60 protein-coding genes (2 of these 60 only partly in view) are annotated in these 54,814 nt (G+C 63.3%); 31 read left to right on the top strand and 29 right to left on the bottom strand.

The annotated features are described in order from the left end of the window. The 10 genes from HHL21_RS19285 to HHL21_RS19240 all read left to right on the top strand — a co-directional run. A protein-coding gene (locus HHL21_RS19285; protein ID WP_169468901.1) for a response regulator crosses the window boundary here: on the top strand, positions 1-61 show its 3' end. The gene continues 587 nt to the left of window position 1, outside the view; 61 of the gene's 648 nt are visible here — the last part of the coding sequence; its start codon lies off the left edge, out of view; it ends in the stop codon at positions 59-61. A 123-nt stretch (positions 62-184) separates the two neighbouring features. Continuing rightward, the gene (locus HHL21_RS19280) at positions 185-1,744 is read left to right on the top strand and encodes a GGDEF domain-containing protein (protein ID WP_169468899.1); all 1,560 of its coding nucleotides are present in this window, start codon (positions 185-187) and stop codon (positions 1,742-1,744) included. A 419-nt stretch (positions 1,745-2,163) separates the two neighbouring features. Next, positions 2,164-3,690 (top strand): flagellin N-terminal helical domain-containing protein, encoded by a 1,527-nt coding sequence (locus HHL21_RS19275; protein WP_169468897.1) that lies wholly within the window; start codon positions 2,164-2,166, stop codon positions 3,688-3,690. 78 nt (positions 3,691-3,768) lie between these two features. Further along, positions 3,769-4,131 (top strand): flagellar protein FlaG, encoded by a 363-nt coding sequence (locus HHL21_RS19270; RefSeq protein ID WP_169468895.1) that lies wholly within the window; start codon positions 3,769-3,771, stop codon positions 4,129-4,131. Between the two features lie 101 nt (positions 4,132-4,232). Beyond that, positions 4,233-6,278 (top strand): flagellar filament capping protein FliD, encoded by a 2,046-nt coding sequence (gene fliD, locus HHL21_RS19265; RefSeq protein WP_169468893.1) that lies wholly within the window; start codon positions 4,233-4,235, stop codon positions 6,276-6,278. Positions 6,279-6,313: 35 nt separating this feature from the next. After that, positions 6,314-6,754: a flagellar export chaperone FliS gene (gene fliS / locus HHL21_RS19260; RefSeq protein ID WP_169468891.1), complete on the top strand. Its 441-nt coding sequence runs from the start codon at positions 6,314-6,316 to the stop codon at positions 6,752-6,754. Positions 6,755-6,760: 6 nt separating this feature from the next. Beyond that, the gene (locus HHL21_RS19255; RefSeq protein ID WP_308640258.1) at positions 6,761-7,087 is read left to right on the top strand and encodes a flagellar protein FliT; all 327 of its coding nucleotides are present in this window, start codon (positions 6,761-6,763) and stop codon (positions 7,085-7,087) included. A gap of 27 nt (positions 7,088-7,114) precedes the next feature. Next, on the top strand, positions 7,115-8,206 hold the full coding sequence (fliK, locus tag HHL21_RS19250) for a flagellar hook-length control protein FliK (RefSeq protein ID WP_169468887.1): 1,092 nt from the start codon (positions 7,115-7,117) through the stop codon (positions 8,204-8,206). Then, positions 8,199-8,531 (top strand): EscU/YscU/HrcU family type III secretion system export apparatus switch protein, encoded by a 333-nt coding sequence (locus HHL21_RS19245; protein ID WP_169468885.1) that lies wholly within the window; start codon positions 8,199-8,201, stop codon positions 8,529-8,531. Before fliK ends, HHL21_RS19245 begins: the two co-directional genes overlap by 8 nt. 15 nt (positions 8,532-8,546) lie before the next feature. Then, complete coding sequence (locus HHL21_RS19240; RefSeq protein ID WP_370659764.1) at positions 8,547-9,305, top strand: flagellar brake protein; 759 nt, start codon at positions 8,547-8,549, stop codon at positions 9,303-9,305. A gap of 108 nt (positions 9,306-9,413) precedes the next feature. On the opposite strand, the gene fliE is transcribed toward HHL21_RS19240, so the two are convergent. After that, the gene (gene fliE, locus HHL21_RS19235; protein ID WP_169468884.1) at positions 9,414-9,758 is read right to left on the bottom strand and encodes a flagellar hook-basal body complex protein FliE; all 345 of its coding nucleotides are present in this window, start codon (positions 9,756-9,758) and stop codon (positions 9,414-9,416) included. Between the two features lie 243 nt (positions 9,759-10,001). On the opposite strand from fliE, the gene fliF reads away from it, so the two are divergent. From fliF to fliR, 13 genes are all read left to right on the top strand, one after another. Beyond that, positions 10,002-11,690 (top strand): flagellar basal-body MS-ring/collar protein FliF, encoded by a 1,689-nt coding sequence (gene fliF / locus HHL21_RS19230; protein WP_169468882.1) that lies wholly within the window; start codon positions 10,002-10,004, stop codon positions 11,688-11,690. Next, entirely contained in the window at positions 11,683-12,678 is a 996-nt protein-coding gene (fliG, locus tag HHL21_RS19225; RefSeq protein ID WP_169468880.1) for a flagellar motor switch protein FliG, read from the top strand. Before fliF ends, fliG begins: the two co-directional genes overlap by 8 nt. Then, positions 12,678-13,343 carry a flagellar assembly protein FliH gene (locus HHL21_RS19220; RefSeq protein ID WP_169468878.1) on the top strand — a complete coding sequence of 222 codons (666 nt, stop codon included), beginning with the start codon at positions 12,678-12,680 and terminating at the stop codon, positions 13,341-13,343. Before fliG ends, HHL21_RS19220 begins: the two co-directional genes overlap by 1 nt. Continuing rightward, positions 13,343-14,743, top strand: a complete 1,401-nt coding sequence (fliI, locus tag HHL21_RS19215) for a flagellar protein export ATPase FliI (protein WP_169468921.1) — start codon at positions 13,343-13,345, stop codon at positions 14,741-14,743. The genes HHL21_RS19220 and fliI overlap by 1 nt, the downstream gene beginning before the upstream one ends. Before the next feature lie 37 nt (positions 14,744-14,780). Continuing rightward, on the top strand, positions 14,781-15,221 hold the full coding sequence (gene fliJ, locus HHL21_RS19210; RefSeq protein WP_169468877.1) for a flagellar export protein FliJ: 441 nt from the start codon (positions 14,781-14,783) through the stop codon (positions 15,219-15,221). Positions 15,222-15,247: 26 nt separating this feature from the next. Then, positions 15,248-16,483, top strand: a complete 1,236-nt coding sequence (locus HHL21_RS19205) for a flagellar hook-length control protein FliK (RefSeq protein WP_169468875.1) — start codon at positions 15,248-15,250, stop codon at positions 16,481-16,483. Between the two features lie 173 nt (positions 16,484-16,656). Next, positions 16,657-17,145, top strand: a complete 489-nt coding sequence (gene fliL / locus HHL21_RS19200; RefSeq protein ID WP_169468872.1) for a flagellar basal body-associated protein FliL — start codon at positions 16,657-16,659, stop codon at positions 17,143-17,145. A gap of 13 nt (positions 17,146-17,158) precedes the next feature. Beyond that, positions 17,159-18,139 (top strand): flagellar motor switch protein FliM, encoded by a 981-nt coding sequence (fliM, locus tag HHL21_RS19195; RefSeq protein WP_169468870.1) that lies wholly within the window; start codon positions 17,159-17,161, stop codon positions 18,137-18,139. Positions 18,140-18,187: 48 nt separating this feature from the next. Then, the gene (fliN, locus tag HHL21_RS19190) at positions 18,188-18,607 is read left to right on the top strand and encodes a flagellar motor switch protein FliN (protein WP_131429483.1); all 420 of its coding nucleotides are present in this window, start codon (positions 18,188-18,190) and stop codon (positions 18,605-18,607) included. Next, the gene (fliO, locus tag HHL21_RS19185) at positions 18,604-19,239 is read left to right on the top strand and encodes a flagellar biosynthetic protein FliO (RefSeq protein ID WP_169468868.1); all 636 of its coding nucleotides are present in this window, start codon (positions 18,604-18,606) and stop codon (positions 19,237-19,239) included. The genes fliN and fliO overlap by 4 nt, the downstream gene beginning before the upstream one ends. Continuing rightward, positions 19,229-19,999 carry a flagellar type III secretion system pore protein FliP gene (fliP, locus tag HHL21_RS19180; RefSeq protein WP_169468866.1) on the top strand — a complete coding sequence of 257 codons (771 nt, stop codon included), beginning with the start codon at positions 19,229-19,231 and terminating at the stop codon, positions 19,997-19,999. Before fliO ends, fliP begins: the two co-directional genes overlap by 11 nt. A gap of 10 nt (positions 20,000-20,009) precedes the next feature. Further along, positions 20,010-20,279, top strand: a complete 270-nt coding sequence (fliQ, locus tag HHL21_RS19175) for a flagellar biosynthesis protein FliQ (protein ID WP_131429486.1) — start codon at positions 20,010-20,012, stop codon at positions 20,277-20,279. Between the two features lie 31 nt (positions 20,280-20,310). Further along, positions 20,311-21,129 carry a flagellar biosynthetic protein FliR gene (fliR, locus tag HHL21_RS19170; protein WP_169468864.1) on the top strand — a complete coding sequence of 273 codons (819 nt, stop codon included), beginning with the start codon at positions 20,311-20,313 and terminating at the stop codon, positions 21,127-21,129. 118 nt (positions 21,130-21,247) lie between these two features. On the opposite strand, the gene HHL21_RS19165 is transcribed toward fliR, so the two are convergent. From HHL21_RS19165 to flgB, 12 genes are all read right to left on the bottom strand, one after another. Continuing rightward, positions 21,248-21,946 (bottom strand): transposase, encoded by a 699-nt coding sequence (locus tag HHL21_RS19165; RefSeq protein ID WP_169468861.1) that lies wholly within the window; start codon positions 21,944-21,946, stop codon positions 21,248-21,250. Positions 21,947-22,124: 178 nt separating this feature from the next. Then, a complete protein-coding gene (gene flgL, locus HHL21_RS19160) occupies positions 22,125-23,357 on the bottom strand; it encodes a flagellar hook-associated protein FlgL (protein ID WP_169468859.1) in 1,233 nt (410 codons plus the stop codon). 19 nt (positions 23,358-23,376) lie between these two features. Then, positions 23,377-25,350, bottom strand: a complete 1,974-nt coding sequence (gene flgK / locus HHL21_RS19155) for a flagellar hook-associated protein FlgK (protein ID WP_169468857.1) — start codon at positions 25,348-25,350, stop codon at positions 23,377-23,379. 255 nt (positions 25,351-25,605) lie between these two features. Continuing rightward, positions 25,606-26,568, bottom strand: coding sequence for a flagellar assembly peptidoglycan hydrolase FlgJ (gene flgJ, locus HHL21_RS19150; protein WP_169468854.1), 963 nt, complete (start codon positions 26,566-26,568; stop codon positions 25,606-25,608). A 9-nt stretch (positions 26,569-26,577) separates the two neighbouring features. Next, entirely contained in the window at positions 26,578-27,681 is a 1,104-nt protein-coding gene (locus HHL21_RS19145; RefSeq protein WP_169468850.1) for a flagellar basal body P-ring protein FlgI, read from the bottom strand. A 12-nt stretch (positions 27,682-27,693) separates the two neighbouring features. Beyond that, complete coding sequence (locus HHL21_RS19140; RefSeq protein ID WP_169468848.1) at positions 27,694-28,338, bottom strand: flagellar basal body L-ring protein FlgH; 645 nt, start codon at positions 28,336-28,338, stop codon at positions 27,694-27,696. Positions 28,339-28,355: 17 nt separating this feature from the next. Further along, positions 28,356-29,138, bottom strand: coding sequence for a flagellar basal-body rod protein FlgG (gene flgG / locus HHL21_RS19135; RefSeq protein WP_169468845.1), 783 nt, complete (start codon positions 29,136-29,138; stop codon positions 28,356-28,358). Positions 29,139-29,212: 74 nt separating this feature from the next. Further along, positions 29,213-29,953: a flagellar basal-body rod protein FlgF gene (gene flgF / locus HHL21_RS19130; RefSeq protein ID WP_169468842.1), complete on the bottom strand. Its 741-nt coding sequence runs from the start codon at positions 29,951-29,953 to the stop codon at positions 29,213-29,215. A gap of 107 nt (positions 29,954-30,060) precedes the next feature. Further along, positions 30,061-31,581, bottom strand: coding sequence for a flagellar hook protein FlgE (locus HHL21_RS19125; protein ID WP_169468840.1), 1,521 nt, complete (start codon positions 31,579-31,581; stop codon positions 30,061-30,063). Positions 31,582-31,612: 31 nt separating this feature from the next. Further along, entirely contained in the window at positions 31,613-32,305 is a 693-nt protein-coding gene (locus HHL21_RS19120; protein WP_169468837.1) for a flagellar hook assembly protein FlgD, read from the bottom strand. Positions 32,306-32,321: 16 nt separating this feature from the next. After that, positions 32,322-32,723 carry a flagellar basal body rod protein FlgC gene (gene flgC, locus HHL21_RS19115; protein ID WP_169468835.1) on the bottom strand — a complete coding sequence of 134 codons (402 nt, stop codon included), beginning with the start codon at positions 32,721-32,723 and terminating at the stop codon, positions 32,322-32,324. 2 nt (positions 32,724-32,725) lie between these two features. Continuing rightward, entirely contained in the window at positions 32,726-33,148 is a 423-nt protein-coding gene (gene flgB, locus HHL21_RS19110) for a flagellar basal body rod protein FlgB (RefSeq protein WP_169468832.1), read from the bottom strand. Positions 33,149-33,329: 181 nt separating this feature from the next. Between flgB and flgA the strand changes: the two genes are divergently transcribed. From flgA to HHL21_RS19090, 4 genes are all read left to right on the top strand, one after another. Further along, on the top strand, positions 33,330-34,025 hold the full coding sequence (flgA, locus tag HHL21_RS19105; protein WP_169468830.1) for a flagellar basal body P-ring formation chaperone FlgA: 696 nt from the start codon (positions 33,330-33,332) through the stop codon (positions 34,023-34,025). Positions 34,026-34,128: 103 nt separating this feature from the next. Continuing rightward, complete coding sequence (flgM, locus tag HHL21_RS19100; protein WP_169468827.1) at positions 34,129-34,434, top strand: flagellar biosynthesis anti-sigma factor FlgM; 306 nt, start codon at positions 34,129-34,131, stop codon at positions 34,432-34,434. A gap of 7 nt (positions 34,435-34,441) precedes the next feature. Further along, positions 34,442-34,909, top strand: coding sequence for a flagella synthesis protein FlgN (locus HHL21_RS19095; RefSeq protein WP_169468824.1), 468 nt, complete (start codon positions 34,442-34,444; stop codon positions 34,907-34,909). Between the two features lie 520 nt (positions 34,910-35,429). Continuing rightward, positions 35,430-36,518, top strand: a complete 1,089-nt coding sequence (locus tag HHL21_RS19090) for a M35 family metalloendopeptidase (RefSeq protein WP_169468821.1) — start codon at positions 35,430-35,432, stop codon at positions 36,516-36,518. A gap of 85 nt (positions 36,519-36,603) precedes the next feature. Here HHL21_RS19090 and HHL21_RS19085 read toward each other — a convergent pair whose 3' ends face one another. From HHL21_RS19085 to flhF, 6 genes are read right to left on the bottom strand one after another with little or no spacing between them, the layout of a single operon-like run. Then, positions 36,604-37,086, bottom strand: a complete 483-nt coding sequence (locus tag HHL21_RS19085) for a hypothetical protein (protein ID WP_169468818.1) — start codon at positions 37,084-37,086, stop codon at positions 36,604-36,606. 11 nt (positions 37,087-37,097) lie between these two features. After that, positions 37,098-37,832, bottom strand: coding sequence for a flagellar motor protein MotD (gene motD, locus HHL21_RS19080; protein ID WP_169468816.1), 735 nt, complete (start codon positions 37,830-37,832; stop codon positions 37,098-37,100). 8 nt (positions 37,833-37,840) lie between these two features. Next, a complete protein-coding gene (locus HHL21_RS19075) occupies positions 37,841-38,587 on the bottom strand; it encodes a flagellar motor protein (RefSeq protein ID WP_169468814.1) in 747 nt (248 codons plus the stop codon). Beyond that, positions 38,569-39,297, bottom strand: coding sequence for an RNA polymerase sigma factor FliA (locus HHL21_RS19070; RefSeq protein WP_169468812.1), 729 nt, complete (start codon positions 39,295-39,297; stop codon positions 38,569-38,571). The genes HHL21_RS19075 and HHL21_RS19070 overlap by 19 nt, the downstream gene beginning before the upstream one ends. A gap of 14 nt (positions 39,298-39,311) precedes the next feature. Beyond that, a complete protein-coding gene (locus HHL21_RS19065; protein WP_169468809.1) occupies positions 39,312-40,139 on the bottom strand; it encodes a MinD/ParA family ATP-binding protein in 828 nt (275 codons plus the stop codon). Then, positions 40,132-41,457 (bottom strand): flagellar biosynthesis GTPase FlhF, encoded by a 1,326-nt coding sequence (gene flhF / locus HHL21_RS19060; RefSeq protein ID WP_169468807.1) that lies wholly within the window; start codon positions 41,455-41,457, stop codon positions 40,132-40,134. The genes HHL21_RS19065 and flhF overlap by 8 nt, the downstream gene beginning before the upstream one ends. Positions 41,458-41,972: 515 nt before the next feature. Between flhF and HHL21_RS19055 the strand changes: the two genes are divergently transcribed. Beyond that, positions 41,973-42,395 carry a DUF2778 domain-containing protein gene (locus tag HHL21_RS19055; RefSeq protein WP_370659763.1) on the top strand — a complete coding sequence of 141 codons (423 nt, stop codon included), beginning with the start codon at positions 41,973-41,975 and terminating at the stop codon, positions 42,393-42,395. Continuing rightward, positions 42,392-42,676, top strand: coding sequence for a hypothetical protein (locus tag HHL21_RS19050; RefSeq protein WP_169468803.1), 285 nt, complete (start codon positions 42,392-42,394; stop codon positions 42,674-42,676). The genes HHL21_RS19055 and HHL21_RS19050 overlap by 4 nt, the downstream gene beginning before the upstream one ends. 59 nt (positions 42,677-42,735) lie before the next feature. Here the strand turns inward: HHL21_RS19050 and flhA are convergent, their stop codons facing one another. Next, positions 42,736-44,844 (bottom strand): flagellar biosynthesis protein FlhA, encoded by a 2,109-nt coding sequence (gene flhA / locus HHL21_RS19045; RefSeq protein WP_169468801.1) that lies wholly within the window; start codon positions 44,842-44,844, stop codon positions 42,736-42,738. Beyond that, entirely contained in the window at positions 44,841-46,019 is a 1,179-nt protein-coding gene (flhB, locus tag HHL21_RS19040; RefSeq protein WP_169468799.1) for a flagellar biosynthesis protein FlhB, read from the bottom strand. Before flhB ends, flhA begins: the two co-directional genes overlap by 4 nt. Before the next feature lie 205 nt (positions 46,020-46,224). Between flhB and HHL21_RS21465 the strand changes: the two genes are divergently transcribed. Beyond that, positions 46,225-46,917, top strand: coding sequence for a DUF2442 domain-containing protein (locus tag HHL21_RS21465; RefSeq protein ID WP_206085913.1), 693 nt, complete (start codon positions 46,225-46,227; stop codon positions 46,915-46,917). Here the strand turns inward: HHL21_RS21465 and HHL21_RS19030 are convergent. The 4 genes from HHL21_RS19030 to HHL21_RS19015 all read right to left on the bottom strand — a co-directional run bounded on the left by HHL21_RS19030 (position 46,871) and on the right by HHL21_RS19015 (position 50,932). Further along, positions 46,871-48,712: a DUF4153 domain-containing protein gene (locus HHL21_RS19030; RefSeq protein ID WP_169468797.1), complete on the bottom strand. Its 1,842-nt coding sequence runs from the start codon at positions 48,710-48,712 to the stop codon at positions 46,871-46,873. The two genes, HHL21_RS21465 and HHL21_RS19030, sit on opposite strands and share 47 nt — an antisense overlap. Before the next feature lie 147 nt (positions 48,713-48,859). After that, positions 48,860-49,117: a type II toxin-antitoxin system prevent-host-death family antitoxin gene (locus tag HHL21_RS19025; RefSeq protein ID WP_169468795.1), complete on the bottom strand. Its 258-nt coding sequence runs from the start codon at positions 49,115-49,117 to the stop codon at positions 48,860-48,862. Positions 49,118-49,205: 88 nt separating this feature from the next. Then, positions 49,206-50,204, bottom strand: coding sequence for a fumarylacetoacetate hydrolase family protein (locus HHL21_RS19020; protein ID WP_169468793.1), 999 nt, complete (start codon positions 50,202-50,204; stop codon positions 49,206-49,208). Positions 50,205-50,218: 14 nt separating this feature from the next. After that, positions 50,219-50,932, bottom strand: a complete 714-nt coding sequence (locus HHL21_RS19015; protein ID WP_169468791.1) for a pseudouridine synthase — start codon at positions 50,930-50,932, stop codon at positions 50,219-50,221. 244 nt (positions 50,933-51,176) lie between these two features. Here HHL21_RS19015 and HHL21_RS19010 point away from each other — a divergent pair, with 244 nt between their 5' ends. After that, positions 51,177-51,560: a hypothetical protein gene (locus tag HHL21_RS19010; protein WP_169468789.1), complete on the top strand. Its 384-nt coding sequence runs from the start codon at positions 51,177-51,179 to the stop codon at positions 51,558-51,560. Positions 51,561-51,948: 388 nt separating this feature from the next. Here the strand turns inward: HHL21_RS19010 and HHL21_RS19005 are convergent, their stop codons facing one another. The 4 genes from HHL21_RS19005 to HHL21_RS18990 form a co-directional block, all read right to left on the bottom strand. After that, entirely contained in the window at positions 51,949-52,944 is a 996-nt protein-coding gene (locus tag HHL21_RS19005) for a S49 family peptidase (protein WP_169468919.1), read from the bottom strand. Positions 52,945-52,965: 21 nt separating this feature from the next. Then, complete coding sequence (locus HHL21_RS19000; protein ID WP_169468787.1) at positions 52,966-53,349, bottom strand: Rieske (2Fe-2S) protein; 384 nt, start codon at positions 53,347-53,349, stop codon at positions 52,966-52,968. Continuing rightward, a complete protein-coding gene (locus HHL21_RS18995; RefSeq protein WP_169468785.1) occupies positions 53,349-54,008 on the bottom strand; it encodes an HAD-IA family hydrolase in 660 nt (219 codons plus the stop codon). Before HHL21_RS18995 ends, HHL21_RS19000 begins: the two co-directional genes overlap by 1 nt. Before the next feature lie 77 nt (positions 54,009-54,085). Then, positions 54,086-54,814, bottom strand: the 3' portion of a protein-coding gene (locus tag HHL21_RS18990) for an RluA family pseudouridine synthase (RefSeq protein ID WP_229496595.1). The gene runs 276 nt beyond the window's last position; the window shows 729 of its 1,005 coding nt (coding positions 277-1,005); its start codon lies beyond the right edge, outside the window — the gene reads right to left on this strand; its stop codon occupies positions 54,086-54,088.

The raw sequence follows: 54,814 nt of genomic DNA, 5'->3' as shown, positions 1-54,814 counted from the left end.
GAAACTCAAGAACAGTGCCGAGCTCACCCACTACGCGATCAAGAACCAGCTGATCGAGTAATAATTTCCTAGCGTGCATATGTAATGCCGAGAAGTAAGGGTGTTTACGCGCCCTTCTCGCGGGGATGACAAGTTGGAAACGCGATTATCATTCATATAATCCAATCGACTATCACCGCACTCCATGTCCACGCCGCCAGTACCGAACCCCGCCGACATCGCCCGCGAAGCGTTCCGCCGCCTCGCGACGCGCCGCATCGCCCCGACGCCCGAGGCCTACCGCCAGATTTACAACGATATCGCCGGCATCGTCGAGCCGAAGGCGCCCGCCGCCGCCAGCGCGGGCGCGGAAAGCGTGCTGGGCGAATTCACCGCCAGGCTGAGCGACACCCCAGGCGAGGTCGGCGAGGCCGGCCGCCGGCTCGAGCGCACCCTCAAGGCGCGCGACTGGGACGGCTTCGCGCGCGGCCTGTCGCAGCTGATGGACAAGCAGTTGAAAAAGCCCGGCCATTTCGAACTGGCGGTGCTGGCCGACGAACCGGAAGCGCGCCTGCTGCGCGACCTGCTCAGCCGCACGCTGGTCTTCGCGGTGGCGTCGCTGCTGGCCGGCTCCCCGCAACTCGTCAACGAGGCCGAATCGCTGGGCGCGGCCGTCAAGACCGCCCACAACGAAGCGGCGCTGAACGACATCGCGCAGCGCCTGAAGCAGCTGTGCTACCAGATCGAAATCCGCAGCGGCGACGCTGCCGAGCAGCAGGAACTGCTGCTGCGCCTGTTCCGCCTGCTGCTGGAAAACGTCACCGAACTGCTGGACGAAGACAGCTGGCTGCGCGGCCAGGTCGAGATGGTGCAGGCGCTGATCGCCGGCCCGCTCGACCAGCGCGCGCTGGAAGACGCGATGCGCAGCATGAAGGAAGTCATCTACAAGCAGGGCCAGCTCAAGCACAGCCTGTCGGACGTCAAGCTGACCGTCAAGAACATGATGTTGACCTTTATCGACCGCCTCAGCTCGGTGGCGGCGACGACCGGCGACTTCCACGAAAAGATCGGCGGCTACTCGGAACAGATCAGCCAGGCGACCAATATCGCCGAACTCAATACCGTGCTCGACAACGTGCTGCGCGAAACGCGCGCGGTGCAGGCCGAGGCGCTCAAGTCGCGCGACCGGATGGTGGCGGCGCGCCAGGAAATGCACGATGCCGAGACGCGCATCCATGCGCTGGAAGAGCAGCTGCGCCACATGAGCGAACTGGTGCGCGAAGACCAGCTGACCGGCAGCCTGAACCGCCGCGGGCTGGACGACGTGTTCGAGCGCGAAACCGCGCGCGCCGACCGCCGCGGCACCCCGCTGTGCGTCGCCGTGCTCGACCTCGACGATTTCAAGCGCCTGAACGATACCTACGGCCATATCGCCGGCGACGGCGCCCTCAAGCACCTGGTGCAGATCGTCAAGAACACGCTGCGCTCGATGGACGTGATCGCCCGCTTCGGCGGCGAGGAATTCCTGATCCTGCTGCCTGAGACCACCGTGGAGGCTGCGGCGCAGACGATGACCAGGCTGCAGCGCGAGCTGACCCGCCACTTCTTCCTGCATGAGAACGAGAAGATCCTGATCACGTTCTCGGCTGGCGTCGCGCTGCGCTTGCCGAACGAGGAACAGGAAGCGCTGGTCACGCGCGCGGACCGGGCGATGTACCAGGCCAAGCAGACCGGCAAGAATCGGGTGGTAGTAGCGGAATCGTAAGACAACAACGCAGGGGGGAAAGCGAAGCGCCTTCCGCCATTGCTTGCGTCAACGCGACGCGGACAATGGCGGAAGGCGCTTCGCTTTTCCGCCCTACAGACGGTAAGTTTTCATATTGTCTAGCAACGGCGATAACAAATCACGCATGGAACTCGTCAAGCGCCCGCTCCCCGCCGCCAAAATTTAATTTATTTCGCCCTAAAGTTTGGATTTTTACTGTCGTCTAGCGGGGCAGCTTCAGGAAATTTAAGGGCAGGAAAATGAAATAAATAGTGTTTTTCTCCATCAACTTTTTCAGGGAGCCACCGTTACCTGATTCAACTGCGGTGTGATTGCTTCGGAAGAGTGAAGCAGACCAAGGTGAACAGCGGCACGTCGCCCACCCCTGAAATACAAGTAGCATCAGTCTGGAGAAATAAATGGCATCGACCATCAACACCAACACCGCATCCCTGAACTCGCAGCGTAACCTGGCCGCATCGCAGAGTTCGCTCGCCACCTCGCTGCAGCGCCTCTCCTCCGGCCTGCGCATCAACAGCGCCAAAGACGACGCAGCCGGCCTGGCGATTTCGGACCGCATGACCAGCCAGATCAACGGCCTGAACCAGGCGTCACGTAACGCCAACGACGGTATCTCGCTGGCTCAAACCGCGGAAGGTGGCCTGGCTACCGCAACCGACCTGCTGCAGCGTATGCGTACCCTGACTGTGCAAGCAGCGAACGGCACCAACTCCGCATCGGACCGCGCTTCGGTACAGCAGGAAGTCAGCCAGCTGCAACAGGAACTGAACCGCGTTGCAACCAGCACCCAGTTCAACGGCCAGAACGTCCTCGACGGCACCCTGAACAACGCCCAGTTCCAGGTCGGCGCCAACGCCAACCAGACGATCAACTTCTCGATCGGCAGCGCACAGGCTTCGGCAATCGGCAACAACAGCCTGGCGAAGAACACCGGCGGCACCATGGTTGACGCTGTTGCTTCCGCAACCGCTGCCATTGGAGCCAACAACGTTGCTGTCGGCACCCTGACGGTCCAGGGCAACGGCGCATCGACCGGCGCACTGGCCGTCGCCGCCGGCGCATCGGGCAAAGCGATCGCGGACGCCGTCAACGCAGCTTCCGGCGCAACCGGCGTTACCGCAAGCGCAAGCACCGAGGCCACCCTCGGCGGCTTCGTGGCAGGCAACGTGTCGCTGACCCTGCAAGGCGCGCCAACCTCGGCTGGCGCCGCCAACCCGGTGACCGTCAGCGCAACCCTGGCATCGACAACCGACCTTGGCGCGTTGACCAAGGCGATCAATGACCAGACCGGCTCGACCGGCATCACCGCCGTTGCTGACCTGTCGACCGGCAAGATCGCGCTGACCCAGGCTCAGGGCTACGACATCGGCGTGAAGAACAACTCGGCACAGACCGCTATCACCGTGAAAGGCATGGCAGCAACTGACGGCGGCACCAATACCGCAGCGACCCTGACCGCAACCACGCTCAACGGTTCAGCTGCCACCGTCGGCGGCAAAGTCACCCTGAGCTCGGCATCGTCGTTCACCTCGACCGCCAGCGCTCTTGGTATCAACTCCGGCGTTGCTGGCGCCACCCACAGCAGCGCGCTGTCGGCAGTGTCGTCGATCGACGTGACCACCGTGACCAACGGCATCCCAAGCGGCGCGAACAATGCGCTGAAGGTGATCGATTCGGCATTGGCCAACATCAGCAACTCCCGTGCATCGCTGGGTGCGGTCCAGAACCGTTTCACCAACACCATCAGCAACCTGCAAGCAACGTCGGAAAACCTGAGCAGCGCACGTAGCCGCATCCAGGACACCGACTTCGCAGCGGAAACGGCCAACCTGACCCGCGGCCAGATCCTCCAGCAGGCAGGTACCGCGATGCTGGCCCAGGCCAACTCGCTGCCGAACGGCGTACTGTCCCTGCTGCGTGGTTAATCAGTAATCACATCGTAGCTTGATGCAATCCCCGGGTGGTTTTCACCGTCCGGGGAATTTTTCATTGAGGAGATCGCCATGCAAGTCCAGCCATTTGGCGGTATTACGCCAAAAACCGAATCCTACGACCGCCAGGCAACACCGCTTACCGCGCCCGCTGCGCGCCCGGTGGCGGTCGAGACGCGCAATCCCGTCACCGCCGTCGATGCCGAGCCGGCCCCGGCCGAAGTGGCCGACGCGCTCAAGACCATCAACAAGACTGTGCAGGCGATGTCGCCGAGCCTGGAATTTTCGATCGATGCCGACAGCAAGCGCACCGTGGTCAAGGTGGTCGACATGGATACCAAGGAAGTGATCCGGCAGATGCCGAGCGTGGAAGCGCTGGAAATCGCCAAGGCGCTCGACCGCCTGCAAGGCTTGTTGATCAGGCAAAAAGCCTGACCCAATTGCCGAACACCCGAACTGGCAGGGAATATACCCTCTAAAGTCGGGTTAAACCCTGCCGATAATAATTTACATTATTGTTTTCCGCAGGAGGCGCAGTGGCCATCTCATCACCCGGCATCGGTTCTAATCTTGACGTCAACAGCATCGTCAGCCAGCTCATGGCGGTCGAAGCTCAGCCGTTGAACACGCTTGCCAAGAAGGAAGCCGCCTACCTCGCGAAAGTATCCGCGTTCGGCACCCTCAAGGGCGCCCTGTCGTCCTTCCAGACCGCGCTCGATGCGCTCAAGATGCCCGCCAAGTTCCAGGGCGTAAATGCGACCGCCTCCGACACGGCCATCCTGAGCGGCGCCGCCACCAGCAAGGCCGTTACCGGTTCGTACACGGTTGACGTGACCAAGCTGGCACAGGCGCAAACCATCGCCACCGCCGGCCAGGCCACCAGCACCGCGCCGATCGGCGACGGCGCCAAGACCACCCTGACCTTCCAGTTCGGCACCATCACCGGCGGCAAGCTGCAGAACGGCGTCTATGTGAACGATGCCGCCGCCGCGCCGCCCAACCCGGCGTTTGCCCAGGACGCCACGCAGATCGGCGGCAGCGTCGTCATCGACAGCACCAACCACTCGCTGCAAGGCATCCGCGACGCGGTCAACAAGGCCAACATTGGCGTGACCGCCACCATCGTGTCCGATGGCAGCGGCAACCCGCATCACCTGGTGATGACCTCGAACGCCACCGGCGCGACCTCGAGCATGAAGATCTCGGTCGCGCGCGATGCTGGCGCGCCTCCTGGCGATACCGCGCTGGCCGACCTGCTGGCCTACGATCCGGCCGGCGCCCAGAAAATGACGCAAAGTAGCGCCGCCCAGGATACGGCGCTGACCGTCAACGGCATCCCGGTGAACGCCAGGAACAAGTCGGTGAGCGAAGCGATCCAGGGCGTGACGCTGACGGTCAACAAGATCGGCAGCACCACCGTCAACGTGTCGCGCGACACCGCGGCGATCCAGAATGGCGTGTCGTCGCTGGTCAAGGCTTACAACGACCTCGACAAGACAATCAAGTCGCTGACCGCGTACGATGCAGCCACCAAGACCGGCGGCGCCCTGCTGGGCGAGGCCTCGGTGCGCAACATCCAGGCCCAGGTGCGCTCGATGCTGGGCGAGACCCTGACCGGGGCCGGCGGCGCGCTGAATAACTTGACCCAGATCGGCGTGACGTTCCAGCGCGACGGCTCGATGGCGCTCGACTCGGCCAAGCTGACCAAGGCGATCGACACCAGCTTCAATGACATGGCCGGCCTGTTCGCCTCGATCGGCACCTCGACCGACAGCCTGGTCAAGTTCATCGGCTCCAGCTCGCTGACCAAGCCGGGCTCGGGTGCGCTGCATGTGAGCGCCCTGGCCACCCGCGGCCAGGTCAGCGGCGGCAGCGCGGCGGTGCTGACGATCGGCGCCGGCAGCAACGACCAGCTGAACATGAGCGTCGACGGCATCAGCACCAGCCTGACGCTGGCGCCCAACACCTACACCGCCACCTCGCTTGCGGCGTACCTGCAGACGACCATCAACGGCGCCTCCGAATTCAAGGCCGCCGGCGTCACGGTCGCGGTCAGCGTCGATGCCGGCGGCAAGCTGACGATCATGTCGAACCGCTACGGGTCGGCGTCCAAAGTCGATGTCAGCGGCAACGCCGCGCCCAGCCTGCTGCCGACGCCCACCGATACCGACGGCATCGACGTGGCCGGCACCATCGACGGCGTTCCGGCAACCGGTTCCGGCCAGCTGCTGACGGCCGGCGTCGGCTCGACCCTGTCGGGCCTGAAAATGGAAATTACCGGCGGACCAGCGCCAGCGGACCGAGGCAATGTGAGTTTTTCGCAAGGCTACGCCGACATCCTTACCAAACTGGTCGACAACTTCACCAGCACGTCGGGCCTGATCAATGGCCAGACCACCAGCCTGCAGAACAGCATCAAGGACATCGGCAAATCGCGCGATGCGATGAACCTGAAACTGACGGGCATCGAAAAGCGCCTGCGTGCGCAGTTTACTGCACTGGACGTAGCAATCGCCCGCATGACGACGACAAGCAACTATTTAACGCAACAATTAGCTCAGCTGAGCACAATGACGAGCTAAGCAGTCGGCTAACAACGGCATTTGGAAGGAATAACATGTTCGGATCAATGAAAAGCGGCGCGAATGCATACGCCAAGGTCGGCGTCGAAACCGGCGTCATGGCGGCCAGCCCCCACAAGCTGATCGTCATGCTGTACGACGGCGCCCTCACGGCCGTGCGCAACGGGCTGACCCATATGAAAGCGGGCAATATCCCGGAAAAAGGCGCCTCCATCTCGAAGGCGATCCTGATCATTGAGAACGGACTGCGCGCCAGCCTCGACCGCGAAGTCGGCGGCCAGATCGCCGAAGGCCTCGATTCGCTGTACGAATACATGGGACGCCGCCTGGTGGCCGCCAACATGCACAACCAGCCGGAAGTGCTGGAAGAAGTGCAGCGCCTGCTGACCGAACTGCGCGATACGTGGAACGCCATCGGCGCTGCGCCGCTCCAGGCTGCCGAGCAGTCCAACGCCCCTGTCCTTGCGAGTGCCTGAGCCATGATGACCAGCCAAGAAGTGTTATCGATGTACGAATCGATGGTCGGCCTGACCGAACAGATGGTGGCCGCCGCCAGCAGCAGCGACTGGGACCGCCTGGTCGACCTGGAAACCCGCTGCGCCGGCTGCGTCGAAGCGCTGCGCCAGAACGAAGCGCAGATCGCGCTGAACGCCGACAGCCGCCTGCGCAAGGTCGAATACATCAAGCGCCTGCTGGCCGACGACCGCAAGATCCGTGACCTGACCATGCCGTGGATGGCCCAGCTGTCCGCAATGATCAGCAACACCGGTACCCAGCGCCGCCTGTCCAGCACCTACGGCGTCGTCTAAGGACCGCGCGGTCCCGGCATGGAGCGCATGACCGTCAGGGGCGTCGACCGGGTCGCCCCGGCCATCCCGGCGCTGCCGGCCGGCGACGTCCGCCAGGAAGCGTTCGAACGCGCGCTCCAGACCCAGGTCGGCAAATCGATGCAGGTGGCCGTGCTGGCACGCCTTGCCGACGGCAGTTTCCTGGTGCGCGTGGCCGAACAGAACGCCCGCATGGCGCTGCCTGCCGGCACCCAGCCCGGCACCGAGCTGCCGATGACGCTGGTCAGCACCCATCCCCGTCCCGCCTTCCAGCAAGCCGGCGCCGGGCAACTGATCCACCCCACCCTGGTCCAACAGGAATTGCCCGGCCTGCGCGCGCCCGGCACGGCCGCGCTGGCCGCGTTCCGCGCCCAGCTGGCGCCCGCCGCCGAGCATGCCGGCGCGGACCCGCGCAACGCCCACGTGTCGCTCAGCGATGCCGGGCGCACCATTGCGCGCATCCTCTCCTCCGGCCAGCAGGCCGCCGGGGAAGCGGCGTCGATCCGCTCCACCACGCCGCTGACCGGTCCGGGCACGCCCGAACCGGCGCGGCTGGCGCAGGCTTTGGAGGGCGCGCTGGCCCAGAGCGGGCTGTTCTACGAATCGCACGTGGCCGAATGGGCCGAAGGCAAGCGCCCCCTGCCCGAGCTGTTGCGCGAACCGCAGATGCAGCGCGCGGTGGCCGACGGTGCCAGCAAAGGAATGGCGGCCGAAGCCGATCCGGCCGCCTTTCATCTCATCAGCCAGCAACTGGCGGCGCACGAAAACGGCCGGATCACGTGGCAAGGCCAGGTCTGGCCGGGCCAGGACATGCAATGGGAGATCCACAAGGACGCGCCCGAGGACGGCCCGCGCGGCGAGGCCGACACCGAACCCGGCTGGCGCAGCGGGCTGCGCCTGCGTTTCGCCGGACTGGGCGAGATCGCCGCAACCATCGTGATCGCCGGGGACCAGCTGCACATCCAGCTCAAGGCCGAATCCGGCGACACCGGCGCGCTGCTGCGTGCGCGCTCGGGCGAACTGGTGGCCGCGCTGGGCGCGGCCGGCAGTCCGCTGGCCTCGCTCGACATCCACAGCAAGCAGGAGCGCGGCGGTGAGTGACGCGCTTGCCAGCCAGAAGCAGCAGAGCGCCGTCGCGCTGGCCTACCAGGGCGGCGACGCCGCGCCGAAGGTCGTTGCCAAGGGCAAGGGGCTGCTGGCCAGCGAAATCATCAAACGCGCTGGAGAAGCCGGAGTTTTTGTGCACGAATCGAAAGAGTTGGTGGCTTTGCTCATGCAAATCGACCTCGACCGGCAGATTCCGCCACAGCTATACCGGGCGATTGCGGAACTGCTGGCATGGCTATATCATATTGAGTCTGGGAAAACTTCTGGTGACGCCCGACCTGCGCCACCCGACACTGCCCGGCTCATCGACACACTATAAGAACAGCGGCACACAATGATGCAAGAAAACACCGGTTCCGAGCTCGACAACTGGCATGACTACCGGGTCGAGTCGCGCAAGGAAATCATTGCCCTGCTGCGCAATATCGGCGAAAAGAACCAGCTGGTCACGATGCTGATCCGCGGCCAGTCGGAAGTCTGCGTGACCTCGATTATGGCGGTGGAAGCGGACACCATCTACCTCGATTGCTCGATCAACAGCGAGCAGAACCGCCGCATTGGCGCGGCTGGGCGCATCTCGTTTGAAACCTCGCTCGACAAGATCCGCATCCTGTTTGTCGCCGACAACGGCGTGCAAGCGGCCACCTGGGACGGGCGTCCTGCGTTCAGGATGGCGCTGCCCGACTCGATGATCCGGCTGCAGCGGCGCGAATATTACCGCATGCCTACGCCGGTCAGCAACCCGGTGCGCGCGGTGATCCCGATGCCGTTCGAGCTGGGCGGCGGCAGCAACATCTTCCCGCTGGCCGACATCAGCTGCGGCGGCATCGCCATCCTCGACAACAAGCTCCAGCTCGGCAACACGATCGGCAACACCTACGAAGGCTGCAAGATCGAGCTGCCGGAGATCGGGACGGTGACGACGGCGCTCCGCATTCGCAACTCGCTCGACCTGACGCTACTGAACAGCAAGACCAACCGCCGGCTAGGCTGCGCCTTCGTCGACATCTCCCGTGGCAACCTCGCCAACGTCCAGCGCTACATCACCAAGCTCGAGCGCGAACGCAACGCCCGCCTCGCCGGCCTCGGCTAAAAAGTAGCGCAATCAACGGCAAAAAAAAATCGGGGTCCGTCCCCGGGGACAGACCCCGGGGACGGACCCCGATTTTCGCTTGCGCAAACATTTGATCTACTTCAGCGGTCATACCTGCATGTTCATGATCTCGTGGTAGGCCGAGACCAGCTTGTTGCGCACCTGTACGGTGGCCTGGAAGTTGATGCTGGATTTTTGCATCGCGATCATCACGTCCGACAGGCTGACGCTGTCGTCGCCCATCGAAAACGCCTTGCCCATCGCGCTGGCCTTGGTCTGGGCGGCGCTGACGCCTTCCAGCGAACTCTTGAGCGCGTCGGCAAAGTTGACCTTGGCCGCGGGCGCTTCGGTGCCGACCGGCGCAACCGCGGGACCGGCCGGCTTGACCGCCGCCGCCTTCAATTGGGCCATCATCGCCTGGATCCGGTCGGCCCCTATCGATGCTACGTCCATGTTGTTTTCTCCGATTCATGCATTGGCAGGCCGCAACGATGCGCCTGCGCGCGGGTACAATGTGCGTACACGCTTTCTCAGGCTGCCAGAATAGCAGTGCCAGAGCGGCATTTCAGGCCGAGGAAAGGCCTATTCCCCCCCCTGTTCGCGCGTTTGATTGTTGCCGTACACCAGCATAATCCTGCTTAAGCCCCATTCCTCGCACAGGTCTGGGATCCCTTATTACCTCGGATACCATCAAACATGGCAGCAGCAACAGCGGACGTACTTGTAGACACCCCGGAATCGAAGCCGACGTTCCTACAGACCCAGATGGGCAAGAATTTCCTGCTCGGCGCTGCCATTGCGTCTGTCCTGGCGATCATGGCCGCGATCTGGCTGTGGAGCCAGCAGCCCGACTACAAGGTGCTGTTCTCGAATTTCTCCGACCGCGACGGCGGCGCGATCACCGCGTCGCTCGACCAGATGGCGATCCCTTACAAGTTTTCCGAAGGCGGCACCGCCATCCTGGTGCCGTCCGAGCATGTGCATGACGCGCGCCTGAAGCTGGCGTCGCAGGGCCTGCCGAAAGGCGGCAACGTCGGCTTCGAGCTGATGGAGAACCAGAAACTGGGCGTGTCGCAGTTCCATGAACAGGTCAACTACCAGCGTTCGCTGGAGGGCGAACTGGCCCGCTCGATCGAGTCGCTGGCCGCCGTCGGTTCGGCGCGCGTGCACCTGGCGCTGCCGAAGCCGTCGGTCTTCGTGCGCGAGCAGCAGAAGCCGACCGCGTCGGTGCTGCTGAACCTCCAGCAGGGCCGCGTCCTCGACGTCGCCCAGGTGTCGGCGATCGTCCACCTGGTCGCGTCCAGCGTGCCGGAACTGCCGGTGTCGAACGTGACCGTGGTCGACCAGGCCGGCAACCTGCTGTCCGAGAACGGCAAGCCGGCCGGCGGCGCCAAGCAGCTCGACCCGAACCAGCTGAAGTACGTCACCGAGATCCAGCAGCGCATCATCAAGCAGGTCGAGTCGCTGATCACGCCATTGGTCGGCCAGGGCAATGTACGCGCCGAGGCGACCGCCGATATCGATTTCGCGCAGGTCGATACCGCCGCCGAAAGCTACAAGCCGAATTCGCCGCCGGAAGCGTCGGCGATCCGCAGCCAGCAGGTGTCGGAAGCGAATACTCCTGGCGGCGCCAACGCCGCCGGCGTGCCGGGCGCCTTGTCGAACCAGCCTCCGGGCGCCGCCACCGCTCCGCTGGACGGCGCAGCCGGCGCACCGCCTGCAGGCGGCGCCAACGCCGCACCGACGCGCAAGGATTCGACCACCAATTACGAAGTCGACAAGACCGTGCGCTACGAGCAGCGCCCGATGGGCGGCATCAAGCGCCTGACCGTGGGCGTGCTGGTAAACTACCGCCGCATCGTCGACACGAAAACCGGCAAGGTGAACGTCAAGGCGCTGACCGCGGCGGAAGTCGCGCAGATCAATGACCTGGTCAAGGAGGCGATGGGTTATTCGCAGGCGCGCGGCGATACGCTGAACGTGACCAACGCGCCGTTCGACGGCGTCGACAAGCCGGCCACGCCGGAAGCGCAGCTGGAATGGTGGAAGGATCCGGCCAACCTGCCGCTGGCGAAAGAGCTGGGACGCTACCTGCTGCTGGCGCTGGTGCTGGGCTTCCTGTATTTCCGCCTGCTGCGCCCCCTGCTTCGCCCCCTGCTGCGCAGGTTCGACCAGATTACCGAAGTACCGCCGCTGCCGCCGGAGGCTGAGATGACGAAGGAAGAAGCGGTGCAGGCAGAGGTCCAGCGCATCCAGCTGGAAGTGGCAGAGACGAATATCGCGCGCGGTTACCGCGAGAACCTGGCGATGGCGAAGACGCTGGCCAAGGACGATCCGCGCGTGGTGGCGAACGTAGTGAAAGCATGGGTAGGCGCAAATGAATGATAACGGCATCCACAAGGCAGCGATCCTGATGCTCGCCATCGGCGAAGAGGAAGCTGCGGAGGTGATGAAGTTCCTGGGTCCGCGCGAGGTGCTCAAGCTGGGCGCCGCGATGGCGACCATGAAAAGCGTGCAGCACGAGCAGGTGGTGTCGGTCCTCGATTCGTTCCGCGAACAGACCGAACTCAATTCGACCGTCGGCCTCGACTCGGACGAATACATCCGCCAGGTGCTGACCAAGGCGCTGGGCGACGACAAGGCGACTGTCCTGCTGTCGCGTATTTTGGGCGGCAAGGACGCGTCGGGCATCGAGAGCCTGAAGTGGATGGACGCGTCGTCGGTGTCTGAACTGATCCGCAACGAGCACCCGCAGATCATCGCGACCATCCTGGTCCACCTCGAGCGCGACCAGGCTTGCGAGATCCTCGGTAACTTTACCGACCGCCTGCGCAACGACGTGGTGCTGCGCATCGCCACGCTGGACGGCGTGCAGCCGGCCGCGCTGCGCGAACTGAACGACGTGCTGACCAAGCTCCTGTCGGGTAACGAGAACATCAAGAAGTCGTCGCTGGGCGGCGTGCGCGCCGCGGCGGAAATCCTGAACTTCATGAGCGGCGACCAGGAAAGCTCGGTCATGGACAACATCAAGAACTACGACAACGACATGGCCCAGAAGATCATGGACGAGATGTTCGTGTTCGATAACATCATCGACATCGACGACCGCGGCATCCAGCTGCTGCTGCGCGAAGTGCAGTCCGAGATGCTGATCATCGCACTCAAGGGCGCGTCGCAGGACCTGCGCGAGAAGATCTTCCGCAACATGTCGCAGCGCGCCAGCGAGATGATGCGCGAGGACCTCGATTCCAAAGGCCCGGTGCGCCTGTCGGAAGTGGAGTCGCAGCAGAAGCAGATCCTGCAGATCGTGCGCCGCCTGGCCGACGAAGGCCAGATCGTCCTGGGCGGTAAAGGCGAGGATTCGTTCATCTGATGGCGACCATTCCAAAAGAGATGCAGACCGCGTACCAGCGCTGGGAGATGAATTCGTTCGACCCGCGCCCTGCCCTTTCGCCGGCTGCCGCCGAGCCGGAGCAGGCCGCCGCCGACCCTGCCTACGCACTGCCCACCGTCGCGGAACTGGCCCAGATCCGTGAGCAGGCGCGCGCGGAAGGCTACGACGAAGGCCACGCCGCCGGCTATGCCGACGCGCTGGCGATCGGCCGCCTTGAGGCGGCCGCCGAACTGGAACACCTGAAAACGCTGGCCGTCACCTTCGGCAATGCGCTGTCGCAGGCCGACGAGAACATCGCCAGCGATGTGCTGGAACTGGCCCTGCACGTCGCGAAGGGCATGCTGCGCACCGCGCTCGAGGTCAAGCCCGAACTGGTGATCCCGGTGGTGCGCGAGGCGATCGAATACCTGCCGGTGCTGCAGCAGCCGGCCATCCTGATGCTCAATCCCGACGACACCGCCCTGGTGCGCGAAGCGATCGGCGAAGAACTCGACAAGGGCGGCTGGCGCGTGGTGGAAGACGCCCAGATCGCGCGCGGCGGCTGCAAGATCGACACCGCCAGCAACCAGATCGACGCGCAGGCCGCGTCGCGCTGGCAGCGGCTGTCGCAGTCGCTGGGCAAGAACGTGGAGTGGCTCGGCTGATGACCGGCCAGGCCGACCGCCATACCGCGCGCTGGCGCGCCTACCTGCGCGACTGCGACGCGCTGGTAGGCTTCGTCGAGCCGATGCAGGTGTGCGGCAGGGTCACGCGCGTGGCCGGCCTGGTGATGGAATGCGTCGGCCTGCGCCTTGCGGTCGGCAGCGCCTGCACCATCCCACTTCCGAGCGGCGCGCGGGTCGAGGCTGAAGTCGTCGGCTTCGAGGGCGACCGTTTGTTCCTGATGCCGCAAAGCGATGTCGAAGGCATCGTACCTGGCACCCGCGTGTTCCCGGTCGAAGCGTCGGTACCGCGTCCTGGCAGCGTACCGCATCCGCGCCGCCGCCCGAGCGACCGCGCGCGCCACCTGCCGGTCGGCGAAAAGCTGCTTGGCCGCGTGGTCGACGGCGCCGGCCGCCCGCTCGACGGCCTCGGCCCGCTCGGCACCGACGAAGTCGCGCCGATCAACGCGCGCCCGGTCAACCCGCTCGACCGCGCACCGATCACCGAAACGCTGGACGTCGGCGTGCGCGCCATTAACTCGATGCTGACTGTCGGCCGCGGCCAGCGCCTTGGCCTGTTCGCCGGTACCGGCGTCGGCAAGTCGGTGCTGCTCGGGATGATCGCGCGCTACACCACCGCCGACGTGATCGTGGTCGGCCTGATCGGCGAGCGAGGCCGCGAGGTCAAGGAATTCATCGAACAGATCCTCGGGCCGGAAGGCCGCGCGCGTTCCGCCGTGGTGGCGGCGCCGGCCGACAGCCCGCCGCTGATGCGCCTGCAGGGCGCGGCCTATGCGACGGCCATCGCCGAGCATTTCCGCGACCAGGGCAAGAATGTCCTGTTGATCATGGACTCGCTGACCCGCTACGCGATGGCGCAGCGCGAAATCGCGCTGGCGATCGGCGAGCCGCCCGCCACCAAGGGCTATCCGCCGTCGGTGTTCGCCAAGCTGCCGGTGCTGGTGGAACGGGCCGGCAATGGCCTCGAGGGCGGCGGCTCGATCACCGCCTTCTACACCGTGCTGTCCGAGGGCGACGACCAGCAGGACCCGATCGCCGATGCCGCGCGCGGTATCCTGGACGGCCACATCGTATTGAACCGCCACCTGGCCGAGGCCGGGCACTATCCGGCGATCGACATCGAACAGTCGATCAGCCGCGCGATGCACACGATTACCACGCCCGAGCACCAGCAAAAGGCGCGCCGCCTCAAGCAGCTGTATTCGCGCTACGAGCGTTCGCGCGACCTGATCAGCGTGGGCGCCTATGCCTCCGGCAGCGACCCGGTGCTGGACCAGGCCATCCTGCTACACGACCAGATCGAGTCCTTCCTGTGCCAGGAAATCCACGAAAACACCGGCATGCAGCAGAGTTTGGGCCAACTTACCTCTCTGTTCGACTGATTGGGGTGCGCGGGCCGCACCTATAATCTGATCCATTATGGCCAAATCCTCAGCCCTGGACACCCTGATCGAGCTCGCGCAGCGCGAGACCGACGACGCCGCCAAGCGCCTTGGCGCGGCGCTCAAGGCGGTCGAGGAAGCGGAGGCCAAGCTGCAGATGCTGCACGGGTACCGCGACGATTATGCGAAGCGCTTCGAGCAGGCCCAGATGGCGGGAATGACCCCGATGGCGCACCGGAATTTCGTGGCCTTCGTCGACAAGCTGGAAAACGCCATCAACGGCCAGCGCGAAGTGATCAAACACGCGGAGTACAAGAGCGGCATCGAGAAGACCGCATGGCAAACCAGTGAACGCAAGCGCCTGTCGTACCGCACGCTGAACGAGCGCGCAACGGCCGAGGCGCTGCGGATCGAGAACAAGCGCGACCAGAAGGCGATGGACGAACACGCAGCACGGCAGGCGCATTTCAAGCGCTGACCAACAACGAACGGATTGACAGCACCATGCAAACCCAGAACCTCTTGCCACAGATCTCCAGCGCCAGCCCGGCGCCGGCGCGCCACAACGCCCAGGCCCAGGCCCAGAACGACAACGGCGGCGCCCAGTTCAGCCAGGCCCTGTCGCGCGAAATCACGCAGCGCCAGAACGCTACGCCGGCGCCGCAGGCCAGGCCCGCAACGCAGGCCAAGCCTGCCGAGAAGGCCGCCGCCGCGAAGCAGGACCCGAGCCGCCCGGCGCAGGCCGACAGCGCGCGCCAGGCGGCCGCGAAGGCCGACAGCAAGGACAAACCAGCGACGGCGTCGGCAACCACCGGCAAGGACAGCACCGACAAGGCGGAAGACGCCGCCGCGCGCGCATCCGAGCTGCCCGTGACCGACATGCTGGCGCTGGTGGCCAGCTTCAACCAGCTGCAGGTGATCCCGAAAGACGCGGCTGCGGCACCGGTAGCCGGCGGCGGCGCAGCGCCCGCATTGGCCGCCGAAGGCCGCGCGGCGCTGCCCGACCTTCTGGGTCAGTTTGCGCAAGGCGCACCGCTTGCGCCGTCGCCTGGCGAACAGCCTGCCGCGGAAGGCAGCGCAGCGCCGGTGCGGCCGGCTGCGGATGCCGCCCCTGCCGCCGCGGCAACCGCCGCCCGGCCCGACGCGGAAATCGACACGTCGAAGTTCGCCAGCCTGCTCACGCAGGAACGCGCCGAGCCAGCGCCGCTCAAGGACGCGCAGGCCGCCACTGCCCCCCTGAACGCGCCGGTCCAGCAAGCCTCGTTGAACATCGCGCAGGCAGCCGCTGGCGTGGCCACCGACCGCATCGCGGCGCGGGTCGGCACGCCGGCATGGGATAACCAGGTCGGCCAGAAGATCGTGTGGATGCTCGCCGGCCAGGAACAAAGCGCCACCCTGACCCTGAACCCGCCCGACATGGGCCCGATGCAGGTGGTGCTCAGCGTGACCAACGACCAGGCCACCGTGACCTTCTCGGCCAACCAGCTGGAAGTTCGCCAGGCGCTCGAAAACGCCATGCCGAAGCTGCGCGAAATGATGAGCGAGAGCGGCATCGCGCTGGGTAATGCGACGGTCGATGCCGGCACGCCGGACCAGCGCCAGGCGCCGGGCGAGCCGTCCGGCCGCGGCGGTTCGGGCGGACGATCTGGCAGCGCCGGCAATGCGATCGATGTGGCCGAGCACCAGCCAGGTCGCCCGATGAGCGGCGGCGGGCAAGGCATGGTTGACATATTTGCATGACCTGAACGCGGCGGACCTGCGGATCCGCCCTTCCCTGCGGAAGGCAAGCCTTGATGTGGCTATTTTTAGTGCCTCTTTTCAAGCAATTCGCCTGCGCGTTTATTCCCGATAATGACATAATGACGGCGTGAATCACTAAAGCCGGATGAGTTCCCTTGAAAGCAAATGAAAAAATGAAAGCTGATCCGAAAGCAGATGCGGCAGCCGTTCCAAAATCTTCTCCGAAGAAGCTGATCATCCTCATTGCCATCGCTGTGCTCGTGCTGGTCGCGGGCGCCGGCGCGGCCTGGTACCTGCTGCAAGGCGACGCTGGCGCAGCGCATGAAACGGAAGTCAAGCCGGCTGAACCGCCGGTATATGTTCCGCTGGAAAAATTCGTCGTGAACCTGCAGCCTGAAGACGGCGAGCAATATCTGCAGATTCAGTTTACGCTGCAGGTAGCGACGCTCGAACAGGTTGAGGTAATCAAGGCAAACATGCCGAAGATCCAGAGCCGCGTGCTGCTGCTGCTGTCGGCCAAGCGCGCGTCGGAACTGTCGACGCCGGAAGGCAAGCGCCAGCTGTCGAGCGAACTGATCAAGTCGATCAACGAACCGTTGGTCGCCAAGGGCGAACCGCAGCTGGTCTCGGACGTGTTGTACACCAGTTTCATTATTCAGTAAAAGTCAGCAGACCATGGCCGATAATTTCCTCTCACAGGAAGAAGTCGATGCCCTTCTGAAGGGCGTCAACGGCGATCAGGACGACGCCGATACGCCTGAGGAAACCTCGGGAGTACGCACCTATAACCTCGCGACCCAGGAACGCATCGTTCGTGGCCGCATGCCTACGCTCGAAATCATCAACGAGCGTTTCGCGCGTTTGCTGCGCGTGGGCCTGTTCAACTTCATCCGCCGCAGCGCCGAAGTATCGGTCGGCTCGGTGCGGGTGTCGAAGTACAGCGAGTTCATCCGTAACCTGGTGGTGCCGACCAACCTGAACCTGGTGCACATGAAGCCGCTGCGCGGCACCGGCCTGATCGTGTTCGATCCGGGCCTGGTGTTCCTGCTGGTCGACAACCTGTTCGGCGGCGACGGGCGCTTCCATACCCGGGTCGAAGGGCGCGACTTTACCCAGACCGAGCAGCGCATCATCCTGCGCATCCTCGATATCGTGTTCGAGGCCTACACCAAGTCGTGGGAACCGGTCTACCCGGTCGAGTTTGAATATATTCGTTCAGAAATGAACACCCAGTTCGCCAACATTGCCACGCCCAACGAGGTGGTGGTGTCGTCGACGTTTACGGTTGAGCTTGGCTCGGTCAGCGGCCAGATCCACATCTGCATGCCCTACTCGATGATCGAGCCGATCCGCGACACGCTCACCTCCAGCCTGCAGGGCGAGGCGCTCGAAGTCGACAAGCGCTGGATCCGCCTGATGACGCAGCAGATCCAGATCGCCGAAGTGGAACTGGTGGCGACCCTGGGGCACGGCCGCGCCTCGTTCGACGAGATCCTGAACATGAAGGTGGGCGACATTATCCCGCTCAACGTCGCCGAACAGATCGAAGCGACGGTCGACGGGGTGCCGGTGATGGAATGCACGTATGGCGTGCTCAATGGACAGTACGCGCTGAAGGTAGAAAAGCTGCTGGCCAATTCCGACAATCTGAAGTAAAGCGAGCCCGGCGCGTAGTGCGCCGGCATGGAAACACAGGAGAGCAACATGTCCGATAATCAAGACGACCAGAGCATGGACGACGACTGGGGCGCCGCCATTGCCGAGCAGGCAAAAGCGGAAGCCGAAGCGCTCGAAAAGCAGCAAGCGGCCACGGCCGCCGTGTTCAAGGACTTCTCGAACAAGGGCGCCAAGAACGACACGCCGAACGATATCGACTTCATCCTCGACATCCCGGTCCAGCTGACCGTTGAACTCGGCCGCACCAAGATCGCCATCAAGAACCTGCTGCAACTGGCGCAAGGTTCCGTGGTCGAGCTCGACGGCCTGGCCGGCGAGCCGATGGACGTGCTGGTCAACGGCTGCCTGATCGCCCAGGGCGAAGTGGTCGTGGTCAATGACAAATTCGGCATTCGCCTGACGGACATCATCACGCCGTCCGAACGGATTCGAAAACTCAACAAATGACGGCGCGCCTGCTGACCGCGGCCGCGCTGCTGTGCTGCCTGGGCGCGCCGGTGTTTGCCGCCGCGCCCGCTGTTCCTGGCGTCACGCCACCTGTCACCAAGCCGCCAGGCGCCGCACCAGGCGCGCAGGCGGCCCCTGCCGTTACCACGGCGGCCGATGCGAGCGCCGCTGCCGCAGGCGATACGCCCGCCACGGCGGTTGCGCCGGCGCCGGCGCAGCCCGGATTCGTCACGCCGCGTCCGGTTCAGCCGGCAGCGCCTGCTGCCGCACAGCCGACCGGCTCCGCCGCGGGCAGCCTGATGCAAACCACCTTCGCGCTGCTGCTGGTGCTCGGCCTGCTGGCCGGACTGGCCTGGTTCCTCAAGCGCTACGGCCCGAAGGCAGCTGGCGGCAGCGCCAACCTGCGCATGGTCGGCGCGCTCAACCTTGGCGGCCGCGAACGCATCATGGTGATCGAAGTGGGCGACCAATGGATCGTGGTCGGCGCCTCGCCGGGCCGCGTGAATGCGCTGGCGACGATGCCCAGGCAACACACGGTCGAGCCGCACCCGGGCCTGCAGCCTGGCCTGCCGATGGCGGGCGGCTTTTCCGACTGGCTCAAACAGACGATAGACAAACGCAATGCAAAGTAAGCAGCACCTGCTCCCCAGCGCAAAGACCGCGCTCAAGTGCCTGCTGGTAACGGGCGCGCTCGCCCTGCCGCTGGCTGCCATCGCGCAAGGCATCCCGGCCTTCACCAGCGCCCCGGCGCCGGGCGGCGGCACTGCCTACTCGCTGCCGGTCCAGACGCTGCTCTTGATGACGGCGCTGTCGTTCCTGCCGGCAGTGCTGCTGATGATGACCAGCTTCACCCGCATCATCATCGTGCTGTCGCTGCTGCGCCAGGCGCTCGGCACCCAGAGCGCGCCGCCCAACCAGGTCATGGTCGGGCTCGCGCTGTTCCTCACCCTGTTCGTGATGGGACCGGTGTTCGACAAGATCTACGTCGACGCCTACCAGCCGCTGCAGAAAAACGAAATCCAGATGGGCGAAGCGATCGACCGTGCCGTCGCGCCGCTCAAGAGCTTCATGATCAAGCAAACGCGGCAGGCCGACCTCGCCATGTTCGTCAAGATCTCGCGCAGCCCGGCGCTGCAAGGGCCGGAAGACATTCCGCTGCGCGTACTGATCCCCGCCTTCGTCACCAGCGAACTGAAGACCGCGTTCCAGATTGGCTTTGCGATCTTCATCCCGTTTTTGATCATCGACATGGTGGTCGCCAGCGTGCTGATGTCGATGGGTATGATGATGATGTCGCCCGCGGTCATCGCGCTGCCGTTCAAGCTGATGCTGTTCGTGCTGGTGGACGGCTGGCAGCTGCTGCTCGGTTCGCTGTCGCAGAGTTTCTACTAGGAGCAGCTTGATGACCCCGGAAAGCGTCATGACGATGGGCCGCACGGCCATGGAAGTCACCCTGATGGTGGCGGCGCCGATGCTGCTGGTCGCGCTGATCATCGGCCTGATCGTCAGCATTTTCCAGGCCGCCACCCAGATCAACGAAGCCACGCTCTCGTTCATACCCAAGCTGGTCGGCATTTTTGTCGCCCTCGTCATCGCCGGGCCGTGGATGCTGGCCGTCATGCTCGACTACATGCGCGGCGTGTTCACCGGGATACCGGGACTGATCGGCTAATGCAAGCGGGCCGTTTCGCGGGAGAAGCGCGATGATCACGCTCACATCCGGCGAAATGAACACCTGGATCGCGGCCCTGCTGTGGCCGTTGACGCGCATCCTCGGGCTGATCGCCGCCGCCCCGCTGTTCGGCAACACCAGCGTACCTGGCCGGGTCAAGGTCGCGCTCGGCGTGATGCTGGCGCTGATCATGGCCCCAGCGATACCCGCCGCGCCGGCGGTCGACCCGATCTCGTGGGCCGGCCTGCTGATCCTCATCCAGGAACTGCTGATCGGCCTCGCGATGGGGTTTGCGATGCGAATTGTGTTCGCCGCGATTGAAATGGCCGGCGAAGTCGCCAGCCTGACGATGGGACTGGGATTCGCCAGCTTCTTCGACCCGCTCACGCAGGGTCGCTCATCGGCGGTCAGCCAGTTCCTGGCGCTGGTCGCCACGATGGCCTTCCTCGCCGTCAACGCCCACCTCGTCCTGCTTGAAGCGCTCGGCGAGAGTTTCTTCACGCTGCCGATATCCGCCTCGCCGATATCAGTCGGCGCTCCCTATGAAATGGCGCGCTGGGGCGGCAAGATATTCAGCGCCGGGTTGCAGCTCTCGCTACCGATTGTCGCTGCGCTCCTCATCACCAACATCGCGCTCGGCATCCTCACGCGCGCCGCCCCGCAGCTCAACATTTTCGGCATTGGCTTCCCGATCACGCTGGGCGTGGGCTTGCTGGTGATCAGCATCGTCTTACCCTACCTGGGCGGGCCGATCCAGACCCTGTTCAACCAGGGCATTGAGGCGAGCCGGCTGATTCCGCGCACGGCAGCCGAACGCGCGCCGCCGGCGATGCCAGTGCCCAGGCCATAACGCCAGCGGCCGAAAATCGGGGTCCGTCCCCGGGGACGGACCCCGATTTCTCCGGCGCCAACTTTTCCGCGTCGATTCTCGAGATGCAATACGTTCCGGCGGTTTTACGGACCTGCGTCTATTTTCCCGAGGTCACCGCACCAACTGATATTTTCTGTTTTCGCTGTGCCGACGAGCCAAGCATCGCCGCGTATCGGTCGATCACCAGGCCGTCCGCAATGGTAGAGTTACCATTCGTCGCGCGGCGAAGCAAGGTCAGGATGTCGGAGTCAATTTCGTTTGCGAAGAGTTCGCGATATGCAGCTTGTCGGTCGGTTGGCTCATGGGCGAGCCTGCGATAGAGATCATGCGGCGTGACTAAGGCGTTCGGAATGCCTTCGGCGTTGGCACGGTAGCTCGACCAGCTGTACGCGCCAGGATGGGAGACGATCGCCGCCCGGACAGGATTGAGCTCAATGTACCGCTGACATGTCAAAAAGTAGTACTCGTTTTCAACAATACACGAACGATACCTCCCCTCCCACAGCGTTCCGCTTCGCTCATAGCGCCGATTGAAGTACTGCACATACCGTTGGCCGAGCGCCTTCATCATCCGCGCACCGGATTCAGGCGCCGATGGGGACAATAAGAGATGCACATGATTGGTCATCAATACATATGCGTGGATAGCGCAAGCGGCCTTGTCGGCACACTCCTTGAGCATGTTCAGGTAGACCAAGCGGTCTACTTCGGCTGAGAAACAGACATCGCGATTATGGCCGCGCTGAATGAGATGCAGCGGTACGTCTGAACGAAACAACCGGGCCCGCCTTGCCATGTCCCCTCCCAACGATTAACGCATTCTCAACCGTACTCGAAGAGCGAAGCCAAGCCATTAAACAGGATCAATCGGGCGGCGGTAAGGCAGCCAAGCTAATTGTTGAGTGGATAAAAATCGGGGTCCGTCCCCGGGGTCTGTCCCCGGGGACGGACCCCGATCTGAGCAACGGAATTTATCAGCCGATGTAGTTGAACAGCGACAGCCCCGATAGCGACTTGAACGACATCTGCGATGCTTCCAAGGTCATCTTTTGTTGATGGAACAGGGAGATGGTCTTGACCATGTCAAGGTCTTGCAGGTCCGATAGCGTGGCGGTGTACTGGATGTTGCGGTCTTCGCCGGCGCCATCCAGGTAGTCGAGTTCCTTCAGGCTGGAGCCGACACCGGCGCGGACCGCCAGCACGTTTTCCAGCGCGGCGTCGAGGTTGTCGTGCGCCATGTTGAGCCCGTTCGAGAGCGCGGCTTGCTTGGAGCCGTTCGCCGGCAGCCCAAGCGTGTCGATCAGCTGGCTGAGCGTGGTGAAGATCGATTGCTTTTCGCTCGGCTTGACGTTGAAGACGTCGCCGTTGGCCGGCGCGCCGGCGATGTCGAATACCACGCCTTCAAAGGTGATCTGCTTGCCGCTTTCGAACGGGACGTTGAGCGCGACCGGCGGCGGCAGCGGGATTTCGGCCGCGCGCGATTCGTCGGTGACGGTGTAGGTGGTTTGCGGCGGCGTTCCGGCTACCGTGAATTCGATCTTGTAGTCGTGCCCGAGCAGCGCCGCGGCGTCGGCGATCGTACCCGACGAGATGACGCCCGCGCCAATGTTGCCGGCGGCAGCCGAGGTCTGGAAGGTGCCGTTGCCGGTCGCGACGTTTTCGAACACGGAGCTGCCCGAGTCGCTGATGGCAAGGTTGCGCGAGGACGCGACCTGCAGTTTGCGGATGCCCTGGTCGCCATGGTACTGGGCGCCGCCGGCGACCAGCGAGAACGGCGGCGAGCCCGTGCTGTAGCCGGAGAACAGGTAGCCGCCGACGCCGTCGGCGGTGTTGGCCACGCCGAGCAGGTCGTTGAGGCGGCCCTTGAGCTCGATGGCGAGCGCCTGGCGGTCAGCCGGCAGCAGCGTGCCGTTGCCGGCGTTGACGGTGAGCGTCTTGACGTCCTGGATCAGCCGCGTGGTGCTGGCCAGCGCCTGCTCTACTTGCGCGAGCGAGGAGCGGGCGTTTTGGCGGTTGGTCGCGTACTGGGTGTTGACCGATTGCGATTGCGTCACTTCCAGCGCGCGTGCCGAGGCGACCGGGTCGTCCGAGGGCGTGAGGATGCGGCGGTTGGTCGACAGCTGCATCTGGGTGCGCGCGAGCTGGCTTTGCAGCGTGCCGAGCTGGCCGGTGCCGGTTTCGAACATGGTACTGGTACTGATGCGCATGATGACTCCGAGCGTGCGATTAACGTAGCGACAGCAGCGTGTCGAACAGGGTGCTGGCGATCTGCATGACCTTGCCTGCCGCCTGGTAGGCTTGCTGGTACTTGAGCAGGTTGCTGGCTTCTTCGTCCAGGTTGACGCCCGATACTTCCTGTTGCGAGGCGCGCACCTGGCTGAGCAGCGCTTCGCCGGCGTCGCCGTTGACCTGCACTTCACGCGTCTTGTTGCCGATGAAGCTGACCAGCTCGGCATACGCGGACTGGTAGGTCGCCGTGCCGCCGTCGAGGATGGTCTTGGTCTGCAGTTTGCCGAGCGCGTGGGCGTTGCGGTTGTCGGAGGCGCCGTTGGTGTTGGCGCTGATCTTGAACGTATCGCCTTCGGCCGGCTTGCCGGTGAAGCTGACGTTGACGCCGCCGATATTGTAGTTGTCGCCGGCCTTGAACAGGATCGGGTCGGTGCCGACCACGAACGGTTGCGGCGTGCCGCCAGCGGAGGTGACGTACACCGTCGATCCCGCCGGGAAGCCTTGCAACTCGCCCGACGCTGCGTCGAAATTCAGGGTCAGCGGCAGTGTCGGGGCGCCGGCGAGGTATTCCTTGGAGATCGAGCCTTCGCTGATCTTGGCGCTGCCCTTGTTCCCCAGCGGCGTGTTGGTGACCACCGGCGCACCGGCGGCGATCTGCGCGATGTCCTTGATCGCCACGTTGAAGTTGGCGGCGCCGCCAATTGTTGGCCTGACGATGAAATAGTCGCCTTCGGTGGCGGCGTTCTTGATGTCGAAAGCGATGCCGAAGATTTCTTGTGGCTGGGTTTGCGGGAACGGGTTGATTTCGACCGCCGCGCCGCCCGAGGTCGACGACACCCAGTAGGAGCCGTTCTTGTATTCGACCTTGTAGTCGCTGTGGGTCAGCTTGCTCGAATCGACAATGGCCGCCTTCACCTGCGGCGCGAGGGCCGGGTTGCTGACCGGGGTGTTGGTCAGGCTGGCGCCGACCACCGCTTCGCCAATGGTGAAGAAATCGCCGCCCATGGCCGACTTGCTGTCCAGCCCCAGCTTGTGCTGGGCATTGAAGGTTTCGGCGATGCCGATCGCAATGCGGCCGAGCGAGTTCTGCGCACGGTCGAGCGTATTGGTGCGGAACTCGAGCAGCCCGCCGAGGGCGCCGCCCGACAGCGAACTGTCGGCCAGTACCGTCATCTTGTTGCCGGTCATGTAGCCGACCTGGACGCGGGCCAGGTCGGTCGGCGACGTCGCAACGGCGAGCTCGAACTGCTTCGAGCCGACCACCAGCGGCATCCCGACGCCGATCGAGATCGTCAGGCTGTTGTTGGCGCCCGGCGTGACGTTGGCTTTGATTTCCTTGTTCAGTTCGAGCACGAGCTGGTCGCGCGCGTCCATCAGGTCGTTCGGTTTCGCATTGCCGTTGGCCAGCGTGAACTTGCCGATCTGCTCGTTCAGGTCGGCGATCTGGCTGGCGTAGGAATTGATCAGCGTGACTTTGGTCGTGACCTGGGCATTGACGCCGTCGCGGATCTCTTGCATACGCCCGTCGAGCGACTGGAAACGCGAGGCCAGCGATTCGGCATTCGACAGCACGGCCTGGCGCGCAGCCGTCGAGCTCGGATTGGCGGCGAGGTTGTGCAGGCCGGTGAAGAAATTCTGCAGCGCAGGCGACAAGCCGGACGTGGTGTCGGCAAGCAGGTTGTCAATCTGGCTGATCTGGCTGTTGTAGGCCTCGAGCGAGCTCAGCGATGACTGGGCGTTGCGGACCTGGGTGTTGAGGAAGGCGTCGGAATAGCGCTTGATATCGGCGACTTGCGTGCCGCTGCCGACAAATCCATAACCGAAGTCCTGCGCCATCGCGGACGACTGCACCACCGTCTGGCGGCTGTAGCCGGCCACGTTGGCGTTCGAAATATTGTGGCCCGTCGTGGACAGCCCGGCTTGCGCCGCGAACAGTCCGCTCTTTCCGATACTGAGGAGATTTCCAGCCATGGTGTCAGTTACTTTCCATTGTTTAGTCTAATAACGGCAGCTGCGGCAAAAACTTGACTTGCAAAAAAAGCAAGCCACCTGCGCTACCGGGGTCTGTCCCCGCGCTACCGGGGTCTGTCCCCGCGCTACCGGGGTCTGTCCCCGCGCTACCGGGGTCTGTCCCCGCGCTACCGGGGTCTGTCCCCGCGCAACCGGGGTCTGTCCCCGGGGACGGACCGGGTCACGTTGACCCCGAAGTTGACGTGGCCAACCGGCCTATGCCAGCGAGTGTTTAATAATCCGCGTCAGTTTTGCCGCGTACATCGGGTCGGTCGCGTAGCCAGCGCGCTGCAGGCCTTGCGCGAAGCCGCTCGCGTCGGTCGCGTTCGCCAATACCTTCTCATAGCGAGGGTTGTGCGTGATCAGCTTGGCGTAGTCCTTGAAACTGTCGGCATAGCTGTCGTAGGCGCGGAACTTTTCTACTTTGGTGCGCGGCACGCCGTTCACGTATTCGGTGGTCACGGCGGTCGCGACCTTGCCCTTCCAGCCCGGTCCGGCCTTGATGCCGAACAGGTTGTGGCTGGTGCTGCCGTCGACGTTCTTGATCTCGCGCTTGCCCCAGCCGGTTTCCAGCGCCGCCTGGCCGAGCATGAACTTGGCCGGGATGCCGGTGGCGCGGCTGGCTTCGTCCGCGTGGATGGCCAGCTTGTCCTGGAAGTTGCGCACGTGGCTGGCCTGGCTGCGGCCGCTGGCGGTGACGCCAGGATTCGCGGCGACGGCCGAGGCGAACGGCGTCAGGCCGCCTTTCTGGGCAGCCTGCTCTGTGCCCGGCTGTCGCATCAGCGCGGCCGCGTCGAGTCCCGGCGGAATCGCGTTGACGTTCGGCGCCTGGGCGCCCGGCTCGCCGCCGATGGCCAGCGCCTGGGCATTGACTTGCTGGGTCGACAGCTGGCGGATCAGCATGTCGGCCAGCCCGACGCCGCGCTTGGCCAGGTTCTGGCTCAGTTGCTGGTCGAGCATCGTGGTGAAGGTCTTGGTCTGCTGATTGTCCGCCATGCCTTCGGCAGGCGTGGCGTCACGCGCGCTCTTGAGCATCATGTTGATGAACATGGCCTCGAACTGGGTCGCGGCCGTCTTCAGCGCTTCCGGCGAGCCGGCCTTGGCCGACTGCTTCAGCTGCCCGAGTCCTTTGGTATCGAACGCGAGCTTGCTGGTCAGGTCTTGGGTCGGGATCGCCATGGTCTTGCCTTAGATGATCTCGAGCTCGGCGCGCAGCGAACCGGCAGCCTTCAGCGCCTGCAGGATGGCCAGCAGGTCTTGCGGGGTGGCGCCGATGGCGTTCATGGCCTTGACCACTTCGGACAGCGAGGCGCCGCCCTTGACCATGATGACCTTGCCCGGTTCCTTCTTGATCTCGACGCTCGGCGTCTGCGTGACCACGGTCTGGCCGCCCGAACGCGAATTCGGCTGGCTGACCTCGGTGTCCATGCCGACGCTGACCGACAGGTTGCCGTGCGAAATGGCGCAGGTATCGAGCGTGACGGCCTGGTTCATCACCACCGAACCGGTGCGTGCGTTCATGATGACCTTGGCCGCGACCTTGGCCGGATTGACTTCGAGGCCTTCGAGGATGCCGATGAAGGACACCCGCTGGTCGCTCGACGATGGCGACATCACGCGCACGACGCGGCCGTCCAGCGCGGTGGCGATCCCCGGACCGAAGTGGCTGTTGATCGCTTCGACCATGCGGCTGACCGTCTGGAAGTCGGTTTCCTTCAGTTCGAGGCGGATCTGGTTGTTTTCGCCGAGGTTGGACGCGACTGCGCGTTCGACGGTGGCGCCGCCGGAAATCTTGCCGACCGACAGGTGGTTGACCTGGACCTGGGCACCGCCGGCCGCGGCGCCCACGCCGCCGACCAGCACGTTACCCTGCGCCATGCCGTAGATCTGGCCGTCGGCGCCTTTCAGCGGCGTCATCAGGAGCGTGCCGCCGCGCAGGCTTTTGGCGTTACCGATCGACGAGACCGTGATGTCCATGGTCTGGCCCGGCTGAGCGAAGGCAGGCAGCGAGGCGGTGACGGTGACGGCGGCCACGTTTTTCAGTTGCAGGTTGGTGCCCGGCGGCAGGCTCACGCCCATCTGCTGGAGCATCGACACGATCGACTGCACGGTGAACGGGGTCTGGGTGGTCTGGTCGCCCGTGCCGTCGAGGCCGACGACGATGCCGTAGCCCATCAGCTGGTTCTGGCGCACGCCGGCGATGCTGGCCAGGTCCTTGATGCGGTCGGCGTGCGCCAGTTGCGGCAGCAGCATGGCGGCGCACAGGCCGATCGCGGAGAGAATCTTATGCATGGTCATACCCGGTCAGAATGGCAACAGCGACAGGAAGAAACGCGCGGCCATGGCCGTCATTTCCGCGCGGTCGATCTTGCTGTTGGTACGGTATTCGACGCGCGCGTCGGCTACCTGGGTCGACGACACCATGTTGCCGGTCGTGATCGTATCCGGGCTGACCATGCCGGAGAAGCGGATGAACTCGGTTCCCTTGTTCATCGCGATCTGCTTTTCGCCGGCAACGATCAGGTTCCCGTTCGGCAGCACTTCGGTGACCGTCACCGCCATGGTGCCGCTGAAGGTGTTGCTCGCGCTTTGCTTGTCGGAGTCGGCGAACTTGGTCGCCGCATCGGTCGACACGCCGGCGCCCAGCGCATTGCGCAGCACGCCAGGGGCGGTGAAGCTGACCGCGCCGGTCTTGTCGCCCGAGCTGGCGCCGGCCTTGACGGCGGAGGTGCGCTCGATGATGTTGATGGTCAAGAGGTCGCCGATGTGGCGCGCGCGGCGGTCTTCGAACATCGGGCGGTAGCTGGCGGTCTGGTAGATGGCGCCATTGTTCGGCGCCGGCATATCCGACGGGATCGGGCGGGCGCTGGTAGGCACCTGCACGATCGAGGTTGGCGTTGCGGCGCAGCCGGCCAGCGCCAGCGACACGAGGAAAATGATTGCCTTCATGATGTTTCTCCGGCCCGTTAGAGCTGGGCGAGCTTGGCCAGCATCTGGTCGGACGTGGTGATGGCCTTGCTGTTGATTTCGTAAGCGCGCTGGGTCTGGATCATGTTGACCATTTCCTCAACCACATTGACGTTCGAGGTTTCGACATAGCCCTGCATCAGCACGCCGGCGCCGTTGGTGCCCGGGGTGTTGGTGTTCGGGTTGCCGGACGCGCCGGTCTCCACGTACAGGTTCTCGCCCTTGGACTCGAGTCCGGCCGGGTTGACGAAGGTGGCCAGCTGCAGGGTGCCGATCTGCGATGGCCCGGCAACGCCAGGCAAGGTGACGGAGATGGTGCCGTCGCGGCCGACCGTCAGCGACTGGGCATTGGCAGGAACGGTGATCGCAGGTTGGACGACGAAGCCCGACGATGTCACCAGCTGGCCGTTGGGATCGGTCTGGAATGAACCGTCGCGGGTGTACGCAGCGGTTCCGTCCGGCAGCAATACCTGGAAAAACCCTGGCCCGTTGACCATGATGTCACGCGAGTTGCCGGTTTGCTGGGGATTACCCTGGGTATGGATGCGTTCGATCGCGACGGCCCGGACACCGGTACCGACCTGCTGGCCGGATGGCAGCGTGGTCTGTTGCGAGGACTGGGCGCCTGGCTGGCGGACATTCTGGTACAGCAGGTCTTCGAACACGGCGCGCGAGCGCTTGAAGCCGTTGGTGCTGACGTTGGCCAGGTTGTTGGTGATGACGTCGAGGTTAGTCTGCTGCGCTTCGAGGCCGGTTTTCGCGATAAATAGGGAACGGATCATTTTCTTCTCCTGTTTCGGCTGCCGACCAAATCGGCCAAGCCTTGCACAATAGAATCATTATCCGTCGCGCCTTATCAATTCAAAGCGAGGATCTGGGTTGCTTTCGCGGCGTTATTCTCGGCATTCTTCATCAGGCTCATTTGCGTTTCGAACGAGCGCGCCAGCGCGATCATGGTCACCATCGACTCGACCGGACTGACGTTGCTGCCTTCCAGCGCGCCGCCGGCCACCACCACGCGCGGGTCGGCGGGCGCGGCGCTGCCGTCCTTCATGCGGAACAGGCCGTCGTCGCCGCGCACCAGGTCCTGCTCGTTCGGGTTGACCAGCTTGATGCGGCCAAGCACGGTCGGCGCGCCCGGTTTGGTGGTATTGGCAATGGTCGAAATGGTACCGTCGCCGCCAATCGTCACCGTGACTTCAGGCGGGATCGTGATCGGGCCGCCGTCGCCCTGCACTGCCTGGCCCCTGGCGGTTTGCAGCAAGCCATTTTCATTCATCTGCAGGCCGCCGGCGCGGGTATAGGCTTCGCTGCCGTCGGCCATCTGCACCGCGATCCAGCCCTTGCCCTTGACGGCGACGTCGAGGTCGCGCCCGGTCAGTTGCAGCGGGCCGGACGAGAAGTCCGAGCCGACGGTCGAATTGACCACGAAGGCGCGGGTCGGCAGGCCGTCGGACACGACCGGCACGGCGCGGAACGAATCGAGCTGGGCGCGGAAGCCCGTGGTGGTGACGTTGGCGAGGTTGTTCGCCGTCGTCGCCTGCTGCTCGAGGATGTGTTTTGCGCCGCTGGCGGCGGTGTAGATCAAGCGGTCCATGATTGCCTCCGTCCGTCGGTCCCGCGGAGGCGGGAACCTATGCTGGGTCAGCATGGATTCCCGCTTTCGCGGGAACGACGGCTAATTTACGACGTGGGTATTAACGATTAACGCAGGTTCACCAGCGTCTGCAGCACCGAATCCTGCGTCTTGATGGTCTGCGCATTGGCCTGGTAGACGCGCTGCGCGGTGATCATGTTGACCAGTTCCGCGGTCAGGTCGACGTTCGAATTCTCGACCGCCGACGCCTGCAGCACGCCCAGGCTGCCGGTGGTCGGCGCGCCGGTCAGCGGTGCGCCCGACATCGACGATTCGGCCCAGGCATTGTTACCGAGCGGCGTCAGGCCGTTCGGATTGGCGAAATTGGCGAGCACGATCTGGCCCAGCGCCGCGGTCTTGCCGTTGCTGTACTGGCCCAGGATGATGCCGTCGGCGCCTGCGCTGAAGCGCTGCAGCTGGCCGGCGGTGTAGCCGTCCTGCTCGATCTTCTTCTCGCTGGTCTGGGTGCCGTACTGGGTCGATCCGGTGAAGTCGATCTCAATCGGCAGCGGGTTGGTCGCGCCGGTGGCCGGGAAGATCGGCAGTTGCATGGTGAACGGCATCGAAGTGGTCATCGCGCCATTGCTGTCGAACGTCAGTTCGCCCACCCGGGTCGCCTTGACATTGACCGCATCGGCGATGGCCTGGTCGATATCTTCCGGCGTGTTGCCGGCCACAGCGGCGGCCGTCGAACCTGCGGTGGTGATCTTGGCCTGGTCGGCCGCGGTCGCGCCTGCCGTGCCCGCCGCTGCCGACACCATGGCCGAGGCCGCGTTGGCGTAGCTCAGCAGGGCGGCGTCGATCGTTGCCTGAACCGGTGGCGTGGCCAGCTTGGCGGCGTTCCATGCGTCGCGCGCAGTGTTGACCGCTGCGTGGGCAGCGCTGGTGCCTAACGCGGCAGTCGCCACCTTCAGGTTGCTTGCTTCGACGCCGTTGTTGGCGACATATACATCCCACTTGCCGGCCGCGGTCTTGACGTAGAAAGTGGACATCACATGGGCGTTGCCCAGGGTGTCAAACACGTCGATCGGGATCTGCTTGGTGTAGCTGGTCGGGTCGTCGGCGTTGAACGGGGTGGTCGCTGGCGGCAGGCTGCGCGAGTCCAGGTTCAGCGAGATATCGATTGCGCTGGTGGCAACCGGGGTCAGGTCGCCCGCGTTGATCTGGATCGGCGACGGCGCACCGGCCAGGATGGTGCCGTTCGGGCCGGCCTGGTAGCCGGTCAGCCTGGCGCCCTGGGCATTGACCATATAACCGGTCTTGTCGAGCTGGAACTGGCCGTTGCGCGAGTATTGGGTGGTGCCGTTGACCACGGTGCGGAAGAAGCCGGCGCCGTTGATCGCGATGTCGAGCGGGTTGTTGGATGCTTCGATATTACCTTGTGTGAATTGCTGGGCGATGTTGGCGACCTTCACGCCGATACCGGCGGTGTTGCCGGTCACGCCGTTCAGCGAGGCGGCATACACGTCGGCGAACTGGGCTTGCGAACCCTTGAAGCCGACGGTGCTCGCGTTGGCGATGTTGTTGCCGATGATGTCGAGCGATTTTGCAGCGCCGTTCAAGCCGCTAAGACCTTGTTGAAAAGACATAATATTCTCCTGAGAATTGGTGTGTAGCGGCTTAAAGGATTTGCTTGATGTCGGCCATGGATACGACGCCCTTGGACGGCAGGTTCAGCTTGACGCCGTCCTTGGCATTGGTGGTGACGCTGGCAACGCTGTCGAACGACAGGGTGCGGGCATCGTCGATTTCTTCGCCGCCGCGGGTGGCGACGACACGGATCAGGTATTCACCGTTTTTCAAGGTCACCGGCTTGCCGTCGGCGCCCACGTTCTTCGGGTCGGGCACGCCATTCCACGCAATCGGGATCACGCCGGCAGCGTTCTTGCCAAGGCTGATGGTCTGGATGTCCTTGCCGGTGGTCGGGTCGGTGATGATCAGGTCGACCTTGTCGGCGGCACTGTCGAGTTCGACGCCGAGGATGGACTTGCCGTCCACCAGCTGGACACGGTCGCCGTTGACCAGCACGCCGTGGCCGATCATGTTGGCCGCCTGCAGTGCTTCGGACGACTGGTAGCTGGCCTTCAGCGATTCCAGCGTCGTGTTCAGCTTGTTGACGCCGGTAACGGTCGACAGCTGGGCCAGCTGGCTGGTGATCTGGGCGTTGTCGAGCGGGTTCAGCGGGTCCTGGTTCTTCAGCTGGGTGACCAGCAAGGTCATGAACTTGTCGGTTGCTTCCTCGACGCTGCCGGTCGTGGCCGGTTTCTTGATAGGGTTGACCGCGTTGAGCAGGTCGTTCGAGATAATGGTCATGGTGGCTTCTTATTGGTTACTGACCGAGCGTCAGCGTCTTGAGCAACAGGGATTTGGCGGCGTTCATCGTTTCGACGTTGGTCTGGTACGAACGCGAGGCCGACAGCATGTTGACCATCTCGTCGACCACGTTCACGTTCGGCATCGACACATAGCCTTTTTCGTCGGCGGCCGGGTGTTTCGGGTCGTACACTTGTTTCAGCGGGGATGCATCCTCGATCACCTGCCGGACCTTGACGCCGGTGCCGCCGCCCGCGGTTGGCACCGCTTCAAACACGACCTGCTTGGCGCGATAGGCTTCGCCGGTCGCGCTGGTGGCGCTGTCGGCGTTGGCCAGGTTGCTGGCAACGGTATTCAGGCGCTGCGCCTGGGCGCTCATGGCCGAACCGGAAACATTGAAGATATTAAACAGCGACATGATTATTGACCTCCCTGGATGGCCGCCATCAGGCCGCGGATCTGCGAATTGATCAGGCTGATACCAGCCTCGTAGCGAATCGCGTTGTCGGTGAACTGGTTACGCTCGACGTCCATGTCGACCGTGTTGCCGTCGACGGCGCCCTGCACGGTGCCGCGGTACTGCACCGGGGTGCCGTTCGGCAGGATGTCGGGAGTGCCGGCGGCGCCGCCGATATGGTTGGGCGAGGTCGCCTTCAGCACGCCGGCCGGCGGCGTGGTGCGCGCCAGCGCCCCTTGCAGGGCGGCGGTGAAGTCGATATCGCGCGCCTTGTAGTTCGGCGTGTCCGCGTTCGCAATGTTCGATGCGAGCAGCTGCTGCCGCTGCGAGCGCAGGCTCAGCGCCGTTTCATTGAACCGCAGGTAATCGTCGAGTTTGCCAATCATGTCAGGCTCCATCTGTCCATTGCCCGCCGGTTTGGCGCAACGGTCTTGTTATGACAGGATCGATAGTACGTCCGGGCAACACCAGTCAATCGATCGATAAGGGCATGCAAAAGGGGGCTATTCAAGGATTCAGGCAGGGCCGCCGGGATCTAAGATGCTCTCATTCCTTAAGGCCCAGCCAATGAAATCCACCCTGCTTACTGCCCTGCTCCTGATTGCGCCGCTGGCCTTGGCCCAGCAGCCCGCCGCCGCGCGCCAGGACCTTGGCGCCGTGCGCCAGGTCGTCGAGCAATACCTGGCGGCGCAAACGACCGGCCTGCCGGGCAAAGTCGGCATCAACGTCGGCAAGATCGACCAGCGCATGAGCCTGGCGGCCTGCCCCGCTCCCGAAGCATTCCAGCAAGCCGGCGCGCGCGCCTGGGGCAAGACCACGGTGGGCGTGCGCTGTGCGGCGCCGGCCGCATGGACGGTGTATATTCAGGCCCAGGTGAGTGTGGTGGGCGAGTACGTTGCCGCCGCCATGCCGCTGGTGCAGGGCAAGGAAATCGACAAGTCGCAACTGGCGATGGTCAAGGGCGACATCGCCGCCCTGCCGAACGGCGTGGTGACCGATATGTCGCAGGCGGTCGGGCGCACCAGCACGGTCTCGCTGGCATCCGGCGCGCCGCTACGGCTCGACATGTTGCGCAGCAAACCAGTGGTGCAGCAAGGCCAGCTGGTCAAGGTAGTGTCGCACGGCAACGGATTCAGCGTCTCGGCGGAAGCGCGCGCGATTGGCACTGCGGCCGACGGCCAGGTGGTGCAGGCGCGCACTCCCAACGGCGCCATCATCAGCGGGCTTGCCCGGGCCGGCGGCCAAGTCGAGGTGGCGTTCTGAATACTGGTCCCGATTTCTCAGGTTTGGCTAAAGTTTACAGGTAAAGCGCCGTAACATACGCATACCCGAAGGAGTTTGCGCTCCGCCAGAGAAGGACGATGCTGTGAAAATCAACGATACACTTAAAAACAACACTTCCCTGCCAGTGTCCAACGCGCCCGCATCCGGCGCCAGGGGCACCGACAAGGCAGCGCCGATGTCCACTCCTGCAGCAACGGACAATGTGCGCCTGTCTTCGCAGGGACAAGCCCTGGCCAGCGTGGCCGGCAGCGGTGCTGTGTTCGACACCAAGAAAGTCGAACGCATCAAGCTCGCCATCGCGGACGGCCAGTTCCAGGTAAATTCGGAAAAAGTAGCGGACGGCTTGCTGGAAACAGTGCGCGACCTGCTACATTCCCGCAAACGATAAAACATCCATGGCAAGCCCGCTCGATACCCTGCACGACGAACAACAACTGCTCTCCTCCCTGCTCGACCTGATGAAACAGGAACAGCAGTGCCTGATCGAGGCGGATATCGACAGCCTGAACGCCCTCACCCCGCGCAAGGCGGAGCTGATGAACGAGCTGGCAGTACTTGCCAACCAGCGCCACCAGGCGCTCGCCGCGGCCGGATTCGCGGCCGAAGAAGCGGGCATGCAGGCTTGGGTGGCGCAAGCCAACAGCAGCAGCGCCAGCGATGCCTGGGAACAGCTGCTCCAGCTGACCCGCGACGCTAAAGAAGTGAACCGCCTCAACGGCATGCTCATCAATAAACAGATGACGCACAACCAGAACCTCATCAACGCGATGCGCCAGCCCGCCAACGCCGGCGACTCGGCGGTATACGGCCCGACCGGCCAGACGACGCCCGGCGGTCCGTCGAAACGCTTCGTGGTCGGCTAAGCCGCCATCCCCGACATGCAACGGCCGCTGATGCGGCCGTTTTGCTTTGCGCGCCCCTCGTCACTTGAGATATCTCAACAAAATCGCCGATTCAATCGAATCGCCGTTTACTTAGCATCAGGATATGTGTGACGATTGCTGATGGGTTCGGCATGCACGAACTCACCAATGCTCTCCTCCCCAGCTTCCCGGCCCTCGCGCCGGGCCGGCAGCCCCCTACTCCCGGTCGCATCGCAATGTCCAGAATTTAACAATTCCACATCACTCCCATCAGCACATTACCGTGCACACATGCTTGATTCATAAGAAGAAAACGGAACGTTACCTGTCGGAAATCGGCATATGCAAATACGTTGAGTATTCGCAAAAATGACACATTTTCCAACTATTCAATGTTTACTTGCGGTCATCAGATGTGTGACGATGATTCTGTTGAGTTCGCGTATTTCAGCGCTGCGGCTAGTTTCGGCACAGACGACCTCGGCAATCAAAATAAAAAACCTCACTCTCGGAGAACTCAATGAACTGGAATCACTTGGTAAAAGCAGGGGTGTCAATAGTTGCGGTGGCGGCGTGCTTCGCAGCACAAGCCGCCTCGAATGGCGTTACCGTCAGCATCGCGCCGGAAAAGAGTTCGCTGAACAAGAATGACGACGTGGTCGTTCGCGTCACCATCACCAACACTTCGTCGACCCCGCAATTCCTCCTGAAATGGCACACGCCGTTCGATGGCGTCGAGGAAGCGCTGTTCGAAGTCAGCCGCGACGGCGCGCCGGTTCCGTACCTGGGCGCCCACTACAAGCGCCCTGCCCCGACCGCCAAGGATTATTACCTGCTCAAGCCTGGCGCATCGCACACGGCCAAGGTAGAACTGTCGGGCATCTACGACCTGAGCGTCACCGGCGACTACTCGGTCCGCTACCACGCGGCCGCGATGGACCTGTTCTCCGGATCGCAGTCAGGCGCAGCCAAGAGCGCTGGCCGCGGCGTGGACGAAATCGAATCGCAGCCGGTCGGCCTGTGGATCAACGGCCGCCTCGAGCGCGGCACCGTGGCCGGCAGCCCGTTCGAGCTGCAGAAGGCGCCGAGCCAGCCGGGCATGATGTCGCTTGGCTTTACCAACTGCACGGCGTCGCAGCAAGCGACGGTCACCTCGGCCATCGATGCCGCCAAGACGATGACCAAGGGCAGCGTCAGCTACCTGGCCGGCGGCACGGCCGGTGCGCGCTACACCAAGTGGTTTGGCGCGTACACCTCGGCTCGCTACAACACCGTGAAGTCGCACTTCGACGCCATCAAGGACGGTTTCGACGCCAAGCCGGTCGTGGTCGACTGCAAGTGCAAGCAGAACTACTACGCTTACGTCTATCCAACCCAGCCATACAAGATCTACGTGTGCAAGGCATTCTGGACGGCGCCGATGACGGGCACCGATTCGAAGGGCGGCACGCTGATCCACGAGATGAGCCACTTCAACGCGGTCGCCGGTACGGATGACTGGGTGTATGGCCAGTCGGGTGCGGCCAGCCTGGCGATCAGCGATCCAAGCAAGGCGGTAGACAACGCAGACAGTCACGAATACTTTGGCGAAAATACGCCAGCGCTGTAAGAACCACTGGGCAAACGGAAAAGCCTGAACACGGGCCGGCAGAAATGCCGGCCTTTTTCTCGTCGGCGTGACAAGGCGAGCGGCGCTACTTCCGGAAGACGAAGCTGACCGGCATGACCGGCAGCCGTGTCGGGACGTCCAGTTGCGCGAGATCGGTGACGATGCTGCCGGGGAAGGTCAGCTTGTAGGTGTGCTCTCCCGCCAGGAAGTCATAGCTGGAAGTAATGTCGATGCTGTTGGTTTTTTTGGCGCCGGGCTTTACCTGGACATAATCGTCCTTGGTGATCGGACCGCGCTTTACCTTGCGGCCGATGTACTCGATTTGCCGGTCCGTGCCGGCTTCGCGGATGTCGAATACCGGCGCGATCAATTCGTCGTCCTCGTACACCGCCTTTGGAACGTAGACGGGCTGTTTGCTGTGGTTTTCGACGGCCAGCCGCACGATGGCCCTGCCGCCGGCAGTCTCAACGTGTACCTGTTCACTCACGCCATTCATCGTCCTGCCTCCAGCGCCGGCCATGGCCGATGCGGTCATCAGCGCCAGCGCGGCGAACGTTGTTGATTTCACGTTGCCCTCCTTCAGCGTGTTCCGGCAAACGACGACATGATCGTGACCGCGACGCGGCGGTTGCGCGTGCGTCCTTCCGGCGTGTCGTTCAGCGCGATCGGGACGTTGGCGGCGTGGCCGACGGCAGTCAGGCGTCCGGCCGGCATGCCGCTGTCGATGAACAAGCGTACCACGCTGCTGGCGCGTGCGGCGGACAGCTCCCAGTTCGACGGGAACACGGAGTTGCTGATCGGCGCGGAGTCGGTGTGTCCTTCGACCTGGACTTCGTGGGTGTCTTCCGCCAGCAGCTGGGCGATCGCGTGCAGCGGCTGGCGCGCTTCCGACGTGATGTCGGCCTCGCCCGGCGCGAACAGTGCGCTGGCGTTGATGTCGACCGTGACGCCGCGCCCGGTCTGGGTGACGCTGACCTTGCCTGCCTTGACCAGTGGCGACAGCGTGTTGTCAAGCCGCCTGGCAAGCAGGCTGAGACGCGATTGTTCGCGCCGGATCGCTTCCAGCTTGCGCCGGGCCGCGATGTTGTCCATCGGGATCAGCGGTTCGATCGCCGCACTGCCGGGGTTGGCTTTTTCCTTGCGTCCGAACGCGTCGCCGACCGATTCGGAGAAGACTTTGTACTTGCCTTCGTTGACCACCGAGATCGCGTACATCACAACGAAGAACGCGAACAGCAAGGTGATGAAGTCGGCGTACGAAATCAGCCACCGTTCGTGGTTTTCGTTGTCCTCTTCGTATTTCTTGCGGGCCATCGCCGGGCTCAGGGACGCGACAGCAGGCTGGCGACGCGCTCTTCGACCACGCGCGAGTGATCGCCGCTGGCGATGTCGTGGAAGACTTCGGTGAGGATTTCGTATTGCGTGACGGTCTCGGCGACGATGCCCTTGAGCTTGTTCCCGATCGGGTAGAAGAACAGGTTGGCGAGGCCGACGCCGTACACGGTGGAGACAAACGCCACCGCGATGCCGCTGCCGAGCCGCGATGGATCGCTAAGATTTTCCATCACGTGGATCAGGCCGAGCACGGCGCCGAGGATGCCGATGGTGGGCGCGTAGCCGGCCGCGGATTCCCAGATTTTCGCGGCCTGGCGCTGGCTGAATTCGTAAGCGGTCAGTTCGATCTCGAGGATGCCGCGCAGCTTGTCCGGATGGATGCCGTCGATCACCAGGCGCAGGCCCTTCTGGATGAACTTGTCGCTGGTGCCTTGCATGTACTGTTCGAGCGACAGCAGGCCGTCGCGGCGCGCGTGCGAACTCCACGCGGTGATTTCACGCGCCAGCGTGATGCGCCGGCTTGGCGGCGGCCGGAACACCCAGCGCAGCATGCGCACGCCGCGCATGAAGGTGGCCGATTCGTTTTGCAGCAGCACGGCGCCGAAAGTGCCGACCACCACGATGGAAAACGCGGCCGGCTGCACCAGCGAGGCGAACTTGCCGCCGTCCATGCTGTGGCCGAGCAGCAGCCCGGCCAGCGCGATCACAACACCGACTATGCTGGCCCAGTCCACGCCTGCTCCCGTAGTTGCGCGCGCAACCGCGACACCGCCTGGGTGTGCAGCTGCGAAACGCGCGATTCAGATACGCCCATGACGGCGCCGATTTCCTTCAAATTCAATTCTTCTTCGTAGTACAGGCTCATCAGGATCTTTTCGCGCGGCGGCAAGCCATCGATCGCGTCGATCACCGCCTGGCGGAAGTCGCCTTCCATCAAGGTGGCGAGCGGATCGCTGTCGTCGACCGCATAACGGTCGAGGAAGCTGTCGCTCCCCTCTTCGGAGTGGAAGTCTTCGTAGTAGACCAGCTGGTGGCCGCCGCCGTCGGACAGCATGTCCTGGTACTCGGCCAGCGACATTTTCATGTACTTGGCGACTTCGGATTCGGTCGGCGGCTGGCCCAGCTTCTGCTGCAGGGTGGCCATCGCGGTTTCGATCTTGCGCATGTTCTGGCGCATCGAACGCGGCAGCCAGTCGCTGTTGCGCAGCTCGTCGAGCATCGCCCCACGGATGCGCAGCACCGCGTAGGTTTCGAATTGCGCGCCGTGGGTTTCTTCGTAGCGGCTGATGGCGTCCAGCAGGCCGATCATACCGGCCTGCACGAGGTCATCGACTTCCACACTTGGCGGCAGCTTGGCCTTCATGTGGTGGGCGAGACGCTTTACCAACGGCATATGCTCCGTCAGTAAATGGTTCTTGTCCGCTTTGCCTTTGACCGTGTACATGTTCAATGTTTTTTTTATGCGCCCAGTTGGGTATTGCCGCCAGTACGGCCGAGTTGTGGCATGCCAGGCAGCGCGAAGCGGCCCGCCAGGCGGCGGAACGCAACCGACGCGCCTGCCAACGGGAACGCATCAACCACCGAACGGCCAAGGCGCGCTGCGCGGTGCAGGTGTTCGTCGGCGGGAACCGATCCCATCGACGTCAGCTGCACTGCCAGGTAGCGGCTTGCCGCAGTTGCCATATTATCGTATACCACCTTCGCTTCTGTCTCAGAAGCATTAGTGACGAGAATGCCGAACGGGCGGCGCCCGTATTGCTGGGACAAACGCTTGATCAGGGTGTAGGCGTTGGTGATCGAGGCGGCGCTGGTCGAGACCTGCACCACGATCTCCGACGCGGCCATGACCGGCAGCGGGAAGCTGTCGTCGTCGGCCAGCTCGCCGTCGACCATCACGATGCCGGACTGCTTGACCAGCATGTCGAAGGACTTGGCCATGCGGCGCGCGTCGTCGGCGTCGTAGCGGGCGCCGTGCAGCATGCTGAGCACGCCGAAACCTTGCGGGGCCTGGTGGATCACCTGGTTCAGCGCGCATTCCTGGCGCGCCACCGACAGCAAGCTTGGCGCGCCATCGATGCCGAGCCGGCGGGCAATGCCCTGGCCGCGCTCGGAGGCGTCGACCAGCAGCACGTCGCTGCCGGCGTGGGCCAGCGAGGCGCCGAGGTTGACCAGCATGGCGCCCTTGTCGTCGTGCGGCGTGGCGGAAAGGAAAGTGACGATGCGTGGCTTAGGACCCGCCAGCATCCGGCGCAGGCCTTCGGCCTGGTCGAAATCGAAGTTAGCCAAGGCGCACCTCGCGCAGCGTACGGTCGTTGCGCGCGGTGCTGGTCGCGGCCATCAGCAGCGGCAGTTCGGCATCGGAAAATTGGGTGGCGGCGGCGTCGCGCTTGAGGCGGAAGGCGCGGTCGACCAGCATGCCGCGGTCGGCCAGGTGCAGGTCTTCCGGCACGCGCTGGCCGTTGGAAATGTAGAACAGGTTCAGTTTCTGGCGGATGATCACGTCGAGCACGTTGCCGATCGACGCGGCTTCGTCCAGCTTGGTCATGATGCAGCCGGCCAGGCCGCTGCCCTGGTAGGCGCGCACGACTTCGTTCAGCGTTTCGTTGGTCGAGGTCGCGTTCAGGCACAGCAGGCGCTTCACGTCGGCGCCGCTTCCGGCCAGCATCGCCACTTGCTCGGCGACATTCTGGTCGCGCTGCGAGACGCCGACCGTATCGATCAGCACGGTGTGCTTGTTGCGCAGTTCCTTCAGGGCGATGCGCAGGTCGGCTTCATCCTTGACCGAGTGCACCATCACGCCGAGGATCTTGCCGTAGATGCGCAGCTGCTCGTGCGCGCCGATACGATAAGCGTCGGTGGTGATCAGGGCCAGCTTTTCCGGTCCGTGGCGCATTACGCAACGGGCCGCCAGCTTGGCGGTGGTGGTGGTCTTGCCGACGCCGGTCGGGCCGACCAGCGCGAACACGCCGCCCTTTTCCAGGATCTCGTCTTCATTCTCGAGGGTGGTCAGGTTGCGGTTGAGGACGGTCTTGATCCAGCGAAGGCTGTCTGCCGAGTCTTTACCGGCGGGCAGTTTCTCGATCAGGTAGCGCGACAGGCTGGCCGAGAAGCCGGCCGCCAGCATTTCACGCAGCACGCCGGCTTTCTGCGGCTCGCGCTGGGCGGTGGCGCCCCAGGCGATTTCGGCCAGCTGGGTTTCCATCTGGCCGCGCATGGCGCGGATTTCTTCCATCATGCCGCTCATTTCGGCGGTGGCGCTGTCCTTGGCGTGGGCGAGGGCCGCTTGCATCAGCGACGACATCTGGGCCATGTCGAAGGCAGGCGCCGGCGGTGCAACGTGCGGGGTGTACGGGTCTTGCGGGGCGGCGGCGCGGCGGTTGACGGCAGGCTCGGCAGGAATGTGCAGGCTCGGGCGCGGCTGGGCCATTTCGGTGTCCGGCGCTGGCGCCGTAACCGAGGCGGCGTCGTCGCTGGCCAGGGCCAGGATTTCAACCACGCCATCCACCGGGCGGTTCGAGAGGATGACAGCATCCGGCCCGAGGGCATCGCGTACCTTGCGCAGGGCCTCGCGTGATGTAGCGGCGGTGAATTTCTTGACGTTCATTTTGCTCGACTCCCGGATACCTGCTTAACGTGCCGCCACATGGCGCACATTGACGATCTCATAGGAGCCATTATTGACGATGCTCTGAAGAAACCATCGGGGGAAAAGGCGGGGAAATGGGGGTCATTTCAAATCAGCGCGGCGGCTGAACGGGACTGGCGGAATCGAGGAATTCGAAGTTGCTAGGAAGATATGGCACTATTGCTGGCTTAGATCGGCTTGCGCGCACGCGCCGGCTGCCTGAAACCTGTTCGACACCACTACGAGCACTGCACGCATTAACCCGGCGCGCTAACTATGCTGGCGAGCTTGATTGTTTTGGCCTCCGACACCTCGTGATGCCGGCTGAGCAACCTCAGCATGCATCCGATCCGAAGCACTTTCACGGATTCTTCCCTCTTACCTAAGATCAAGATTGTTCCGCTGCACAAGGCCTAAGATCAGGCGGGAACATCGATCCACAACGGGGGAAATGCACCATGATTAATTGCTCGTTTGATCTCAACGGAAAAGCGATGAGCACCTTCAAGTCGAATACCTTGTCCATTCCAGCTTTCTCTGGCTTTGGAACACATGTGAATCGACGCGCGTTCGCGTGCCAGGCCGGTAGCGGGCCGATTCCGCCTGGACGGTATTACATTTTTGACCGTCAATCGGGAGGACTCCTTGGCGCGTTCAGGGATATGTTAAACGGCCATGATGACTGGTTTGCCCTTTACGCAATCGACCGAACGATCGATGACGAGACTTTCTGCAATCAAGTAAAGCGGGGGAATTTTCGCCTCCATCCTAAAGGTCCGTCAGGCATAAGCCAAGGCTGTATCACCGTGGCAGACCGAACCGATCATCAAAAGTTGCGCGCTTATCTAAAAGCCTCAACGCCGAGCGTTGTTCCAGGAAGCCAGCTTCAAGCCTACGGCGTAGTTGTCGTGCGATGAAAAAAGCTGTCCGCCTGACGCTGCTTTGGGGCTGGGTTACGGTCACGACCGTAACCGTGACGCGCATTTGGTTCACCTACCCAGACGCCTTCCCCCGCTTCCCTGACGCGTTCTGGATTCGCCTCATTAGCGTTTTCGGGTCCGCAGACGGCGAAGATCTGGCAAATTTGGAGCTCATCGTTGTCTTCACGATTTCGTTATGCGTGACGCTGGCGCTCACCTTTCTCCTCTTGGCAACGGAGCGCCATATCCGCAACTATAGGCGGCGCCAACGCGCATGAATCCGGCCTGATCGGTCATCCACCGATCAGGCACGCGTCGGACGGATGAGCATTTGCGCTTATCCCGGCACGCCAACCAGGCTGGTCACCTTGATGGTCTTGGTCTCCGGCACTTCGCTGTGCGACAACACCTTCAACTGAGGCAAGGCGCGGCGCAGGAAGCGTGACAGCAGCGGACGCAACGGTCCCGGCACCAGCAGCACCGGTGTCAAGCCCAGCGCTTCCTGCTGCTGGGCAGCAGCGCCGGCCTGCTGGGCGATGGTATCGGCCAGGCCCGGCTCGATACCGCTGCCGTCGCCGCCCGCGCCCATCGCCTGCATCAGCAAACGCTCGAGGCGGTTATCCAGCGTCATCACGGCCAGTTCATTGGTGCCCGGGAATAGCTGCTGGACAATCGCGCGGCCCAGCGAGATGCGCACCAGCGCGGTCAGTTCGTTCGGGTCCTGCGTCTGCACAGCGTACTCGGCCAGCGTTTCGATAATCGAGCGCATGTCGCGGATGTGTACGCCTTCGACCAGCAGGTTCTGCAACACCTTCTGCAGCGTCGACAACGACACCAGCTTCGGCACCAGGTCTTCCACCAGCTTCGGCGATTCCTTGCCGAGGTGGTCCAGCAATGCCTGCACTTCGCCGCGGCCCAGCAGTTCCGACGCGTGGGTCGTGATCAGGTGATTCATGTGCGTGGCGACAACGGTGCCCGCATCGACCACGGTGTAACCCATGCTCTGCGCTTCGTCGCGCAGGCCGGCGTCGATCCAGGTCGCCGGCAAGCCGAACGCAGGGTCGGTGGTGACCAGCCCCGGCAGGTTGCCGGTGGCCATGCCAGGATTGATCGCGAGGAACTGGCCGTTGAGCGCTTCGCCGCTGCCCACTTCCACGCCCTTGAGCGTGATGCGGTAAGCCGACGGTTTCAGTTCCAGGTTGTCGCGGATGTGCACTGGCGGCGCCAGGAAGCCGACTTCCTGCGCGAACTTCTTGCGAATGCCTTTGATGCGCTTGAGCAGCTCGCCGTTCTGGCCCTTGTCGACCAGCGGGATCAGGCGGTAGCCGACTTCGAGGCCGAGGGTGTCGACCGGCATGATGTCCTGCCAGCTCGCTTCCTCCTGCTCCGGCGCGGCGGTCGGCGATGTGGCAGCGGCAGCGGCTGCGGCGGCTGCGACCTCATCCACTTTGGGCGCCTTGTCGCGCTTGGCCACTGCATAGCCGGCGCCGCCCAGCATCGCGGCCAGCAGCAGGAACACCAGGTTGGGCATGCCCGGGATCAGGCCCATGCCGCCGACGATGACGGCGGTGATGTACAGCACTTCCGGCTTGGCGAACAGCTGGCGTACCAGCTGGGTGCCGACGTCCTGGTCGCTGGCCACGCGCGACACCACGATACCGGCCGCGGTCGAGATGATCAGCGATGGAATCTGCGCCACCAGGCCGTCGCCGATGGCGAGCAGGGTGTAGGTCTTGGCGGCGTCGCCGAAGGCCATGTCGTGCTGCAGGATACCGACCAGCAGGCCGCCGACCACGTTGATGACGGTAACCATGATACCGGCGACAGCGTCACCGCGAACGTACTTGGACGCACCGTCCATCGCGCCGTAGAACTCGGCTTCCTGCGCGACTTCGGTACGGCGGCGGCGTGCTTCGTCTTCCGGGATCAGGCCGGCGTTGAGGTCGGCGTCGATCGCCATCTGCTTGCCCGGCATCGCGTCCAGGGCAAAGCGCGCGCCCACTTCAGCGATACGGCCGGCACCCTTGGTGACGACGGTAAAGTTAATGATGGTCAGGATGATGAAGACGATGATACCGACCGCGTAGTTACCGCCGATCAGGAAGTGGCCGAAGGCCTCGATGACCTTACCGGCAGCGGCGCCGCCGGTGTGGCCTTCGGTCAGCACCACGCGGGTCGACGCCACGTTCAGCGACAGGCGCAGCATGGTCGACACCAGCAGGATCGCCGGAAACGCCATGAAGTCGAGCGGCTTGACTGTATACAGTGCGGTCAGCAGGACGATGACCGACAGCGCGATGTTGAAGCTGAAGAACAAGTCCAGCACGAACGCCGGCAGCGGCAGGATCATCATGCCCAGCAGCATGATGATCAGCACGGGCGCCGCAAGTGACGTGGCGCCGCCCTTCATGTTTGGCAACCATGCCGGAAGTTTCATGCTGTTCATCGGGGTGCTCCGTTATTCGTATCTGGTTTCTTTTGCGATGCCGGGTCGTGCGGATCGAGCTCTGGCGGTACCGGCAGCTTGCCCGGACGGTCAGGATGCTTGCCGTCGCCCTTCTTGAAGGCGCGCAGCTGGAACACGTAAGCCAGCACTTCGGCAACCGCCGAGTACAGCGCCTCCGGGATCTCGTCGCCGATTTCGGTGTGCTTGTGCAGCGCACGGGCCAGTGCCGGGGCTTCCAGCATGGCGACATTGTTTTCCTTGGCCAGTTCGCGGATGCGGGCCGCGATCACGTCGGCGCCCTTGGCGACCACGCGCGGCGCGCCGCGTTCGCCGTCGGCGTACTTCAGCGCGACCGCATAGTGGGTCGGGTTGGTCACCACCACGTCGGCGGTCGGAATCGCGTCCATCATGCGGCGCTGGGCCATCTCGCGCTGCAACTGGCGGATCTTGCCCTTGATTTGCGGGTTACCGTCCGATTCCTTCGATTCCTGGATGACTTCCTGGCGGGTCATCTTCAGCTTGTCGCTGTAGTGCCACATCTGGTACGGGCCGTCGATCGCCGCGACCAGGCCGAGGCCGCCAACGATGAACAGGAAGGCCGAGGCCATCATGTCGACCAGGTGGGCGCTGCCGGAGCGTACTTCCTCGACGGCCAGGCCGAACACGGCGTCCTTCTGGTTGACGATCACGAGGTAGGCGACCGCACCGACCACGACGGTCTTGGCGATCGCCTTGAACAGCTCGACGAGTGCATTCTTGGAGAACATGTTGCCAATACCCTTGATCGGGTTCAGCTTGCCGAAGTTCGGCATGAAAGCCTTGCTGGAAAACAGCCAGCCGCCGATCAGCAGCGGCGAGGCCAGCGCGACGATCATGATGGCGATTGCCAGTGGCAGGCAGGCCAGCATGACCTGGGCGATATCGGAGGTAACGCGCTCGATCAACACGGTTGGGTTGTAGATTTGCTCACGCGTGAGCGCCAGGCCCGACACCATGGTGGCGTTGAGCTGGCGCACCAGTCCGCCGCCCGTCATCCACAGGCCGGCGCCGGCGGTCATCAATACGGTAAAAGTTGCCAATTCGCGCGATCGGGGCACGTCGCCTTCTTCGCGCGCCTGCTCCAATCGCTTGGCTGACGCGGGTTCGGTCTTTTCTGCGTCGCTTTCGTCGGACATCTCAACTCCTGGTGGGCAAGGTCACATTATTCGCGATATTGCTTCAGGACAATCGGACGAACAGGGGCGCAAAGTCCGGTTATATCGACGCTAGCCCGGGCTTTGATTAAGGAATCGGCAATCCCAATCCATGAGCGTGCACAAAGGCAAGGTTGCTCACGCGCAGCAAAATGTGGAATAGCGCAAAGACCATGGAGGAAGCACGATGACAAAATGGAACCGATCTCCCCTCGCCTGCCTGTTGATCCTGGCGCTGGCCTGCGCGAGCGGTCCGACGCTGGCGCAGACCAAATCCGAGGTCGAGGCAGCGAAGAATGTGCTCGACCTGAAGCTGTACCAGGCCACCACCGACGCGCTGGTCGCACAGCGCGAAGCGGAGATCCGCAAGGCGACCGCGGAAGCGGAGCGTGCCGAACTGCTGGCGCGCCTGCCGCCGGGCGAGTCGAAGGCATTGCCGGGGACGGTCAACAGCGAATCATTCGGCGCGGCCGGGCTGGTGCGCGCCTTCGACCTGGCGCAGGCGCTCTCAAGCGACGTCTGCGCGGCGCTGCCGGCCGACCGCAAGGGGGCGGAGATCAGCCCGTCAGGACTTGGCGTACATTTCCCAAAAATTGACGCGGACGTTTACCTTCCCGCCCTGCTGGAAGATCTGCTTGAGTTCAGACAATGGGTCGCCCCCCCCAGATGGAAACAGCGAGCGGGCGGGTTTCAAGAGAGGCAAGAACAGTCGCGGCACAGACAAACGGCCAGCTCAACGGTCGTCCGCGAAAGGCGCCCAAAACTTCTCCATGAGGTGGACGGCCCGTTGCCCGTACCGGGAACGCGTCGAATGGAGCCTGCGGCGACGGGCTTTACCGCGCCTCGTCCTTACATTCAAAGACTTCGGGCTCCCACCTAGGACGAACCGCCAGGCGCGTTCCTGCGACTTGCAGTTCGCTGATAGCAGGTGGCACCAGATTGTATTGCCCGTCGAGTAATGCCTTCCGTAGCGGTCCACACGCGGCAAGACTGGACGGGAGCGTGCCGAGCGCGCGCCACTGTCCCGGTTTGGTTTCGCCCACGACTACGGCGTTCGCGTCCGGTAACGCACTAAGCATCACGATTTCCGGATTTCCGTCAGCCGTGAGGTCGACCAGAACGATGTCGCAGTCCCCCTGTTCCCCGCGCAAGCATGCCGGGTACGGAGATCCGGCGAGCAAATTCAAATCCGTTTGCAGGAACGAGGCCGGCAACTGGCTTCCCTTCGGCCACACCCGCGCTTTAGCGCTGAGCCTGACTGGCGCGGGCCGCGCCATGAAGTCTTCCGGACGGGGCCCGCGGCCCTTTAGCTTCTGCACTTCCGCGATCCGGTCGCGCACCGTCTGCGCATCCTTGCCCTGGGCGCTGGCGCGAAGCTTTTCAAGCGCCGCCTGCCCATAGCGCTCGCCTTCGAACCGCAGGTAAGTAAAATCGAACTTGTCCACGGGTACCTTGCCAGCCTCCAGGCGCGCCATCTGGTTCGCGACCGACAACCGGGCCGGGTCACCGAGCGGCGAGAAAAGCACCAATAGCATGACCAGTACGACAAATGCGTTGGCGATATTGGTGCCGGAGATCGCACCAAGCCGCGCCGGACGCAACGCCGCACATGCATAGCCGGATGCATAAAGCGATGCAACGATGAGACACGCGGCTGCCAGGATCCGGCTTGTTGTCCACCCGTAGTCGCCTACGCGAAGTCCCAGCGCGTACATGGCGATCACCACTATCGGCACCAGCAGCAAGGCCGCGAGACGGACGCTGCCCTGGACGACCCGCGCAGCCGCCACGTCCGGCGCGCCGTCCTGGAAGGCGGCATTGATCAGCACAATCAACAGGGCCGCCGCACCGAGCAATACCCCCGTGGCGCTGCGGGTATCCCACAGCGGTTCAAGGCCGGTGAACGGCAAGCTAAGCAGGAAGCCGCCGATGACCAGCACGGCGACCGGCAGGATCCACGACATCAGCACCAGCAGCAAGGTGCGGATGCCGCGCACGATGGCCGGGCGCACGTCGGTGATGTGCATCGCGCACGAAAAAGCAAAGGCGATCACCGGAATGACGAACCACGATTCGTTGATCAGCTTGCGAAGGAAGTCCAGCTTGATCAGCATGAACAGCTCCGAACCCAATAACAAGACCAGCCAGACGACCCCGACGAACAATCCGCTGAAAGCGAGTTGCACGAATTGCTTCCACGCGGTTTCAAAGTAAGCCGGGTACGAGGCGATGCGGCGCTTCTCGCCAGCGGCGGCCATGATCAGCGACTGTGCAATGAAGAACCCGACCGTCGAGACAAAGATGAGTTGACTGGAAAGGTGAACCGACTTGTTATTCGCCGCGTACGGCGCCGCATTCAGGCTGGCAGCACGCCAGACGTCGTAAACACCGAGGGCGGCCAGCACGGCGGCGGCTGCCGGAATCCAAATGATAAGCTGTCGCCGGTTTAGCACGCCCAGGCTGGAGATAAAGATGACCGGAACAATCAGCCACACCAGCAGCAGTGGACCTGACAATAAAGGCTCAGTCGCCGGCCATGCTTTGTCTTTGACTGCCTGATACAGCAGGTAAAGAACCATGCCCTGCAGTAGCCCCGCGGCCAGGCGCACCGCGCCGATGTTGGGGGAATGTACGGTCGGAACCGGCCAGTTGCTGGCCGCATCGGATGACAGCATGTACATCCCCTATTGTCGGGTAATTAATTAGCGATCAGGCTTCGCCGCGCCACTGCGACATTAACGTCGAGGATACTTCCATAGTGCGGGAAGAATATGATTCTCGAACCACATTTTGAGCATGCCCCCTGCTTCAGATCCCGCCTTTCAGGACAGGTCGGCGGCTACCGCAACATCTGGAAAGGTCGGCATTTCCAACTCGATCTCGGCAACACCTTCCATGTACAAAAGGTCGGTGATCTTGCGTCCCCATCCTTCGAGGCGCTGGTAATCCTCAATCGAGAGCAGGACATGGGTAGGTCGCCCGAGATCCGTGATGAATACGGGACTTTTTTCGGCGGCCTTCTTTGCTTCGCTTGTATTCTGGTTGAACTCGCGGCCATTTAATGTCGTGACGGTGCCCATGGCGCCCTCCAGTGTAGCGACGTAACTACAAAACTACGTTACACCAGATTTGGAGGCATCGCAATGGCGTTCGCCCAGCCGTTTGCGCTTACCGCGAACGCTTCGCTTCAGCCTGCTTCACGGTCTGCTCGATGGCACCGAAGATCGACTTTCCGGCGCCATCCAGCATCTCAATCTTGATCGTGTCGCCAAACAGCATGAACGGCGTGCCGGCGACGCCGTCGGCGATCATTTCCAGGCAGCGCTTTTCGGCGATGCAGGAATAGCCGCGGCTGGCGTCCTTGTTCGACACCGTGCCCGACCCGACGATGCTGCCGGCCCGCGCGTTGCGCGTCTTGCACAGGTGCGCCACCAGTTGCGGGAAATTGAAGACCATGTCCACACCCGCATGCGGCTGCCCAACCAGCTTGCCGTTCCAGGTCGAACGCAGTGGCAGGTGCACTTTGCCGCCCTTCCACGCATCGCCCAGTTCGTCCGGCGTCACCGCCACCGGCGAAAAACTCGAGGCCGGTTTCGATTGCAGGAAGCCGAAGCCTTTCGCCAGTTCAGGCGGGATCAGGTTGCGCAGCGAGACATCGTTCACCAGCATCAGGAGCCGGATCTGCTGGTAAGCCTCGTCGGCGGTCGCGCCCATCGGCACGTCGCCGGTGATGACGGCCACTTCCGCTTCGAAGTCGATGCCCCACTCTTCATGGGCCAGCACGATGTCGTCCATCGCCCCGATAAAATCGTCGCTGCCGCCCTGGTACATCAGCGGGTCTTCCCAGAACGATTCCGGCATCTCGGCGTTGCGCGCCTTGCGCACCAGTTCGACGTGGTTCACGTACGCCGAGCCATCCGCCCACTGGTAGGCGCGCGGCAGCGGCGCCATGCATTTGGCGGGGTCGAAGTCGAAGGTGCGGCGCCCGCGCCCGCTATTTAATAGCTGCGACAGTTCGTTCAGCTGCGGCGCGATGAACGCCCAGTCGTCGAGCGCTGCCTGCATGGTCGGGGCGATGCCGTCGGCGAGGTGCGCGGTTTTCAGGTCGCGCGAGACAACAGCCAACTGGCCGTCGCGCGTACCGTCGTTGATGGTTGCAAGTTTCATGTGTTCGTTGGAGGTTACGGGACGAGCAGGTCCAGCTGTGCTTGCTCCAGGAAGCACCATTCGCCTTCGGCCAGGCCGAGCGATTCGAGCGTCAGGCCGCCGATGGCGGAGCGGTGCAGCGCGCTGCAGTGGTTGCCGGCCGCGGCCAGCATGCGTTTGACCTGGTGATACTTGCCTTGTTCGAGGACGATCTCGAGCAGCTTGTCGCCGCGCTGCACGCACGACAGTGCCGCCAGCGGCGCCGGTTCGTCATGCAGCTGCACGCCCGCCAGCAGCTGTTCGATCAGCTCCGGCGTGACCGGTTCGGCCGTGGCGGCCTGGTAGATTTTCGGAACGTGCCGCTTCGGCGACGACTGCGCATGAATGAACGGGCCGTCGTCCGACATCAGCAGCATGCCGGTGGTGTCGTGGTCGAGGCGGCCCACCGGCTGCACATCGCGCCAGGTGAACTGTTCCGGCAGCAGGGTCAGCACGCCGGGATGGTGGCTCGGCTTGCGCGAACATTCGAAGTTGCCCGGCTTGTTCAGCGCGATGTAGACGTGCTGGCGGTACTTCCACTCGTCGCCGAACACCTCGAGGACGAGGTTATCGGTGTCGACCGTGCTCTTGTAGCTGTCTTGAATCTCGCCGTTGATCGCAACGTCGCCGTCTTCGATCAGCGCGCGGCAGTATTTGCGGGTGCCGAAACCTTGCGATTGCAGGATGCGGTCCAGGGATAATTTGCTCATGGGCGAGACTTTAACAGAACGCCCGGGGGCTCGGAAGGACGCTTTGGACAGTGCCTTGCGGAAAGTTCATTGTTTTTAGGTATTTGAGTCGGCGCAAGCTGCACATTTGAGGAAGATCAAGAGTGACCGGTTTCGCGTTGATACACTGAAACATCATTAGGAATCGGCTGAATGATTCTGGTAAAAATACCTAGCTCGTCCTTAAGCCGAACGCGAAGCCGACAACGTAAAAAGGGGAAACAGCATGAGCGTCAATCAAGATTCTGATCGGGATTTCAACACCGCCGGGGACCTTGCTGGTACGACCTGTGCTGACGCGCATGGCATCAACGAGCAGTCGGCGTTGAGCCGTGCCGCGCACATCGCGGCGAAATTCGTGATCGCGCGCTGGCAGGACGGCAGCCGCCGGCATTGTGCCAACCTGAACCTGCCGCACAGCCAGTCGGCGCGCGCGTGCTGGTACGCAAAAACCCAGCAAGGCCTGCAGGACTGGATCGCGCGCGGCGGCTTTTCGCAGCCGGTCGATGCCCATGACGCCGCCGCCCTGGCAGGATCCGGCGCAACCCGTCCAATCCTGTACCGCCTGAACGCCGAAGATGAGCGCTGCGACCGGTCCTGCGTCGGCTAAGCGTTTATACCGTTTCCGCGAAACCCGAACGGCAAAAGAAAAGGCTATGTCACCGTAAAGTGTGGAATGCGCCTTCACTACCAACGCGTGCCCGCCACTGGCGGACCCGACTTCGCGCGCAGGCGACGTGCACATTTCCACACTTAACGGCGACATAGCAAAAGAAAACGACGGCATTGCACCGTCGTTTCCAAGTCCCGTCTGGGACACACTACGAGGAATTAGAATTCTCTCAGTACCGCATTACATGATGCAGCGGTAGTTCGCTTCCTTCAGTCAATATGATGCCAAATCGGTGGATTGGTAATAGCGCCCCCCCTTAGAATGAACTACAGGTCTTAATATAGAACACCTGCCCGAACATTCAAGGTAAATATGTATCGGAATATCAGCGCAGTTGGGGAAGATTTCCTGGGCCCATCGCCTTGACCGCGCCTTCGCCGACCGCCGCGCCGAACTTCTTCAGCACGCGCTCAGGCAATCCTTCGTGGGCGGTGTAGTCGACAATATCTTCGACTTTGACGATATCGCGCGCCACGCTGTCGACCGTGCCGAAGCCGTCCGCCAGGCCCATCTCGACGGCTTTCGCGCCGCTCCAGTACAGGCCGGAGAAGGTTTCCGGGGTTTCTTTCAGGCGTTTGCCGCGCCCTGCCCGCACCACGCCGATGAACTGCTGGTGGATTTCATTGAGCATCGCCTGCGCGTGCGCCTTGTGCTTATCCGACTGGGGGCTGAACGGATCGAGGAAGCCCTTGTTTTCGCCGGCCGTCATCAGGCGCCGTTCGACGCCCAGCTTCTCCATCGTGCCGGTGAAGCCAAATCCGTCCATCAGCACGCCAACCGAGCCGACGATGCTCGCTTTGTTCACGAAAATGCGGTCCGCGGCGGCGGCGATGTAGTAGCCGCCGGAGGCGCACATTTCGTCGACCACGACATACAGCTGCTTGGCCGGATAGCCGCGCCGCAGGCGCTTGATCTCGTCGACGATGATGCCCGCCTGCACCGGGCTGCCGCCCGGGCTGTTGATCCGCAGCACCACTGCGACCGAGCCGTTATCGGAGAACGCCTTGTTCAACGAGGGGATGACATTGTCGGCCGCGCCGCTGCCTTCTTCTTCGATATTGCCTTCAATTTCAATCAATGCCGTGTGGCGGCCCAGCGCCTCGGCATCGTCGCCAGGGATACTCAGGTCGAAAAAGATCCACAGTCCAACCACCGCGATGCCGATCATCAGCAAACGGAAGAAGATGTGCCAGCGCCGCGCCGCCCGCTGTTCCTTCAGCGTGGCGAACATCAGCTTTTCCAGCGTTTCACGCTCCCAGTTAGAGCTGAGCTCGCGTGGTGTCGTGCGGCTGTCGGGTTGGTTATTCGGGTTCTCGTTCATACTCGCTTTTGGTTCAAACAATCACTTCGCCTGCGGCGGACGAATGAATTCGTCCGGCTGCCAGTAAATCTTGTCGTCCAGCTCACGCACGGCGATCGGGCGCAGCCGGCCTCCCTTGCAGGGGCCGCCGGCGCACAGGCCGCTGTCGGGAACGTAGATCGCCCCATGGGTGGCGCACATCAGGTACAGTCCGCTCGATTCGAAAAACTCGCCTTCGGCCCAGTCCAGCTCGATAGGAACGTGGGCGCAGCGGTTCAGGTAGGCGTGCGGCTTGCCGTCGTAGCGCACCACGAAGCCGGTGGCGGCATCGCCAAACGCCAGCACCGGAAAACGCACACCCCTGCCGCCTTCAGCAACGGCATCGGACTCGCAAATGAATACCTCGTTCGCTGTTTCGCCAGCCATCAGGCGTTCTCAGCCAGCCACTGATGCAATTCGCCAACCGTGCTGGCCGAATACAGCGGCGCGCAGGCGTGCAGCTGGTCGACCGGATGGGCGCCATACTGTACCGCAATTCCGGACGCGCCAGCGTTATTGGCCATGAGCAAGTCGTGGGTGGTATCGCCGATCATAACGGTGCGGCGCAGGTCCTGGCCCAATTCCCTTGTCAATTCTTGCAACATTGCAGGGTGTGGCTTGGAAAATGTCTCGTCGGCGCAACGCGTTGCGTCGAACAGCGACAGCAGGCCGACGGCGTTCAGGGCGCGGTTCAGCCCTACCCGGCTCTTGCCGGTGGCGACGGCGAGGAAATACGCCTGCTGCGACAGTTCAGTCAGCATTTCGCGAACGCCGTCGAACAGCACCAGATCGTGGTCCTTCGACAGGAAATGGAAGCGATAACGTTCCACCATGCGCGGGTACATCGCCGGGTCGATGCCCGGCATGACTGCCTGCATCGCCTCAAACAGGCCCAGCCCGATTACGTGCGACGCTGCTTCATCATTCGGGACCGGCAAACCGAGGTCCTTCGCTGCTGCCTGAATACATTTGACGATGGTGGCGGTGCTGTCCATCAGTGTGCCGTCCCAATCGAAGACGATCAGATCAAATTGCTTTCTTGCCATGTTCTCCAGCCGCGCATGCGGCCGGCTCCTGTCCAGGTATTTGTTCAGTGGACTGCAATGAGTCCACAAAAAGTGTTTTAGCGCTTCGCAGTCGCCTGCGGTTTTCCCAAGCTTACCAAGAAACGCTCGCATTCTGCCGGTAACGGTGCATTTATCGTCATCGGCTTGCCGGTTTCCGGGTGGGTAAACGTGATCTGGTGCGCGTGCAGGAACATCCGCTTGAGGGCGCCGCGGCTGTCGTCGGCCTTGAGCAGCAGGCGGTTGAGGGCGAAATCGCCGTATTTGTCGTCACCGAGGATGGGGAAGCCCGACGATGCCAGGTGAACGCGGATCTGGTGGGTACGCCCGGTCTTCAGCTCGGCTTCCAGCAAGGCGAACTTGTTCCACTTTCGGAGCAGGCTGAACACAGTGTGCGACTCCATGCCGCCGGCCTGCACGCAAACGCGGCGTTCGCCTTCGGCCGTCGTGTATTTATGCAGCGGCAGCTTGATGTGCTGGCGCGCGTTCTGCCAGTCGCCCGCCACCATGGTCAGGTAGCGCTTGTCGGTGAGCCCGTCGCGCATCTGTTCGTGCAGGTTGGTCAGCGCTGACCTCTTCTTGGCCAGCAGCAGCAGGCCCGACGTTTCGCGGTCGAGGCGGTGCACCAGTTCCAGGAACTTGGCGTCCGGGCGCGCCGCGCGCAGCTGCTCGATCACGCCGTACGACACGCCCGAGCCGCCATGCACCGCCACGCCGCTTGGCTTGTCGATGATCAAGAGGTGGGCGTCCTCGTGCAGGATCGCGAATTCGGCGCCGGGAACGGCGGC

The sequence above is a fragment of the Massilia polaris genome, assembly GCF_012927275.1.
Classification (GTDB): domain Bacteria; phylum Pseudomonadota; class Gammaproteobacteria; order Burkholderiales; family Burkholderiaceae_D; genus Telluria_A; species Telluria_A polaris.
Note: the sequence above shows the minus strand (reverse complement) of the source record. Positions and strands in the feature narration are given on the sequence as shown.

What these genes read in the sequence shown, in the direction of transcription:
- HHL21_RS19240 (WP_370659764.1), top strand. Translation starts at nt 8,547, where the DNA reads ATGATGCAAGAAAACACCGGTTCCGAGCTCGACAACTGGCATGACTAC.
- fliL (WP_169468872.1), top strand. Translation starts at nt 16,657, where the DNA reads ATGAAAGCTGATCCGAAAGCAGATGCGGCAGCCGTTCCAAAATCTTCT.
- HHL21_RS19015 (WP_169468791.1), bottom strand. Translation starts at nt 50,932, where the DNA reads ATGAGCAAATTATCCCTGGACCGCATCCTGCAATCGCAAGGTTTCGGC.
- HHL21_RS19275 (WP_169468897.1), top strand. Translation starts at nt 2,164, where the DNA reads ATGGCATCGACCATCAACACCAACACCGCATCCCTGAACTCGCAGCGT.
- flhF (WP_169468807.1), bottom strand. Translation starts at nt 41,457, where the DNA reads ATGAACGTCAAGAAATTCACCGCCGCTACATCACGCGAGGCCCTGCGC.
- fliS (WP_169468891.1), top strand. Translation starts at nt 6,314, where the DNA reads ATGTTCGGATCAATGAAAAGCGGCGCGAATGCATACGCCAAGGTCGGC.
- flgG (WP_169468845.1), bottom strand. Translation starts at nt 29,138, where the DNA reads ATGATCCGTTCCCTATTTATCGCGAAAACCGGCCTCGAAGCGCAGCAG.
- fliO (WP_169468868.1), top strand. Translation starts at nt 18,604, where the DNA reads ATGACGGCGCGCCTGCTGACCGCGGCCGCGCTGCTGTGCTGCCTGGGC.
- HHL21_RS21465 (WP_206085913.1), top strand. Translation starts at nt 46,225, where the DNA reads ATGACAAAATGGAACCGATCTCCCCTCGCCTGCCTGTTGATCCTGGCG.
- HHL21_RS19055 (WP_370659763.1), top strand. Translation starts at nt 41,973, where the DNA reads ATGAGCACCTTCAAGTCGAATACCTTGTCCATTCCAGCTTTCTCTGGC.
- HHL21_RS19090 (WP_169468821.1), top strand. Translation starts at nt 35,430, where the DNA reads ATGAACTGGAATCACTTGGTAAAAGCAGGGGTGTCAATAGTTGCGGTG.
- fliP (WP_169468866.1), top strand. Translation starts at nt 19,229, where the DNA reads ATGCAAAGTAAGCAGCACCTGCTCCCCAGCGCAAAGACCGCGCTCAAG.
- fliG (WP_169468880.1), top strand. Translation starts at nt 11,683, where the DNA reads ATGAATGATAACGGCATCCACAAGGCAGCGATCCTGATGCTCGCCATC.
- fliK (WP_169468887.1), top strand. Translation starts at nt 7,115, where the DNA reads ATGACCGTCAGGGGCGTCGACCGGGTCGCCCCGGCCATCCCGGCGCTG.
- fliI (WP_169468921.1), top strand. Translation starts at nt 13,343, where the DNA reads ATGACCGGCCAGGCCGACCGCCATACCGCGCGCTGGCGCGCCTACCTG.
- fliQ (WP_131429486.1), top strand. Translation starts at nt 20,010, where the DNA reads ATGACCCCGGAAAGCGTCATGACGATGGGCCGCACGGCCATGGAAGTC.
- flgA (WP_169468830.1), top strand. Translation starts at nt 33,330, where the DNA reads ATGAAATCCACCCTGCTTACTGCCCTGCTCCTGATTGCGCCGCTGGCC.
- HHL21_RS19255 (WP_308640258.1), top strand. Translation starts at nt 6,761, where the DNA reads ATGACCAGCCAAGAAGTGTTATCGATGTACGAATCGATGGTCGGCCTG.
- HHL21_RS19205 (WP_169468875.1), top strand. Translation starts at nt 15,248, where the DNA reads ATGCAAACCCAGAACCTCTTGCCACAGATCTCCAGCGCCAGCCCGGCG.
- HHL21_RS19000 (WP_169468787.1), bottom strand. Translation starts at nt 53,349, where the DNA reads ATGGCTGGCGAAACAGCGAACGAGGTATTCATTTGCGAGTCCGATGCC.
- HHL21_RS19270 (WP_169468895.1), top strand. Translation starts at nt 3,769, where the DNA reads ATGCAAGTCCAGCCATTTGGCGGTATTACGCCAAAAACCGAATCCTAC.
- HHL21_RS19120 (WP_169468837.1), bottom strand. Translation starts at nt 32,305, where the DNA reads ATGACCATTATCTCGAACGACCTGCTCAACGCGGTCAACCCTATCAAG.
- flgB (WP_169468832.1), bottom strand. Translation starts at nt 33,148, where the DNA reads ATGATTGGCAAACTCGACGATTACCTGCGGTTCAATGAAACGGCGCTG.
- fliF (WP_169468882.1), top strand. Translation starts at nt 10,002, where the DNA reads ATGGCAGCAGCAACAGCGGACGTACTTGTAGACACCCCGGAATCGAAG.
- HHL21_RS19070 (WP_169468812.1), bottom strand. Translation starts at nt 39,297, where the DNA reads ATGTACACGGTCAAAGGCAAAGCGGACAAGAACCATTTACTGACGGAG.
- HHL21_RS19145 (WP_169468850.1), bottom strand. Translation starts at nt 27,681, where the DNA reads ATGCATAAGATTCTCTCCGCGATCGGCCTGTGCGCCGCCATGCTGCTG.
- HHL21_RS19125 (WP_169468840.1), bottom strand. Translation starts at nt 31,581, where the DNA reads ATGTCTTTTCAACAAGGTCTTAGCGGCTTGAACGGCGCTGCAAAATCG.
- fliJ (WP_169468877.1), top strand. Translation starts at nt 14,781, where the DNA reads ATGGCCAAATCCTCAGCCCTGGACACCCTGATCGAGCTCGCGCAGCGC.
- motD (WP_169468816.1), bottom strand. Translation starts at nt 37,832, where the DNA reads ATGGCCCGCAAGAAATACGAAGAGGACAACGAAAACCACGAACGGTGG.
- flgF (WP_169468842.1), bottom strand. Translation starts at nt 29,953, where the DNA reads ATGGACCGCTTGATCTACACCGCCGCCAGCGGCGCAAAACACATCCTC.
- HHL21_RS19220 (WP_169468878.1), top strand. Translation starts at nt 12,678, where the DNA reads ATGGCGACCATTCCAAAAGAGATGCAGACCGCGTACCAGCGCTGGGAG.
- HHL21_RS19165 (WP_169468861.1), bottom strand. Translation starts at nt 21,946, where the DNA reads ATGGCAAGGCGGGCCCGGTTGTTTCGTTCAGACGTACCGCTGCATCTC.
- HHL21_RS19050 (WP_169468803.1), top strand. Translation starts at nt 42,392, where the DNA reads ATGAAAAAAGCTGTCCGCCTGACGCTGCTTTGGGGCTGGGTTACGGTC.
- HHL21_RS19020 (WP_169468793.1), bottom strand. Translation starts at nt 50,204, where the DNA reads ATGAAACTTGCAACCATCAACGACGGTACGCGCGACGGCCAGTTGGCT.
- fliR (WP_169468864.1), top strand. Translation starts at nt 20,311, where the DNA reads ATGATCACGCTCACATCCGGCGAAATGAACACCTGGATCGCGGCCCTG.
- HHL21_RS19095 (WP_169468824.1), top strand. Translation starts at nt 34,442, where the DNA reads ATGGCAAGCCCGCTCGATACCCTGCACGACGAACAACAACTGCTCTCC.
- flhB (WP_169468799.1), bottom strand. Translation starts at nt 46,019, where the DNA reads ATGTCCGACGAAAGCGACGCAGAAAAGACCGAACCCGCGTCAGCCAAG.
- fliE (WP_169468884.1), bottom strand. Translation starts at nt 9,758, where the DNA reads ATGGACGTAGCATCGATAGGGGCCGACCGGATCCAGGCGATGATGGCC.
- HHL21_RS19280 (WP_169468899.1), top strand. Translation starts at nt 185, where the DNA reads ATGTCCACGCCGCCAGTACCGAACCCCGCCGACATCGCCCGCGAAGCG.
- flgJ (WP_169468854.1), bottom strand. Translation starts at nt 26,568, where the DNA reads ATGGCGATCCCGACCCAAGACCTGACCAGCAAGCTCGCGTTCGATACC.
- HHL21_RS19010 (WP_169468789.1), top strand. Translation starts at nt 51,177, where the DNA reads ATGAGCGTCAATCAAGATTCTGATCGGGATTTCAACACCGCCGGGGAC.
- flhA (WP_169468801.1), bottom strand. Translation starts at nt 44,844, where the DNA reads ATGAACAGCATGAAACTTCCGGCATGGTTGCCAAACATGAAGGGCGGC.
- fliN (WP_131429483.1), top strand. Translation starts at nt 18,188, where the DNA reads ATGTCCGATAATCAAGACGACCAGAGCATGGACGACGACTGGGGCGCC.
- flgL (WP_169468859.1), bottom strand. Translation starts at nt 23,357, where the DNA reads ATGCGCATCAGTACCAGTACCATGTTCGAAACCGGCACCGGCCAGCTC.
- HHL21_RS19025 (WP_169468795.1), bottom strand. Translation starts at nt 49,117, where the DNA reads ATGGGCACCGTCACGACATTAAATGGCCGCGAGTTCAACCAGAATACA.
- HHL21_RS19005 (WP_169468919.1), bottom strand. Translation starts at nt 52,944, where the DNA reads ATGAACGAGAACCCGAATAACCAACCCGACAGCCGCACGACACCACGC.
- flgK (WP_169468857.1), bottom strand. Translation starts at nt 25,350, where the DNA reads ATGGCTGGAAATCTCCTCAGTATCGGAAAGAGCGGACTGTTCGCGGCG.
- fliM (WP_169468870.1), top strand. Translation starts at nt 17,159, where the DNA reads ATGGCCGATAATTTCCTCTCACAGGAAGAAGTCGATGCCCTTCTGAAG.
- HHL21_RS19140 (WP_169468848.1), bottom strand. Translation starts at nt 28,338, where the DNA reads ATGAAGGCAATCATTTTCCTCGTGTCGCTGGCGCTGGCCGGCTGCGCC.
- flgC (WP_169468835.1), bottom strand. Translation starts at nt 32,723, where the DNA reads ATGTCGCTGTTTAATATCTTCAATGTTTCCGGTTCGGCCATGAGCGCC.
- HHL21_RS19030 (WP_169468797.1), bottom strand. Translation starts at nt 48,712, where the DNA reads ATGCTGTCATCCGATGCGGCCAGCAACTGGCCGGTTCCGACCGTACAT.
- HHL21_RS18995 (WP_169468785.1), bottom strand. Translation starts at nt 54,008, where the DNA reads ATGGCAAGAAAGCAATTTGATCTGATCGTCTTCGATTGGGACGGCACA.